At 45.6% G+C, this 57,671-nt stretch carries 50 protein-coding genes and 3 pseudogenes (1 of these 53 running past the window's edge); 25 read left to right on the forward strand and 28 right to left on the reverse strand.

All coding sequences use genetic code 11. The annotated features are described in order from the left end of the window. Nucleotides 1-166: 166 nt before the first annotated feature. Nucleotides 167-1,024: a glutathione-dependent disulfide-bond oxidoreductase gene (gene yghU / locus R7E78_RS07585; RefSeq protein ID WP_005373705.1), complete on the reverse strand. Its 858-nt coding sequence runs from the start codon at nt 1,022-1,024 to the stop codon at nt 167-169. 253 nt (nt 1,025-1,277) lie between these two features. Here yghU and R7E78_RS07590 point away from each other — a divergent pair. After that, nucleotides 1,278-1,397, forward strand: a pseudogene (locus R7E78_RS07590) (dihydrofolate reductase); the annotation flags it as partial. A gap of 64 nt (nt 1,398-1,461) precedes the next feature. Here R7E78_RS07590 and R7E78_RS07595 read toward each other — a convergent pair. The 3 genes from R7E78_RS07595 to R7E78_RS07605 form a co-directional block, all read right to left on the reverse strand. Beyond that, nucleotides 1,462-2,916, reverse strand: a complete 1,455-nt coding sequence (locus R7E78_RS07595) for a sucrose-6-phosphate hydrolase (RefSeq protein ID WP_318057789.1) — start codon at nt 2,914-2,916, stop codon at nt 1,462-1,464. 31 nt (nt 2,917-2,947) lie between these two features. Beyond that, complete coding sequence (locus R7E78_RS07600; RefSeq protein WP_170890198.1) at nt 2,948-3,871, reverse strand: aminoimidazole riboside kinase; 924 nt, start codon at nt 3,869-3,871, stop codon at nt 2,948-2,950. A gap of 165 nt (nt 3,872-4,036) precedes the next feature. Beyond that, nucleotides 4,037-5,476: a sucrose-specific PTS transporter subunit IIBC gene (locus R7E78_RS07605; protein ID WP_025767958.1), complete on the reverse strand. Its 1,440-nt coding sequence runs from the start codon at nt 5,474-5,476 to the stop codon at nt 4,037-4,039. Between the two features lie 235 nt (nt 5,477-5,711). On the opposite strand from R7E78_RS07605, the gene R7E78_RS07610 reads away from it, so the two are divergent. After that, complete coding sequence (locus R7E78_RS07610) at nt 5,712-6,698, forward strand: LacI family DNA-binding transcriptional regulator (protein WP_206970359.1); 987 nt, start codon at nt 5,712-5,714, stop codon at nt 6,696-6,698. Between the two features lie 63 nt (nt 6,699-6,761). Here the strand turns inward: R7E78_RS07610 and R7E78_RS07615 are convergent, their stop codons facing one another. From R7E78_RS07615 to R7E78_RS07640, 6 genes are all read right to left on the reverse strand, one after another. Beyond that, entirely contained in the window at nt 6,762-8,135 is a 1,374-nt protein-coding gene (locus R7E78_RS07615; protein WP_213896688.1) for a carbohydrate porin, read from the reverse strand. Between the two features lie 520 nt (nt 8,136-8,655). Next, on the reverse strand, nt 8,656-9,384 hold the full coding sequence (locus tag R7E78_RS07620; protein ID WP_318057790.1) for a hypothetical protein: 729 nt from the start codon (nt 9,382-9,384) through the stop codon (nt 8,656-8,658). Between the two features lie 312 nt (nt 9,385-9,696). After that, nucleotides 9,697-10,416, reverse strand: a complete 720-nt coding sequence (gene fabG / locus R7E78_RS07625) for a 3-oxoacyl-ACP reductase FabG (protein WP_318057791.1) — start codon at nt 10,414-10,416, stop codon at nt 9,697-9,699. Nucleotides 10,417-10,715: 299 nt separating this feature from the next. Continuing rightward, nucleotides 10,716-11,510, reverse strand: coding sequence for a metal ABC transporter permease (locus R7E78_RS07630; protein ID WP_005373725.1), 795 nt, complete (start codon nt 11,508-11,510; stop codon nt 10,716-10,718). Nucleotides 11,511-11,513: 3 nt separating this feature from the next. Beyond that, a complete protein-coding gene (locus R7E78_RS07635) occupies nt 11,514-12,440 on the reverse strand; it encodes a metal ABC transporter solute-binding protein, Zn/Mn family (RefSeq protein ID WP_318057792.1) in 927 nt (308 codons plus the stop codon). After that, the gene (locus R7E78_RS07640; RefSeq protein WP_318057793.1) at nt 12,430-13,572 is read right to left on the reverse strand and encodes a hypothetical protein; all 1,143 of its coding nucleotides are present in this window, start codon (nt 13,570-13,572) and stop codon (nt 12,430-12,432) included. The genes R7E78_RS07635 and R7E78_RS07640 overlap by 11 nt, the downstream gene beginning before the upstream one ends. A gap of 208 nt (nt 13,573-13,780) precedes the next feature. On the opposite strand from R7E78_RS07640, the pseudogene R7E78_RS07645 reads away from it, so the two are divergent. Next, a pseudogene (locus R7E78_RS07645) lies at nt 13,781-14,460 on the forward strand (cupin domain-containing protein). A gap of 73 nt (nt 14,461-14,533) precedes the next feature. On the opposite strand, the gene R7E78_RS07650 reads toward R7E78_RS07645, so the two are convergent. Continuing rightward, a complete protein-coding gene (locus R7E78_RS07650; RefSeq protein WP_005373737.1) occupies nt 14,534-14,773 on the reverse strand; it encodes a YdcH family protein in 240 nt (79 codons plus the stop codon). A gap of 228 nt (nt 14,774-15,001) precedes the next feature. Between R7E78_RS07650 and R7E78_RS07655 the strand changes: the two genes are divergently transcribed. Next, on the forward strand, nt 15,002-15,805 hold the full coding sequence (locus R7E78_RS07655; protein WP_170896902.1) for an SDR family NAD(P)-dependent oxidoreductase: 804 nt from the start codon (nt 15,002-15,004) through the stop codon (nt 15,803-15,805). 77 nt (nt 15,806-15,882) lie between these two features. Here R7E78_RS07655 and R7E78_RS07660 read toward each other — a convergent pair whose 3' ends face one another. Then, nucleotides 15,883-16,785: a LysR family transcriptional regulator gene (locus tag R7E78_RS07660; RefSeq protein ID WP_017819836.1), complete on the reverse strand. Its 903-nt coding sequence runs from the start codon at nt 16,783-16,785 to the stop codon at nt 15,883-15,885. Nucleotides 16,786-16,865: 80 nt separating this feature from the next. After that, nucleotides 16,866-17,735: a GyrI-like domain-containing protein gene (locus R7E78_RS07665; RefSeq protein WP_262602396.1), complete on the reverse strand. Its 870-nt coding sequence runs from the start codon at nt 17,733-17,735 to the stop codon at nt 16,866-16,868. Between the two features lie 125 nt (nt 17,736-17,860). On the opposite strand from R7E78_RS07665, the gene R7E78_RS07670 reads away from it, so the two are divergent. Then, a complete protein-coding gene (locus R7E78_RS07670) occupies nt 17,861-19,009 on the forward strand; it encodes a PLP-dependent aminotransferase family protein (RefSeq protein WP_017819834.1) in 1,149 nt (382 codons plus the stop codon). A gap of 411 nt (nt 19,010-19,420) precedes the next feature. Next, nucleotides 19,421-20,449 carry a hypothetical protein gene (locus R7E78_RS07675; RefSeq protein ID WP_054574562.1) on the forward strand — a complete coding sequence of 343 codons (1,029 nt, stop codon included), beginning with the start codon at nt 19,421-19,423 and terminating at the stop codon, nt 20,447-20,449. A gap of 79 nt (nt 20,450-20,528) precedes the next feature. On the opposite strand, the gene R7E78_RS07680 is transcribed toward R7E78_RS07675, so the two are convergent. Then, nucleotides 20,529-20,855 (reverse strand): DUF4156 domain-containing protein, encoded by a 327-nt coding sequence (locus R7E78_RS07680; protein WP_031778841.1) that lies wholly within the window; start codon nt 20,853-20,855, stop codon nt 20,529-20,531. Between the two features lie 225 nt (nt 20,856-21,080). Between R7E78_RS07680 and R7E78_RS07685 the strand changes: the two genes are divergently transcribed. After that, nucleotides 21,081-21,791, forward strand: a complete 711-nt coding sequence (locus tag R7E78_RS07685) for a lipoyl protein ligase domain-containing protein (protein WP_318057794.1) — start codon at nt 21,081-21,083, stop codon at nt 21,789-21,791. Between the two features lie 59 nt (nt 21,792-21,850). Here the strand turns inward: R7E78_RS07685 and R7E78_RS31185 are convergent. Next, nucleotides 21,851-21,928 (reverse strand): annotated as a pseudogene (locus R7E78_RS31185) (VOC family protein); the annotation flags it as partial. 148 nt (nt 21,929-22,076) lie between these two features. Between R7E78_RS31185 and R7E78_RS07690 the strand changes: the two are divergent. Beyond that, nucleotides 22,077-23,543: a DEAD/DEAH box helicase gene (locus R7E78_RS07690; protein WP_318057795.1), complete on the forward strand. Its 1,467-nt coding sequence runs from the start codon at nt 22,077-22,079 to the stop codon at nt 23,541-23,543. 106 nt (nt 23,544-23,649) lie between these two features. On the opposite strand, the gene R7E78_RS07695 is transcribed toward R7E78_RS07690, so the two are convergent. Beyond that, entirely contained in the window at nt 23,650-26,529 is a 2,880-nt protein-coding gene (locus R7E78_RS07695) for an MGH1-like glycoside hydrolase domain-containing protein (protein WP_318057796.1), read from the reverse strand. A gap of 220 nt (nt 26,530-26,749) precedes the next feature. Between R7E78_RS07695 and R7E78_RS07700 the strand changes: the two genes are divergently transcribed. Then, nucleotides 26,750-27,661 (forward strand): LysR family transcriptional regulator, encoded by a 912-nt coding sequence (locus R7E78_RS07700; protein ID WP_025506531.1) that lies wholly within the window; start codon nt 26,750-26,752, stop codon nt 27,659-27,661. Here R7E78_RS07700 and R7E78_RS07705 read toward each other — a convergent pair. Next, nucleotides 27,614-28,549: a LysR family transcriptional regulator gene (locus tag R7E78_RS07705; RefSeq protein WP_042523243.1), complete on the reverse strand. Its 936-nt coding sequence runs from the start codon at nt 28,547-28,549 to the stop codon at nt 27,614-27,616. The genes R7E78_RS07700 and R7E78_RS07705 overlap by 48 nt on opposite strands. Nucleotides 28,550-28,747: 198 nt before the next feature. On the opposite strand from R7E78_RS07705, the gene grxB reads away from it, so the two are divergent. Continuing rightward, the gene (grxB, locus tag R7E78_RS07710; RefSeq protein ID WP_042523245.1) at nt 28,748-29,377 is read left to right on the forward strand and encodes a glutaredoxin 2; all 630 of its coding nucleotides are present in this window, start codon (nt 28,748-28,750) and stop codon (nt 29,375-29,377) included. 10 nt (nt 29,378-29,387) lie between these two features. Continuing rightward, on the forward strand, nt 29,388-30,512 hold the full coding sequence (locus R7E78_RS07715) for an alkene reductase (RefSeq protein WP_042523247.1): 1,125 nt from the start codon (nt 29,388-29,390) through the stop codon (nt 30,510-30,512). Nucleotides 30,513-30,595: 83 nt separating this feature from the next. Here the strand turns inward: R7E78_RS07715 and R7E78_RS07720 are convergent, their stop codons facing one another. From R7E78_RS07720 to R7E78_RS07730, 3 genes are read right to left on the reverse strand one after another with little or no spacing between them, the layout of a single operon-like run. Beyond that, nucleotides 30,596-31,654: a zinc-binding dehydrogenase gene (locus R7E78_RS07720; RefSeq protein WP_318057797.1), complete on the reverse strand. Its 1,059-nt coding sequence runs from the start codon at nt 31,652-31,654 to the stop codon at nt 30,596-30,598. A gap of 4 nt (nt 31,655-31,658) precedes the next feature. Then, on the reverse strand, nt 31,659-32,171 hold the full coding sequence (locus tag R7E78_RS07725; protein WP_226083407.1) for a 2,4'-dihydroxyacetophenone dioxygenase family protein: 513 nt from the start codon (nt 32,169-32,171) through the stop codon (nt 31,659-31,661). Nucleotides 32,172-32,211: 40 nt separating this feature from the next. Continuing rightward, nucleotides 32,212-32,973: an SDR family NAD(P)-dependent oxidoreductase gene (locus tag R7E78_RS07730; RefSeq protein ID WP_054574554.1), complete on the reverse strand. Its 762-nt coding sequence runs from the start codon at nt 32,971-32,973 to the stop codon at nt 32,212-32,214. 131 nt (nt 32,974-33,104) lie between these two features. Between R7E78_RS07730 and R7E78_RS07735 the strand changes: the two genes are divergently transcribed. Continuing rightward, nucleotides 33,105-34,127: a helix-turn-helix domain-containing protein gene (locus R7E78_RS07735; RefSeq protein ID WP_318057798.1), complete on the forward strand. Its 1,023-nt coding sequence runs from the start codon at nt 33,105-33,107 to the stop codon at nt 34,125-34,127. Nucleotides 34,128-34,147: 20 nt separating this feature from the next. On the opposite strand, the gene R7E78_RS07740 is transcribed toward R7E78_RS07735, so the two are convergent. Then, nucleotides 34,148-35,581: a PLP-dependent aminotransferase family protein gene (locus R7E78_RS07740; protein WP_080996739.1), complete on the reverse strand. Its 1,434-nt coding sequence runs from the start codon at nt 35,579-35,581 to the stop codon at nt 34,148-34,150. 271 nt (nt 35,582-35,852) lie between these two features. On the opposite strand from R7E78_RS07740, the gene doeA reads away from it, so the two are divergent. From doeA to R7E78_RS07770, 6 genes are all read left to right on the forward strand, one after another. Beyond that, a complete protein-coding gene (gene doeA / locus R7E78_RS07745) occupies nt 35,853-37,040 on the forward strand; it encodes an ectoine hydrolase DoeA (protein ID WP_005373780.1) in 1,188 nt (395 codons plus the stop codon). Nucleotides 37,041-37,094: 54 nt separating this feature from the next. Beyond that, nucleotides 37,095-38,102, forward strand: coding sequence for a N(2)-acetyl-L-2,4-diaminobutanoate deacetylase DoeB (gene doeB / locus R7E78_RS07750; protein WP_054729346.1), 1,008 nt, complete (start codon nt 37,095-37,097; stop codon nt 38,100-38,102). A 123-nt stretch (nt 38,103-38,225) separates the two neighbouring features. Continuing rightward, complete coding sequence (locus R7E78_RS07755; protein ID WP_005373784.1) at nt 38,226-38,705, forward strand: Lrp/AsnC family transcriptional regulator; 480 nt, start codon at nt 38,226-38,228, stop codon at nt 38,703-38,705. A 155-nt stretch (nt 38,706-38,860) separates the two neighbouring features. Then, nucleotides 38,861-40,381, forward strand: coding sequence for an NAD-dependent succinate-semialdehyde dehydrogenase (locus R7E78_RS07760; RefSeq protein ID WP_318057799.1), 1,521 nt, complete (start codon nt 38,861-38,863; stop codon nt 40,379-40,381). A 41-nt stretch (nt 40,382-40,422) separates the two neighbouring features. After that, the gene (locus tag R7E78_RS07765; RefSeq protein ID WP_318057800.1) at nt 40,423-41,826 is read left to right on the forward strand and encodes an aspartate aminotransferase family protein; all 1,404 of its coding nucleotides are present in this window, start codon (nt 40,423-40,425) and stop codon (nt 41,824-41,826) included. Between the two features lie 171 nt (nt 41,827-41,997). Next, complete coding sequence (locus R7E78_RS07770) at nt 41,998-42,519, forward strand: DUF2058 domain-containing protein (protein ID WP_258480013.1); 522 nt, start codon at nt 41,998-42,000, stop codon at nt 42,517-42,519. 93 nt (nt 42,520-42,612) lie between these two features. On the opposite strand, the gene R7E78_RS07775 is transcribed toward R7E78_RS07770, so the two are convergent. From R7E78_RS07775 to R7E78_RS07785, 3 genes are all read right to left on the reverse strand, one after another. Beyond that, on the reverse strand, nt 42,613-43,227 hold the full coding sequence (locus tag R7E78_RS07775; protein WP_017633575.1) for a LysE family translocator: 615 nt from the start codon (nt 43,225-43,227) through the stop codon (nt 42,613-42,615). Nucleotides 43,228-43,304: 77 nt separating this feature from the next. After that, nucleotides 43,305-43,697 (reverse strand): ribosome recycling factor family protein, encoded by a 393-nt coding sequence (locus tag R7E78_RS07780; RefSeq protein WP_262590793.1) that lies wholly within the window; start codon nt 43,695-43,697, stop codon nt 43,305-43,307. A gap of 19 nt (nt 43,698-43,716) precedes the next feature. Further along, complete coding sequence (locus R7E78_RS07785; protein ID WP_005373812.1) at nt 43,717-44,586, reverse strand: LysR family transcriptional regulator; 870 nt, start codon at nt 44,584-44,586, stop codon at nt 43,717-43,719. Nucleotides 44,587-44,691: 105 nt separating this feature from the next. Between R7E78_RS07785 and R7E78_RS07790 the strand changes: the two genes are divergently transcribed. Together R7E78_RS07790 and ansB are read left to right on the forward strand one after the other, a co-directional pair. After that, the gene (locus R7E78_RS07790; RefSeq protein ID WP_237305851.1) at nt 44,692-45,948 is read left to right on the forward strand and encodes an adenylosuccinate synthase; all 1,257 of its coding nucleotides are present in this window, start codon (nt 44,692-44,694) and stop codon (nt 45,946-45,948) included. A 370-nt stretch (nt 45,949-46,318) separates the two neighbouring features. Then, complete coding sequence (gene ansB / locus R7E78_RS07795; protein ID WP_318057801.1) at nt 46,319-47,383, forward strand: L-asparaginase 2; 1,065 nt, start codon at nt 46,319-46,321, stop codon at nt 47,381-47,383. A 76-nt stretch (nt 47,384-47,459) separates the two neighbouring features. Here ansB and R7E78_RS07800 read toward each other — a convergent pair whose 3' ends face one another. Further along, entirely contained in the window at nt 47,460-48,296 is an 837-nt protein-coding gene (locus R7E78_RS07800) for a pyruvate, water dikinase regulatory protein (RefSeq protein WP_005373820.1), read from the reverse strand. Nucleotides 48,297-48,547: 251 nt separating this feature from the next. On the opposite strand from R7E78_RS07800, the gene ppsA reads away from it, so the two are divergent. From ppsA to tyrS, 4 genes are all read left to right on the forward strand, one after another. After that, nucleotides 48,548-50,920, forward strand: a complete 2,373-nt coding sequence (gene ppsA, locus R7E78_RS07805; RefSeq protein WP_318057802.1) for a phosphoenolpyruvate synthase — start codon at nt 48,548-48,550, stop codon at nt 50,918-50,920. A 170-nt stretch (nt 50,921-51,090) separates the two neighbouring features. Then, nucleotides 51,091-51,870, forward strand: a complete 780-nt coding sequence (locus R7E78_RS07810) for a hypothetical protein (protein ID WP_005373824.1) — start codon at nt 51,091-51,093, stop codon at nt 51,868-51,870. 193 nt (nt 51,871-52,063) lie between these two features. Continuing rightward, nucleotides 52,064-52,870: a response regulator transcription factor gene (locus R7E78_RS07815; RefSeq protein WP_021707696.1), complete on the forward strand. Its 807-nt coding sequence runs from the start codon at nt 52,064-52,066 to the stop codon at nt 52,868-52,870. An 82-nt stretch (nt 52,871-52,952) separates the two neighbouring features. Beyond that, complete coding sequence (tyrS, locus tag R7E78_RS07820; RefSeq protein WP_042523265.1) at nt 52,953-54,212, forward strand: tyrosine--tRNA ligase; 1,260 nt, start codon at nt 52,953-52,955, stop codon at nt 54,210-54,212. A 106-nt stretch (nt 54,213-54,318) separates the two neighbouring features. Here tyrS and R7E78_RS07825 read toward each other — a convergent pair whose 3' ends face one another. Both R7E78_RS07825 and R7E78_RS07830 read right to left on the reverse strand, forming a co-directional pair. Further along, a complete protein-coding gene (locus R7E78_RS07825; protein WP_318057803.1) occupies nt 54,319-55,353 on the reverse strand; it encodes a spermidine/putrescine ABC transporter substrate-binding protein in 1,035 nt (344 codons plus the stop codon). A gap of 137 nt (nt 55,354-55,490) precedes the next feature. Then, nucleotides 55,491-55,850: a DUF6559 family protein gene (locus tag R7E78_RS07830; protein ID WP_042523269.1), complete on the reverse strand. Its 360-nt coding sequence runs from the start codon at nt 55,848-55,850 to the stop codon at nt 55,491-55,493. 166 nt (nt 55,851-56,016) lie between these two features. On the opposite strand from R7E78_RS07830, the gene R7E78_RS07835 reads away from it, so the two are divergent. Next, nucleotides 56,017-56,271, forward strand: a complete 255-nt coding sequence (locus tag R7E78_RS07835; protein WP_005387084.1) for a hypothetical protein — start codon at nt 56,017-56,019, stop codon at nt 56,269-56,271. A gap of 101 nt (nt 56,272-56,372) precedes the next feature. Here R7E78_RS07835 and R7E78_RS07840 read toward each other — a convergent pair whose 3' ends face one another. Next, nucleotides 56,373-57,671, reverse strand: partial view of a beta-mannosidase gene (locus R7E78_RS07840; RefSeq protein ID WP_318057804.1) — the 3' portion only. The gene runs 1,110 nt beyond the window's last position; only the last 1,299 of its 2,409 coding nucleotides appear in the window; its start codon lies off the right edge, out of view; it ends in the stop codon at nt 56,373-56,375.

Raw genomic sequence — 57,671 nt, forward strand, 5'->3', positions numbered from 1 at the left:
GAAACTCAGTATATTGTATAAAAGTCGGTCAACTTTAGGAGGTTTGGTTTCTCGTCTGAATTACGCAACAAAGCCCACCGTATATGGTGCGCTATAGATTTGATTAAGGTCACTGTATAAGCATAGATAAAACTAAACTCATTTGACGTAGCTAGGCCAAGATTGCTTATGGTTTAAGTTTCAATACTTTATCAATATCTTCTGCGCTGTGGCGCTCAGGTAACTGCTCCCATTCTTCACCCCATGAACGGTTCACAATTCGACCACGTTTTACCGCTTCACGCTCATCAATTACTTTTGCCCAACGCACAACGTTTTTGTAGCTTTCTACGTCTAAGAATTCAGCCGCATCGTAAGCACGACCCAACACAAGGTTGCCGTACCATGGCCATGTTGCGATATCAGCGATGCTGTACTCATCGCCACCTAGGAATTCATTGTTCGCAAGACGCTTGTCTAATACATCTAACTGACGTTTTGCTTCCATTGTAAAGCGGTTGATTGGGTACTCGAACTTCTCTGGTGCGTACGCGTAGAAGTGACCAAAACCACCTCCTAGGTATGGCGCAGAACCTTGCAGCCAGAATAACCAGTTCATTACCTCAGCACGCTTAGCGCCTTCTTTTGGTAAGAAATGATCAAATTTCTCTGCTAGATAAAACAAGATGTTGCCAGATTCAAACACGTTCACTGGCTCAGAACCCGAACGGTCAACCAATGCCGGAATTTTTGAGTTTGGGTTAACAGCTACAAAGCCAGAGCCAAACTGGTCACCATCTCCAATCTTAATCAGGTACGCATCGTATTCTGCTGCCGTTACGCCTGCCGCTAAAAGCTCTTCAAACATGATCGTCACTTTCTGACCATTTGGGGTACCCATTGAGTAAAGTTGGAATGGGTGCTCACCAACTGGAAGCTCTTGCTCATGACGTGCGCCAGAATCCGGACGGTTGATGCTCGCCCACTGACCGCCGTTTTCATTATCGTTTGTCCAAACTTTTGGTGGAATGTATTCGTTAGCCATTGTTTTCCCTTATTGTGTTTGAATGCATCTTCAAACTGACGGGTCTTACGCGCCAGCAAGCATTATTAACATCACCTCTTCGCCAACTGCGATTAGGCATACTCAAGATATTAGGTCGAATTCGCTAAATAAAAGTCCTGCAATCTCTTTTAGTTAGAACCTTTGGTTATGGGATTTTCTTTCACGCTATAAGTAAAAACGTCACGGTAATGTGAACTAGGTTCGAGATGCCAACGATGAGTAAGCGACACTCGGCTGCACACCTCTGTTTGGGGATTTGGAGCAACCGTTGAACTTCAAAGTCACCAAGAGTGACGTTGTTTTGGATACCTTAGTTCAAACAACTTACGTGCGTGATAGGCAGTTAAGTTAGATAGTCAGAAAGAAAAACGCCCTTCACTAAACCAATGAAGGGCGTTTTAATGTATTCGAAACCGTTACTTAGCTGATTCAAACAAACCCGTTATACCTTTCAAAGGGAAAAGCCTTGCTTCTTCCAAACCTATCAACGTTACTTTACTAAGGTCATCAATAAAGAAACGACTGGTCATCGTGTGTTTGCCACCATTAATGAAAATCTCGATGACAGAATTGTCGATATATATATCAATCGTCTGCTTAGCGTCCAATCTTGGTGCTTTTCGAATGCTACCAAATTCTTCTGCATACAAATGAGACATGTGACGACGGTCCAGCATAAACTCGTGCTCTGTCGCACTGAAGACGATGTTGTCACCTTTGAGGTTACTCAGCTCAAGTTCAAAGCCATCGCCCTCAAGGTCTAATTGGATCAAACAACTTGTGCTTTCCAGTGTATGGGATTGTGCAAAGACCACCTCTTCTTTTCTTAAACTCTCCAATTCAGGGAGTGGAGTTTGAACAAGAAAACCATTTTTCAATGTTAGTTCTCTAGGAAGAGACAACATTCCTGCCCACTGGTGTGTGACCGATGGTGTGTCGATTTCTGGCAACCCTATCCATGCAATAAGAATGCGACGCCCATTCTCATCTAAATAGGTTTGTGGGGCGTAGAAATCAAACCCATAATCTGGCTGCAAAATATCTTGGTGGTTTTCTAAAATCATCGACTCTAGGTTCAACTGATCACCCACGATATACGCAACAGAATAGATGTTTTTGAAATCATAAGGATTATTACTGCTCACGCCCTGTGGAGAAAACAGCATCACCGATTGACCATTAATCTCAAAGAAATCAGGACACTCCCACATGTACCCAAGGTCAGAAAACTTGGTCTTGATAGGACCTTTATGCTGCCACGTTTTCAAATCTTTGCTTTGATAGAGCGCCATTGAACCATGCTCGGTTTTGGTTTGAGCACCCACCACCATCAAATAGTCGTCGCCTTTCTTCCAAACTTTTGGATCACGAAAGTGCTCCGTGTAATGTTCGTTCTCAATGACCACACCATGCTTTTCAATGTTGCCGTTTGAATCCATGGTGGCAAAACACTGTGTTGGGATTCGATTCCAGTTTTGGTCACGCTTGTTGCCAGTAAAAAACAGCAAAGCCTTGTTGTTTTCCACCAAAGCACCACCAGAATAAACACCATGTGAATCGTAGTCTTGGTCTGGATGAAGACCAACACCATGATCAGTAAAATGGATGAAGTCTTTAGTAGAAAGGTGGTACCAATACTTCATTCCATGGACTGGCCCCACAGGCGTCCACTGGTAAAAGATGTGGTGCTCACCATTGAAATAGCACAACCCATTTGGGTCATTTAACAGCCCAAATCTAGGGGCGATATGAAAACTAGGAAAGCCTTTATCTTGCTGACGTGAAAGTGTCATTTCTTCGATATCACACTGAGGGATTTGCTCAAGTCGGCGATATCTTTGCTCTACAGTCCAACGGTTGTTTAAGCTCATAATTTTTCTCAACTGAAATTGGATCTGGAGATCATTGCCCAATAAATTGCAGCAATTCTGTCTGGGTCGGAAGTGCGGTCATTGCGCCTTTTTGCGTCGTCGCTAATGCACCACAGCCATTTGCCCATTGAATCGCAGAGCTAACAACAGGATGATTTTTCCAATCGTCATACCGAGACAGGCATGCCAGTAGCCCTCCGACAAAAGCATCACCCGCACCTGTGGTATCAATCGGACTAACGACTTGACCTGTGATCAGTTCACTCTGACTTTCAAAGACGCGCCAAACACCTTTCGCACCTTGTGTCACCAAGACCAAAGCAATATTCAAAGAGGCTATTTGTTTTAAACCTTGCGCCATCGACGTTGAGTCAGTTAAGAACAAAAGCTCTTCTTCAGAGAACTTAACCACATCGGCCATCGCTACAGCCTTCATCACGACAGCTTGGATTTCTGATTGATCTTGCCACACTTCATCACGCAAGTTAGGGTCAAAGCTAATGAAACCACCAGCGGCTTTTGCTCTTTTGATCGCCTCAAATGTGCTGCTTCTACTTGGCTCATTTGCCAGTGAAATTGAGCAAACGTGTAGCCAGTCACCTTGCTTAAAGTTTGGGATGTCTTCAACAGACATAAACTGATCAGCGCTCGGTTTTACCATAAACGTAAAGCTGCGCTCACCTTGCTCGTCTAAATCCACCACCACTGTTGATGTTCTTTGCTCAGGATCTTTAACGAGAAACTCCGTGCTCACGCCCTCTTGATCGAGCGTTGATTGCATGAAGCGACCAAATGGGTCATCACCTACACGTCCAAAAAACGCACTCTTACCAGATAGACGAGCAATTGCTACGGCGACATTCGCTGGTGCACCTCCGGGACATTTGAGTAAAGAAGTCTCAGATTCCGGTATTAGATCGACAACAGCATCACCAGTTACCCACACTTGATTCATCTTGCTTACCTTGAAATTAAAGCCCTGATAGTCCAACGTGTTGAACACCTTCACTACCAAGTAAAAATTGAAAAAGGCTAGCCAAGCCATTAGTGCTTGGCTAGCACCCCAAACATTTAGGAAAAGAAGTGGATTTTGGGGGACTCCACCCTTAAGGAGTTCAGATTAAGCCGCTGCTTTTCTACCGACTTTAGCGCGGTCACGCATACCAAGAACAATGGTGAGAACAAATGCGGTCAAGAACGCGATCACCATACCCGCGATGTAGTATCCAATCTTCTCTGGCGTAATAGAAATGATGCCTGGAAGTCCTGCTGCACCCAATGCCTGAGCTTTTACATTAAACATTGTAATGAACGCGCTCGATAACGCCGCGGCGCAAACTGCCGCAATAAATGGGTAACGTAGCTTTAAGTTAACACCAAACATGGCTGGCTCTGTAATACCCAGCAAACCCGTAACACCAGATGGAATCGCGATACCTTTCATCTTCTTATCTTTGCTCATCACGCCCACCGCCAACGCTGCTGCACCTTGAGAAACGTTAGACATCGCCGCAATAGGAAAGATAAAGGTGCCGCCCGTCGTCGCAATATCCGCAAGAAGTTGCGTTTCAATCGCAATGAAGCTGTGGTGCATACCAGTAATAACAAATGGAGCATAGATAAGACCAAATACCGCACCACCAACAAAGCCAGCTGTGTTGTATAGCCAGTTCAGACCATCACCTAATAGGAAACCGATATCACGCGTGAACGGACCGACGACAGTAAACGTTAGCAAACCCGCTATGAAAATCGCCAGTAATGGCGTTAAAAGGTTGTCTAAAACAGAAGGTATGACTTTACGTAAGCCTAGCTCAACCTTCGCAAGAATGAATGCCGATACCAAAACTGGTAACACTGAACCTTGGTAACCCACTTTTTGGATTTCAAAGCCAAGAATATTCCAAACCGGAATGTTGCCAGACACAGATGCGCCGCCGAATCCCCAACCATTCAGCAAGTCAGGGTGAACCATCAACATACCTAGCGCCGCCCCTAAATATGGGTTACCGCCAAACTTCTTACTGGCTGAAAATGCCAGCAGAATAGGCAGGTAAACAAACGGCGCGTTCGCAAACGTGTTGATCATGTTCGCCAAGTCTGTCAGTCCTGGGTTGGCATCAATCAAAGATTTGCCATCAATGAACAAGCCTTGAGCAGTCAATAGGTTATAGATACCCATCAACAAACCACCAGCGACGATTGCGGGAATGATTGGGACGAAAATATCAGACAGCCCTTTCACCGCGCGCTGAACAATGTTTTGTTTCTCTGCGCCAGCAGACGCAACGTCGTTGGTGGACATTTCACTCATCCCCGTCAACTTCGCCATTTCTGCATAAACTTGGTTTACGATGCCTGATCCAAAAATGATTTGGTACTGACCCGCAACTTTGAACTGCCCTTTTACTCCTTCAAGGCTATCAATCGCTTGTTCATCTATTTTTTGCTCATCTGCAACGGCAAGGCGTAAGCGTGTCGCACAATGCGCAAGTGCGGTGATGTTGCTTTTACCACCTAATAGAGTTAACAACTCTTTTGCTACTGCCGGATAATTCATTTCATACCCCATTGGATTATTATCTGAGCTTGCGAAATTTTCGGGAACGTTTGCAAAACAGATTTTTGCTCAATAAAACCAAATGATCAAAGATAAAGCAGAGAGAATGTGAGAATGATCGTCAAATTCTCTCCCTAAGAGCAGTATAGGAGGTTAGAATCGCTACTTATCAAAGAGCTTTTCATCTTCTCTTTGCAAACAATCCCAAAAACGAAAAACAGAATGGATAGGAACAATGGCGAGTCTGCATGATGTCGCCCGTCTGGCTGGCGTATCAAAATCAACAGTGTCACGGGTTATAAACGATGAATATGGCGTAAAAGAAGCGACAAAACTGAAGGTCCGCCAAGCAGTAGCGGAGTGTGGCTATGTGCCGAACCAAGTCGCTAAAGATCTAAAATCTCAAAAGACCAATCTGGTTGGTGTCATTGTTCCTCGGGTTTCCTCTCATGCCACATCCCAAGGTGTCGATGGATTAACCGATGTCCTTGAAAAAGCCGGGAAACATGTCTTACTTGCTAGCACTCACCAAGCCCACGAAAAAGAACTGGAATACATTCAGATCTTTAACCAAAAACGGGTTGAAGGGATCATTCTTTACGCCACCCACCTCGATTCCAAGCTGGTAAAAGCAATTCAAAACTCAGCCGTTCCAGTTGTGCTCGTCGGTCAAGATGGTTCCATGTTTAACATTCCAAGCATCATTCATGATGACGCACGAGTAGGGTTTGAAGCGGGAAATAGACTGGTTGCAAAAGGTTGCCAAACTATGGGTTTTATTGGTGTGCAAGGTGACGATATCGCGGTAGATAAGCAACGCTCTGAAGGATTTGTTCAATCGCTACAGCATCATGGTTTTGAGCTCGCCTTCCATGCTCGTGGTGACTTTACCATCGATTCTGGCTATTCATTGGCAAAACAACACTTAACAAAGAACCCTAAGCTAGATGGCTTGTTCTGTGCGACAGACCGTATTGCTATCGGTGCGATGAGAGCGATTCAAAAGCTCGGGTTAACACCGGGTAAAGACGTTTTAGTGCTAGGCGTTGGTGATGATGAGCTCGCATCAGTGTGCACCCCAACCTTATCAACATTTAACTATGCATTTGATAAAGCAGGGGAAAATGGTGCGAAACTGTTACTAGATAGAATTGCCAACAGAAGTTTTGAAATGAGTAAGATGGTACTAACCTTCAAAACTATTGAGCGTCAGTCCTGTTAATGAAAAAGCGCCAACTGAAGTCAGTTGGCGCTTTTCTTATTACTCTTTGTAGGTTAGGTCCCTTTAGAACCAAGTTTCCATTTGCAGTGCAAACAGAACTTCACCACCATCACCCATCGTTGCAGCACCCGCATCCTGGCTAATCGAGTAGCCATTCAAGTCTTCGCTCCAATCAACGTAGCTAACTGCAAAACGTAGCTCCGGACGGTCAAAGAAACCTGCAGCGGTAGACATCTTAAGCGTTGGTGCAATTGTCGCTTTGTAAAAACTGCCACTTGCTTTATCAATCGCATTGTCTAGGTCCATGTATTGGTATGAGCCTTCATAAACCATCTCAAAGTTCTGCGTAAACTCTTGCGCTAAGCGGATGTTGAACGATGCCCACGTAAATTCATCATTTTTAGCAAAGCGATCTTGGCTGTGTTCTGCTAGCAACGCAGGTGCTACACGCCAGTTGTCGCCGATGCGTGTTACACCATAGCTAAACAAGCGTACGGCTTTTGCGTCTTCTAACAAATCTCCGTTTGAACCGATGCCTTTAAGTTCCGCACCCAATCCATCACCCATCAAAATACCGGTTTTAGAGAAGCCTTCACTCATGCCAAAGAAGTTATCGCCATGGTAGGCAAACATCGCATGTAAACCTTTGTCCGCTGCTCCTTCTACGCGATCATTGTTATCAGCTGACGTCATGCCGCTCAGCATCAATTGCCAATTACCGAAGCGGTTGTTCATTGTCGCGATATAGTTTTCAACATCCGTTGACGAGCTATCAATCTCACCAAAATCACGACCATAGATCGAGAAGTTTGCTTTCCATGATTCGCTCATTTGGACGTCATACACACCAGCACCAGTGCCAGATAAGAAAACAATATCCGAGTCAAAGAAGTGAATGTCAAAGTTATCACGGTCAAATCGTTTACCAGCCCAAAACGTCGCGTCAGCAAACGCACTTGATTCAGAGAACATGCTCAACTTGTTTAGCTCAGCATATACCTGACGAACGTTTAATTGACTCTCACTCGCTGTCCATTCGTTATTGGTTTCCGTACTATCTGCCAACATGATTCGGAACAATGAGCTGGAACCATCATCTGCAAAGCGTTTGTGAATAAGGTTTGCTTCCACATAATGATCATCCTCAACCCCTAATCGTCCAATTGGCGCGCCAATAGCACCAGCTGCCGTCATGTAAGGACCAGTACCCACTGCACCATTCAGATCATCATTAATGAGCAGCCCGGAACGAGCGTAGCCATGAAACTCAAAGCTTGAGGCTTTCTCATTTGCTTCTGTGGATGCTTTTTCTGTCTGCTCAAGTCTCTGTTCTAATTCATTAATTCGCTTTTCAAGAGCGTCAACATCTGTTGCTGCGAATACAGGTGCAGTAACCAGTCCAAGCGCTACTGCCATCGTCAAAGTGTATAGTTTCATTTCCATAGTCTCACGTAAATTTATACTTAGGCATATCGCAAACGTTCCCAAGAAAAATCGCAAACTTATGGTGACTTTAAATGTCTATCTAAAGCCTGAATTTCAGAGCGCTCGTACTCAGAGCGTCTCTACTACTTATATCAATGAGGGCGATAATATATAAACTTTTCGGGAACGTTACCACAAAGAGGTGATTTTGTTACTTCTATCACGTTCAATTGTGTTACTTACAGAAAAATCATTAACCAGCGCACATTTGAATAGTAATGAGAAAGAGGCATTGAAAGCCTTATTAACAGGTGGCATTGTGGCAAAGACGTTGGCTCAACGTCTTTTATAGATTGTCTTGTGGTTAGAGCGCACAAAAAACTTCATAGAATCAGTGAGAGCATTTGGCTCCATGCATTTTAATATCTACAAAACTCATTTTTTGAACATAAATGAGTTTTGTAAAATCTAATAATCTTGCTCATGGTCACTTCGGCTTCGAAAAGCCACTCATTACCAAAAAGTAATCAAGCTAATGCATCTCAACGTTATTCTCTTCGACTAGTAAGTATTTAATTTGATGTTGAAAATCTGCCTCAATTATATCTTCTCGACCTTTGGACATAACGGTGTCGTAAACCATGTTTACATATTCATACGACAGATATTTATCAAAAACTTGAACTATATCGTCGTTAATTAAAATTTCACCGTAACAAGCTAAGTCTTCATCAAACGTATTTTGGTAACAAGATATTTTAGAACTATCCCATCCAGAGTAAAATTCGACACTCTTGACATCGTTATACATCGCAATTACTAACTTTTCGATTCCAAGCTGTCCTTCAGCCTCAAACCTCGACTCAAAGTTAACATAACCGATAGCAATACCTTCATTAGAAGCTGAGTAATCTTTATTAACTCCGTAGTGGACTTGATTTTCTCTAAGTTTAGAATTGCCAATAGCTTTCCAAGTTAGGCGATTCCCGTCAATATTTTCACCAAATGTAAGCTCTTCTTTGACCTCAATAATTTGGTTCGCCAGTTGGTAAGTTAAAGGCAGGTCAAGATCCGGAACGTTAGTGGCAAGACTTAGACCTTTCCTGCTATGTTTTTCGTAAATTACCTGATGCTTTCTTGGCTCGGAGTGAGAGCTTACAACTATCCATCCGCTTTCTTCAGTAGATGGGTTAGTTGATTCGGAGTTACAACCCAAAATAAGAAGAGTTGACGCGCTAAACAGTACAGTTTTTAAGTACATAGTGAGTATTCAAAGTTAATTATTTCTTGGCATTATCATTTAAATTAATACCATGGGCAACAAAATCATACTTTAATACCTCAACAGCTATTCTATTTCGAAGTTAAAATTTTTGATTAGCTACATATCTAGGTTAATAACAGAGAACGATGTAAAAGTGAATTATGTGTACTCACTCTATACTTAATCATACAAGTCCGGCAGTGCGAAACGAATAAAGTGAAAGTGTCAAAAGCCCGAATAACATTCCTCAAACAAAAAAGCCCTTTACATAAGTAAAAGGCATTTTTATTTTAGATTTTGATTAGCGAGCTATAATACCAACCCACCGTCAATCTTGAGCACTTGGCCTGTGATGTAGGCGCTCTTGTCTGAGGTTAGGAAAGAAACGCCATTGGCGATATCTTGAACTGAGCCCATGCGCCCTAATGGGGTTTTGCCTTCCATCATTTGAATAACTTTCTCTGGCAGGTTCTTGGTCATGTCGGTGGCGATAAAGCCTGGCGCGACACAGTTGACGCGTATCTGTGCACCCTTTCTTGAAAGTTCTTTCGCCCAGCCTTTGCTCATTGAGATGACGCCGCCTTTACTTGCGCCGTAGTTGCTCTGGCCGATATTACCATCCGTTCCCACTATAGAAGAAATGCTGACAATACTACCTACACCCTGCTCTAGCATGACAGGAGCAACACGTTGGGTGAGTAAGAACACCGCTTTTAGGTTCACGTCGATCACGCTGTCCCATTCTTGCTCTAACATATCTGGCAACAATGCATCTCGAGTGATGCCCGCGTTGTTAACCAGAGCATCGATTCTTCCGTGCTGCTCTACAACACTTTCTACTACTTCACTGACGGCTTCGGCATCACACAAGTTGACTTGATAACTGCTTAGCTGCGCCGACTGACTCCATTCCACGGGCGATATGTCTAGCCCGATTACGTGGAATCCATCCTCCAGTAATTGCTCACAAATCGCTTGGCCAATACCACGAGCCGCACCAGTGACTACTGCTACTTTTTCCGGTTTCATCTTGGTCTTCCTTAAATGTTGAGATTACAAATTAGCTTGTATCCCTAGCGTTTTTGTTTTTATGCCTAGTCGCGTTATAGCTGCGCTTCTCATACGCAGGGTCTTTTATATCTTATAAAAACTATAGAAACAGTCTGGGAGTCGGATGTGAACTAATCAAGGCAACTTGATGACTATGGCAAGATCAACGTAAGAAAGTGTGTTGGAAGGCGCAAAGTTACACGATTGGAGGACTTGGATAGAAAAGTATTGGTCTGATTAATCAAATACTACTTCATCAGACCAATATTACTTGTCTCTTAATCTCTTACAAAAGCTGGTTTTGTTATTTTCACCAGAAAAGGCTGAAGCAAGAGATTAAACAACATGCCAGCAATAAACAGGGTGATCACAATACTCGCACCACTCGGTAAGTCATAGCGAGCCGATGCGGCAATACCCGATAAGATCCCAACAATACCAATGCTGATACTGGCGACAAAGAATCGAGTTCCCTTCAATGCTGCCGCACATAAAGCTGGAATCACCAACAAAGCAAATTCTAAATAAATGCCAGTTAACTTGACCGTAATGGGCATCAGAATAGCAAAGATCAGATAAAAACCACTACCGCGCATAAACGCAGGTTTTAACCAAACCAATAGCAACATCGCAGCGGTAATGAGTGCCAAAGGCCAAACGTCTGCCCAAGTCGCCCATAACAGTTGCCCATTAAGAATGCCTTGAATAAAGTCTCCGCCGTGTGGGTCTTTGCTCACCAGCAGGATTGCCAGCGATGCAGACACGACAAACAAGCTGCCAATCATGGGCTCTAAATGCTGCTGGTATCGTTTCTCCATTAAGGCGATCAAACCGCAAAGCATCAAAGACATCACCCAAGGGCCAATCATTTCGCCAAAGAATGAGCCTGAGAACAGCGCGTATTGGCTCAACCAGTAGTGGCTTAGTGCTGCCCCCAATGCAGCGACTTGCGCCACCGCCAAATCTATAAAGATGATCTGACGATTAAGAACTTGCTGCCCCAGTACGATGTTGCCAACCAACGCAATTAAACCACACAAAACCGCAGGTAAAAGCCATGCATAATCCGCCATGACTTAGAGCTTCACAGGAACGGGTGGCACTAACACATCCAGTAAATCATCAATGACCTGATCGTACATCTCATCTAAGCTTTCACCCTCAGAAACGGTCAATGGCAGTTGAATCACAGGTTTGTCAGTATGATCTTGCAACCAGTTCGCTGGACGCTGATCCTGATGAGAAGAGTAAACAATCGCATCAAAACTGTCAGCATCTAACTTGGTAAGTGATTGCAGGTGAGATGTGGTCGGTGAAATGCCCGGTTTAGGTTCGAGATCGGCAATCTGCTTCATTCCGAGCCAATCGTACAAATAACGATACGTCGCGTGATAACCGACAACTTGCTTACCCTTTAAAGCAGCCCCTTTCTCATTCCATTCTTTAAGCTTTTTACGCCAATGAGCACGAAACTTCATACCATTCACTTGGTAACTTTGTGCGTTGTCGGGATCAATCGCTTTTAGGCGCTCCGTGACTTTACGAGATAATGGAATCATGTCATTTGCCGCAAATTGAACATGTGGGTTACCGTGAGCGTGTATATCTCCCAAGCTACGGTCAACGTGAGCATGAGTATCTAACATGCGCACGAAGTCCGTCGCGTAGATCATGCTCGGCGCACCATTTTGCACCGCCGCATTGCTGCTACGAACTTGCAGCATAGGTAACCACCCCACCTCTAGCTCTGCGCCCGAACACATTGCCATGTCCGCTTGGCGTATCTTCGCAATCAAAGAAGGGCGAGCTTGTACGTAATGTGGGTCTTGCTTGACCGTTGTCGCTGAATAAATACTGGCATCTGGCGCGTGGCTTTCAAGAAAGGCTTTCCATTCTGGCTCACAAACGAAAATGTTGAGAGCCAAAGCTGGCGAAGAGATGATGGCAGCTCCTGCCGCCATCATCACCAAGCTGCATTTATTCAATGTTAGCTTAGAACGCATGAGCACCGTGCGCTCCAAATGTCATCACGTATTGCAGAGTGAATACGTTGTCTGTCTCACTGTCTTGGTTATCAATGCGAGTGTATTGCGCACGGATAGTACCGAAATGAGAAGAATCCCATGCGATCATCGCATCCATTTCTTTATCATTCAGCTCAGTGAAATGCATGTGGTCGCCGTGTGCATGACCATCGTAGCTTTCTGCTTCGCCGTAACGTAGACCTGCTGACCAGCTTGGGTTGAAGCGATAAACGCCCGAAACATAGTATGCGCTTAAATTGTCTGGTGACTCTGCATCGTTTTTATATTTACTGTCTACCACACCGTCTAGCAGCATGTATTCAGCCGATAGCGTGAAGTTGCTGTATTTGTAATTACCGTCTGGTGCCCATTTCCAAACAAAATCAGCCCCGTAAAGGTTCGCACCTGTCACTGCTGCGCCATGATGGTGATCGTGATCATGCTCTTCTTCATGACCGTGGTCGTGATCTTCGAACTCTTTAACCTTGCCGTTTTCGTTGCGCAGGTAACTTAAACCAAACTGCCAACTTGAAGATTCGGAGAAGTCATTCCCAAGCTTCAGCGTCGTGGTGTACACGCCAACTTCAGAACCATCTTCGACAGAAGACATTTTGCTACCACTAAGCGCTTCTACACCAAATTTTACGTAAAGGTCGGTTGGCAACACGATGTTTGCACGTACACCATCATCGTAGTAGTGCGAGCCAAGGAAAGTACGATAAGCAATTGGACGCTCGACAAAGCTATCGGTGTGCATGTGTTGGTTATTCAGATAACCAAAGTCAGATAGGAATCGGCCAGCGCGCACATTTACACCATATGGCAATGCCAAAGTTTCGATGAATGCCTCTTCAAGCTCTAATTCTGTCTCATCACCGTGACTTTCAAGAACCGCGGTCAATGCGCCGTAAAACTTGTCGTCGATATTTGATGAGAAGTTTAATTCCGTATGGCCTAGACCAAAGCCTTCTTCGCGCTCAGAATTATGACGTTGGCCATCTTGGTAGTAGCCATCAACAACAACACCAACCTGTGGGTTCGATAGTGTGTCGGCAAAAACAGGGGATGCAAAAATGCTACCGATCACGAGAGACACCAATTTCTTATTCATTACTTTTTCCTTTTTGTTATGTTATAACATTTAATTTTGCGATGTTATAATATAACAATTCTCATTACACAAGCAGAAATTTAAATTAGGCTCCGATTTCATGTTCGAACTCAATCCATGAATTGGGCTATCAACAAATGAATCAATTGATGTTTTTTATACGTATACTAATGAGAATTAGTAATTAAATAAGTAATGGAATTTCAATATGTTGAATATGGATTTTTCAAAAAGAATCGTGATAGATACTGCTCAACAGGAATGGATCGCCAGCCCTTCCATAGGTGTGTGGCGCAAACCTTTGGAACGAGAAGCCAAAGAATCAGGGCATACCACCAGCCCACCAGCGTCGTTAAGTACGAGCCAAATTCGCAGTTTTCGACTCATCCTCACCCTCAAGGAGAAGAAATATTGGTGCTCGAGGGGGTATTCTCTGACGAATACGGTGACTACCCTGCCGGCACTTACCTTCGTAACCCTCCAGGAAGTCAACACGCACCATTTAGCAAAGAAGGCTGTGTGATTTTAGTTAAACTAAATCAGTTCGAATCTGAGGATCTTGAAACAGTTCGCATTAATACAAACCAAGCGAGCTGGCAGAGTGGTGTCGGTGGGTTGCAAGTCATGCCTCTGCATCATTTTGAGCACGAACATGTCGCGTTGGTTAAATGGCCAAAAGGTGAGAAGTTTCAACCACCCCGTCACTTTGGTGGTGAAGAAATTTTCGTATTGTCAGGAGAGTTTAGAGACGAGCTAGGTACCTATCCCGCTCTCTCTTGGATCCGAAGCCCACATATGAGCGAGCATTTTCCTTTTGTAGAGCAAGAAACGATCATTTGGGTAAAAACTGGTCACCTGCCGCTCCAAGCTCCTGCTCAGCACTCCTAATGTTTGCACACTTGGCATCGTCCATTGGAACTAAAATCGGCCCGCAATTTACGAGCCGATGATCATTTCGTCACTAAGAACCCATTATTCGCGAGTGGAGCCAGTCTTTGAGCTCAGCCCGGTTATGTTTTAACACGTTCATTTCGTGATCATCAATCGGGCTTCCTTGAAGTTCTAGTACGCGGATTTCCTTATCTAAAGCATTGTAGTTTTTAACGGTTTCAGCAAATGATGCATCGTTTTCGGTAAGCTGAGTAATGGTATCCAAATGTTCTGGGAATTCATGAGTTAATGAGTGATTTTCACCTAACATAGAGACCTCTTGGCTATTATTTGAGTACAAAACAGTGCCTAATTTTTGAGCACCACATGTATAACCGTAGCATCTAATGAGACGTTAATTCGTCGCACCGTCCACAAAAAGAACAACAAAGTTATTTTCAATTTTTCCTAGAAAGTGTTTTCTTTTTAGTCTCAATAGTCGAATGCAAAAGATGCCACTATGATCGTTCTATAATAACCCTCAACAATGAGAGCGATCATGCGAAAGACAATTCTAGTTACTGGATCTACTGACGGTATTGGTTTAGAAACCGCGAAAATGTTAATTAACCGTGAACAACACGTAATAATCCATGGCCGGAATATAGAGAAAATTCAACAAGTTGAGCAAAGTTTGAGGGAGATGAAAAGTGGTAAAGTTGAAAGCCTTGTTGCTGATTTATCCTCTCCCAATGCGGTAAAACAGATAGTGATGGAGATAACAGAACGGTTCAATCGTTTAGACGTCATCATTAACAATGCTGGTGTGTACGCAACACCAAATCCAAGAACTAAAGAGGGTCTTGATGTACGCTTCGCAGTCAACACCATTGCTCCCTACTTACTCACTAGAGAGCTATTGCCGTTGCTCGGTGATACGGGTCGTGTGGTTAATTTGTCTTCAGCTGCACAAACAACAGTAAACACTAGCGCTTTAGTCGGTAATAAACCATTGTCAGATGGCGAAGCATATGCCCAAAGCAAATTGGCATTAACGATGTGGTCACGAGCAATCGGACTAAAGCTTAAGAACACTGGCCCTATGTTGGTATCAGTAAACCCAAAATCATTCCTAGGTAGTAAGATGGTTAAAGATGCTTATGGGGTTGCTGGTGGTGATATCCGCTTAGGAGCAGATATTCTAACTCGCGCTGCGCTATCAGAAGAGTTTGCTCAAGCGCATGGTATGTACTTCGATAATGACATTGAAGCATTCGCGCCCCCACACCCTGATGCATTAGATCAAAGCAAAACACAGCAGATAATTGATAGTATTGAATTAATCCTAAGCAAACTCTATTAATAACAATTAAGAATTATCTTGAGGTTCGTTTTTATTCGGACCTTAAAAACAATGTATTCGATAATTGAAACTTATTATCACTTTTCCGCAAACTCCCAATAAGGTGGCGTGCCATAGTATTCAGCAAAGTAATCAATAAAGGCACGCACCTTAGGCGCAATTAAACGAGAGCTTGGGTACACAGCCCAAATCCCAGCATCCATCGCTAAAGGGTGATCTTCGAGTACTTCCACTAGCTGACCACTTTGTAATTCTTGATAAACACTCCAAACCGAGTTGATAGAAATACCTAACCCGTTTACCGTCGCGTCTCTCATCGCATCACCATTATCGGTTTTAAAACGACCAGAAGTTCTTACATTGAACATTCCATCTTTTGTATTGAATGACCAATTATTCATTCCAACTAAGTTAATACATTCATGATTCGCCAAGTCTTGGGGCTTGTTAGGTCTCCCAAATTGTTCAATATAATCTGGTGATGCAACGATAATACGACGATCTGGCGCAAGCTTTCTTGCAACCAATGAAGAATCTTTCAACTCAGCGACACGAATGGCGACATCAAAACCTCCCTCAACCAGATCAATAATGGAATCAGAAAATCGGCAGTCCACGGTTAACCCTGGGTAACGCGCCATAAAACCTTTTAATGCGGGCACAATATGCAAGCGACCAAAAGTTGCAGAGGCGGTTATACGTAATACTCCCGTTGGCGCACTCTGCCCTGAGCCAACAGCTCCCCTTGCTGCCTCCACTGTTGCAAGGACCTCCTCCGCGTGAGGTAAAAAAGCCTGCCCCTCTTCAGTTAAGGAAACTTTGCGTGTGGTGCGATGAACTAAACGAACTCCTAAGCTGTCCTCAAGTTTATTGATGTGTGCGCTAGCGACAGCAGGAGAAAGTCCAAGCTCCTGACCAGCCATGCTGATGTTGTGTGTCGAAGCCAAACGGACAAATAGCTTTACATGATCGATGTTCATTTAATTTTCAATTATTTGTAAAAAATCACCATATAGAGCTTAGCATTTTCTTCCTTACGGATAGTAAATAAATACTCCAGTTAGAAAAAACTGATGGGCAGATAGAAGTCCAGCTCAAACACCTCATCATGGCTAAGGAAATGGTTTTTATGATAGTGAACATAAGCGGGAGTAGAACGCTGCTTAAAGCCTGAATTCGGCAACCACTTCTCTAACACCATACTCAATTGAGGAAGAAGCTCTCCATATACCCCTGTTAAGCGAAAAACAGCATGCAAACCACCCGGAATCGTCATTTGATTTACGACACCGCGTACTTTAAGCGGCTTATCAATCGCCATACAAGCCACATAGCGACACTTATCGAGCTCGACCCAAGCGGGGTTGGAGTGATGCAAACCGTATTGAACCGAAAAGTCCCGATTCTCAGAGCTTGCCCACGCCTTCAAAATCAGCCACGCATTGCGAATGGAACGGCTATAACCCTCATGCCGCACATAAGCCGCGAAGCGTTGTGGAACCTCCATAATTTTAGGTTCTGGCAACTCGCGTTGAGCAACCCGATGATAACCCGCAGCCACTTCCGGATCTTTTAGATACGGCTTTTCTGCGACTTGTAAATCATGCTTTCGCCACGCGCCAGGAGACATAGCGAACGTTGCTTTAAACGCTCGGCTAAAAGAAGATACCGAGCTAAAGCCGCACTTGTTAGCAATGTCTAACACCGACGAGCTGGTATCAAACATCAGTTGATTGGCGGCGTATTCCATTCTTGTGCGACGGATATATTGATGGACAGACTCCCCTACCACATCTTTAAAAATACGATGGAAGTGCTGTTCAGAATAGGCTGCTACATCTGCTAGCTCTTTAGCCGATAAATCTCTGCTAATGTCCTGGTGAATGTAAAACAGCACGTCATTGATTCTGGAAACTTGTTGATGGCTCACGGAGTAAACTTTCGCTTAAATAGCATAAATGGACATATTTAACAGCATAAATGGACACACCAAGCTTGGCAATTTACCTATACTATTTCTGACATAAAAAAAGACAATTACGAGAAGCACAGCACATGGAAATCGCACAGTCATTACAACAAACTAAATCATCCTACATCCGAGAGATCCTCGCAGCAGCAAGCGATAAGAACGTCATTTCTCTTGCAGGTGGCTTACCGGACGAAAAAACCTTCCCGATCGACTTAATGAAACCGACGCTAGAAAACCTCGCGAATATGCCAGAGGTGTTTCAATATGGCGCAACAGCAGGCTACGCACCGCTACTTAATTTTTTGACCGATTATTACCAGCTGCCAGAATCTCATTTGGCTATGATCACAACGGGCTCTCAGCAAGGGCTAGATTTGATTGCGCGTGCGTACGTAAATCCGGGCGATAAAGTGGTGATGGAAGCACCGAGCTACCTTGGTGCTATGCAAGTATTCGGTCTAGTGCAAGCCAACATCGTGACCGTTTCACAAACCGAGTGTGGCCCAAACCTTGAAGAACTCGAACAATGCTTTGCTACGCAGCAACCAAAAATGTTCTACGCCGTACCCGATTTTCACAACCCAACGGGCGTATGCTGGGCGCTAGAGACTCGCCAAAAAGTTGCCGAGCTTTGTATCCAATACGACGTTGCATTCATTGAAGACGCACCATACCGTGAGCTGCGTTTTTCTGGTGAAGCACTACCGCTAGTTTCAGATTTCTGCCCGCAACACTCCATCGTATTGCGCTCTTTCTCCAAAATAGCTTCACCAGGCTTGCGTATTGGTGTAGTTACGGGCAAAAGCAGCTACCTTGAGCCACTTATCAAAATTAAACAAGGTGCCGATCTGCACTCTAGTATTCCTATGCAAGCTTTGCTGCATGGTCTACTGCAACATGACAACTTCGAAACGCACATTTCAACCATCTGTGCTCTTTACAAATCACGTTACGATGTCATGTTTGCTGAACTGCAAAAACAGCTGCCAGAAAGTTGCGTACTCAAACCCGTCGATGGTGGTATGTTCGTTTGGGTCGAGATTCCAGAATGCGACACCTTCGAACTGGCGAAAAACCTTCTCGCAAACTGGGTTGCTGTAGTGCCGAGCCCGGTCTTTTATCCAGAAGGTTCAAAGGTAAAAGCCGCTCTGCGTCTTAACTTTACCAATGCTACACCAGAAGAACTGACGACAGCTGTCTCTCGACTCGCGGATGTCCTCAACACATTGTAATTGAACGCGAGTGTAAGAACCTGCCTTTGAAATTCAAAAAAAGTCTCAAAGGCAGCATCAAAAAAGTTCCCCAAAAAAATTTATATTTTTCCTTCAAATCAACTCTCTACAGTAAGTGCCTGTTTTCTCTTGAACCTCTCACTCATATAAAAATGAGAACTCAATCACGTATTTGATGGTTGGAAAAGTTACGTCTATCTTTCAGTCAAAGACATCAACTTCGCAGCGTTAATGCTCTCAATTTCAGACACTTTATCAATCGTGGCTTAGCGGTTGATAAACGACTAAAAAAGCATCTGTGGGCATACCCACTACGAAGGGTTGACCAGAACCATTCTGAATGTCGCGAGCCAATCTTTTGATTGGCAATTACGTCAGTGAATCGCACCAAATGACAGAGGGGTTATCAGGATGAATACTCGAACCACGACAGGACTCGTCACCATCGGCTGGTCCGTTACACTTTCACTTTTTACCGCATTCGCCGTGTATGCCAATACGTCGCCAAACTGTAGTGACGTATTAGCGGGCAACACAACCGCCGCATCGCAAAAAATGATGGTTTTATTGGGCGAAGACATCACCAAATCCAACCGTATCACTACGGTGATTCCTGCCGAAAACAATCCATTTGTGACCGAAGAACTGGTTTCGGTTTCTAACGACGTATCGCCAAACGGTCGTCTTTCACAAAAGAGTTTGGAAGAGATTCGGAAAGTCCGCTCAAATCTAGAGAAAGCAGCACAGGAAGTAAGCCGATTACAAGGCACTTTTGAAGTGGCTTTCATCAGTTTGATTGATGGTTACTGCCAATTTTCTAATCATAAACGTACTCAACATGCCAAAATCGACTTTGACCATTTGGAAGGCCTCACTTTGTATTCAATCCCCGCTTTAATAGCAATGGTCGATCAGTCGTACTACATGGCAAAGAATCGAATCGCTAATGAGCAGAAACAGTTAAGCGACATTGAAAAAGAGAAACAGAGGCAGAAACAGCAAGCAACTGCGGCAGCAGCCGCTCGTTACCAAGACAGTAACGTACTTGTAAGAGTCGAGAACTTTGATGGCGCTAATGTGACATTTTCCGTTACTAACATTGGTTCACAAGGATCATTGCAACCAAATTTCAACTCGTTTAATGCATATCGCACAGAAAGTGGAGAATTAATCTACAAGTCAGAATCTTTACTACACCTGGCGGATACTGCCGGTAACACACTTGAAACAATGGGTATCGCTGAGCTCTCATCACAAGGTGGAAGTGACATATCGATCTCTCCTGGAGAAACCCGAAAATTCGTTACTAGCATTGCTTCAGAAGTCGCGCCACATACGCAGTTGAGCTTAGAGTTTCCAGCCAAAGTGCTTAATACCGAGCGAGACTTTACATTGTCGTTTTCTGATACATCAGCGGTGGCGACAGCAAACGTCAATTAACGCAAAGTCTCCAGTATTTGTAGAGCGCATCAAAGACAGGCGAGCAGCGCCTGTCTTTCAATTATGATCAAGCCAATAGCTACTGTTTGCACTTGTAAGCATTTGCAAACATCGTCACTGACGTAGAAAAGCTCAACGGTTGATATAAGTACAAGGTATCTGCGCCTAAATCCGCCGCCTTGAGGCGCATTTGGTTTAACGTACCCCAAACCATGTCTTTATCGGCGTGAAGCCAATAGTCGTAAAAGTGTCCTTCTGAGCCGATCACGGTACCCATTAGTTCACAGTTTTCAATCGCATTCACATTGTCCCAAAGCACCTGTACTTGCTCAGATTCTTGAGTTGGGAACGTCACACATCCCGTTAATGATGCCGCTAACGCGAGAGTCATCACTCGCTTTTTCATACTTATATCGCCAAAATTTTTCATAGATGGCAGATTTTATGAATGGCTGATGTGATGACTAGCAAAAACTTTTTATCGCGTGTTCAAGTAGAATTAATGGACAACGGAAAAGACTCAAAAGGTGATCATGCAGATAGCGAGCAAAAACCTAATAATCACAGACCTAGCAATAAAGCTGTATCTGAGATACAACAGTAATGATTAAATAGCCGCGAGGGATAGAGTTTGGTTGCTAAAAATAAGCTAATTCGCTACACAGCTACGGAAGTCGCTGATGCATTTGACAAAGAAGATGAGCTCATTAAACAAGTTCAGTCCAACCAACTCTCGCAAGTGCTATTGCTTTGGCAAGTAAAAAGTCCAACGCTCGTGCTTCCCGCGGGTAAGAAATGGCCAGTGTCTAATGAATTGGAACATGCGTTAAATACGTCTGGCTGGAAGCTCTTTTCTCGTAAAACCGGTGGTGCCCCAGTCCCTCAGGTGCCAGGTATTATCAATCTATCCCACATTTACCACTGGCCAGAAGGCGAGCCTTACAACATCAAAAAAGCGTATCTCGATTTATGTGCGATATTAACGGTTTTCTTTAAACAGCTCGGCGTGAAAGTGGATGTTCATGCTACGCCTTATTCCTACTGCGATGGCGAGTACAACCTCAACATTGGCGGGCAAAAAGTCGTGGGAACCGCGCAGCGCGTTTTACTGAAAAAAGGCGGTGGGCAAGTGGTGTTATCACAAGCATGCATTCTGATTGATGCCGACGTCGAGAAGATTGTCGAACCAGTACGAATGTGTAATCAGTTTTGTGGTCATGACGATGATATTCGTGGTGATGTCCACACACCGCTCTTCCATCATATATCCGACCGCCCGTCGGTAGATTCGCTCTTTCAGCAATTGACGAGTGCGTTTTTAACGCATGCAAAAGCGGAGTAATGAAAGGAGCAAGCCTCCCCCACACTCCGAACAGCATTTGATAAACTAAAACTGCATACCGTGATAGCGATGTAAGAATGGGCATCGCCAACGTAAAACCATTCAATCGATCGACCAAACCAGTTATCAGTTTTGCCTGCCAAAAAGAAATGAGATCCAGTTCAAATATTTATCCATGACGGAATTAGTTGAAGCCTGCGCGTAAAAGCCTCAGAATGTCGCACTTTTCGCACCGATTTATTTTCGGCGCGTTGTTATCTAACTCTACAATTGAGAATCATACATATGGGTTTTACCTCGTTAGGTCTATCTGCTCCAATCCTTAAAGCTATTCAAGAGAAAGGCTACGACACCCCTTCGCCAATTCAGGCAAAAGCAATTCCTGCTATTTTGGAAGGGAAAGACGTAATGGCAGCAGCGCAGACTGGTACAGGTAAAACCGCAGGCTTTACGCTACCGATTCTTGAGCGTTTATCGAACGGCCCTCGCGTTCGTGCTAACCAAGTTCGTGCACTTATCCTGACGCCAACGCGTGAACTTGCGGCTCAGGTGCAAGAAAACGTGTTTATGTACGGCCGTCACCTTCCACTAAGCAGTACGGTGGTTTTTGGTGGTGTGAAGATCAACCCGCAAATGCAGCGTCTTCGCAAAGGTGCGGATGTGCTGGTAGCGACACCAGGCCGCCTGATGGATTTGTACAACCAAAATGCGGTCAAATTCGACCAACTGGAAGTGCTAGTACTGGATGAAGCAGACCGCATGCTGGATATGGGCTTTATCCGTGATATTCGCAAAATCCTAGCCCTGCTACCAAAACAGCGTCAGAATCTACTTTTCTCGGCGACTTTCTCGGATGAAATCCGCGACCTTGCGAAAGGCTTGGTGAACAACCCGGTTGAGATTTCAGTGAACCCGGCGAACTCGACGGCGAGAACGGTTGAGCAAAGCATCTACCCAGCAGACGTGAAGAAGAAAGCTCCGATGTTGGTTAAATTGATCAAAGACGGCGATTGGAAGCAAGTGCTGGTGTTTACGAAAACAAAACACGGAGCAAACCGTCTAGCGAAGTTCCTGATCGAACAAAATCTACCTGCTGCTGCCATCCACGGTAACAAGAGCCAAGGCGCGCGTACCAAAGCACTGGCGGATTTTAAATCGGGTGAAATTCGTGTGTTAGTCGCGACGGACATTGCTGCACGCGGTATCGATATTCCTCAATTGCCGCAAGTGGTGAACTTTGAGCTACCTAAAGTGGCGGAAGACTACGTTCACCGTATTGGTCGTACTGGCCGTGCGGGCGAAGTAGGTAAAGCGATTTCACTAGTGTGCGCGCTAGAAGCATCTGAGTTGTTTGCGATTGAACGTTTGATTCAAGAAGTACTACCACGTAAAGAGTTGGAAGGTTTTGCGCCAACCAATGTGGTGCCAGAATCTAAACTGGATACTCGCCCAATCAAACCGAAAAAACCTAAGAAGCCGAAAAAACCAAAAGCGCCAAATGCTTCGGGTGAAAACGCTCCAGCAACCGAAAAGAAAGCAGGCAATGGTGCAAACAAACCTAAACGTCGCTTCAACGGTGGTAACAACGGCAACAAGCCAAATGGCAATAAACCGAATGGAAATAAACCAAACGGTAATAAGAGTGGCAACGCTGGTAAACCGTCTGGTAACCGCAAGCCAAACAATGCTAAGCCAGCAGGAAACAAACCATCAGGTCAGCGCCGTAAGCCTCGTCCGCAAGCTGCAAACTAACCTGTAAACGGCCCCCGATAGCAAATACAACAAAGCCGCTGATAATCTCAGCGGCTTTGTCTTTCTTAGAACACAGTTTTCTAGAACACTGCTTTGTTAAAACAGCCTACATTAAAGGTGTGATTCGAATATCTGCGATTTGCGCTTCGTTCTTTTCACCCTCAATACCACCAGCGTAGATGTAGGTTTCATTCGATTTGAGGTAACTCATATTGAAGTGGTCCTTCAGCGCGATCTGATAGTTTTTCCCTTGCTCCAACGCTACTTCAATTGGCGTTGAGTAACGCATACCTTGGTTTTCACCAATATGGCCCATCTGCAAGTAACCTTGGCCAACCACTTTACCTGCATCATCCAATACCTCTAACAGTTTCACGGTGTTCGTGATGCCAGTATTAAGTTGCCCCAGGTTATTGTTGTACCAAGCATCGAACTGGTAAGTGCCCGTTACAGGAGCTGTAAACGACTCTGCACCTTTTACGATGGCACTCTCTTTGCTCACCGTAACCACTGAGACATTGTCTTTGAGTGGCTGATATTCGCCATCAAGTTTGATGCGGATCTCTTCACCGACACAAACTGGTTGGCTCGGATTAGAGCGGAAACCTTTATCGTTAATGCTTTCAGCCAAATAACACGCAAAACCTGTTGGCGTATCGGAATAAGATTGAGCAATCACGTTCTTTTGAATCAGCTCGCCATTGCGATACAAGTTCACGTTGTACTTGCTCATCACGTCAATCGAAACCGAATTATCAACGCTTTTTACCACCAATGTTGGCTCTTGCGGAGAATAAACGCGGCTATCTTCACTCACATACGGTTTCACCCCAGAAACTAAAGTAATGCTGCTATCTACATTCACAAGCGCGCCCAGTGTCACGTGGAAATGCCCCTCTTCGTCCATCGTGACATTTTCAACTGGGTAGTAACCTGTTTCATCTTTGCTTACTTCAGGCAAGTCAATCGTTACCGAGTAGTTCTTTCCTTTGAAGGCAAAGTTTTCCAACGTGATTTGTTCAGACTGAGCCAACAAGTTATTGCGCACCCAACTTGTGATAAATGGCTTCACTTCCAACTTACCTGTTTCGGTATGGATGCCAAATAGGGTCTCTACCACCATGTTCAAGTAGCCACCCACAGACCAAAGCTGACGCTGAGAGTTAATCACTGGGCCATCCAAGCTCGGATCTTCGCCATGATCACTATGGATGATGAATGACTTACCAGAAAGCCACTCTAAGTTTTCCATGTTGGATAAATTGGTCGCTGTACCACGAACCAACGATTGAATGGCATTGTTCGCTGCTGCCACGTTTTGTGTTTGATGCGCGGCGCGCAAGCTGTACGCGGTAACATATGGCCAAATTGCGCGGTTATGGTACACAGGCACGTCTGGTTGTTGAGGGAAATAAACCGGCACGCCAAACTCACTGTGTGGGTAATTGGCCATGATTTGTTTCGCCTGCGCATCACTTGCCACACCACTGATGATCGCCAGTGCTTCGCCCAACATGTCATATTTGTCGACCGCGATGTCTTTGCCATTATCAAACAAATAACTTACGTACATACCGCGTTCGGCATTCCAAAACTGCTCGTTGATAGCGGTTTTTAGCTGTGCAGCCCACTCGGTGTATTTGACCGCGTTGGTTGAATCGTACTTCTCTGCCAACTTAGCCGCGAGCTGAATCGCGCGGTAGTGAACCACGTTTGTCGATAACGCTTTGCTGCTACCAATCGCATTGACATCGTTTGGCGTCCACGTTGAATACGTTTGCTCACGCCAATCAAGGAATGATTGCTCACCAGTGTATAAACCAGATTTCGCATCAAAAGCCGCCAGGCGATCGGCTTCAAGTGTATTACTGATCGCTTTGTAAGCGCGCTCGGCAAATTGGTTGTACTCTTCTCCATCCAATGCCGAAAGTAAGCGTTCTGCACCAAGCGCCCAAGTCGTGCGGTCGGTACTAATTGGCCAGCTGCCGCCAGTGCCCGTATCTTGCACAATCTGCTCGCCATCGTATTGCTGAACGGTCGTGTCGCGGAAAGCAGACAATTTGAAATTCAAACCATTCTGCACGCGAGTTGGATTCATCAATGCAAGCGAAAGGTCTGCTGCGTACGCCAAATCACGCGTCCACACGTAATGCCACTTCGCGCCCGTCTCAAAAACTTCCGCTTTGATTGGGTTGTTGTAGTTGTAATTGCCGTCTTTGATTTCAGAAACAGCAAGCTGGTCTAGCTCTTTCATCGTCAACGCAAACAACGCATCAAACGCGACATCATCCGACACCACTCGCGGCCCTGTTTGTTCATTAATCACTAAGCCTTGGTCGAGCGCATCACGCAATTCTGTCGTCGTTGAAATACCAAATTCACGCAGTTCAGCTTTAGGATCTTTCACCGAGAAAATCACGGTATCACTCGAGTCATCGTAATTGGCGAACAGTTTCACTTCTCTGCTCTGATGCCCTTCATGCACCATTGCAGGGTCGAGAATCGCATCAGAGTAGTATTTTTCCGCTTCTTCTTGCGTTGCTTTCGTCACAGTCATTGTCGCGCGACTTTCATCGGCAAAGCTCACAGAAAACTTGTAATACCCTTTGTCTTCAAACGTGATCTCAGAGTTGCAATCATCGTTCATACACGCTTCATTCGTGTCTGGTTTTGGCAGGTACTCTTGAGCTTTATCGAACGCCGCGGGCTCCTCAAAATAGGTGTATTGGATCTGCCAACCCGGATCAGCAATCTTGAACTGATTGCTACCTCGGGCGACGCGCAGTACGGTTTCGTACTCGTTATTACCCAAATAGTTTAGCTTGGCATGCTCTGCCGTGCCCCAATCCCCATTTAAACCACGTAAATATAAGTCGGCTGAAATAATTGGTTTGTCGACCGGCACAGGCGCATCAGAGGAATCTGACCCACATCCAGCAAGACCAATACAAGACGCGACAGCAAGCGCAATAAAACTCGGTTTCATGTTCATCCCTTAGATTGTTGTTTTGGCGACAGTCTAAAGAACACCTTTTTGAGGGGAAAATAGGAAGTCAGGAGCGAGCTATAGATAACATCTATACGTCAGACCCCAACAGTGATGTAGATCTATGAAATGCGCATAATTTCAATCAAATGAGATTACAGATTTGTGATTTATAAATGAAATTGTGCAAAATACCCCTCGTTCTTAGAGGGGAAAGAAAATGGACAAATCTCTGCAGCAATTTTTACTGGTTGCACGCTGCCAAAGCATCAGCGCTGCGGCAAGAATGGCAGGGTTAAGCCAGCCAACGGTAACAAGCAATTTAAAGAAGCTGGAAGAGAATCTCGGCGTAACGCTGTTTGAACGCCATCCTAATGGCATGGTGTTGACCGAATACGGACGCATCCTCTATCGCCATAGCAACGCGATGCAGCATGAATACAACCAAATGATGCAAAGCATTGATGAACGGAAACAGTACCAAGTCGGAAAAATTAAAATGGGTACTGGCGATGCGTGGTGGCCGCTATTCGTCAAACAAGCACTCAATGAACATCTGACCAAGCAGCCTTCGGCATCTACGCACGTCGAATTTGGCAATCACTTAGGCTTGATGGATTCATTAATAAACGAACAGATTGAATTCTTCATCGGCCACGAGATTGTCGGCTTGTCGTCTAAATGCGATGTTACGTTTATTCCACTATTTCAAACGGTTGATGCCTATTTTGTTTCCCCAAACCACCCACTGCTAGGGAAAACCGTCACCGAAGAGATGCTGCACGAATACCCTGCTCTTTCGGTCACTTATGACGCTAAGAAATTCGCTCACGTCATCGATAACCCAATCCCGAAACAAAATGAACGCGAAAGGCAGCAACTGGATGACAGACCGACTTACGAAGTGGATTCTCTGCTCGCCAGTATTGATGTACTGAAAGAAAGCGTCGCGGTGATGTCTTATACCCGCCATCTGCAATCGTATTTGGAATCCTTTGGCTTGCGATGCTTAACCATGGAAAACGAACCAAACCCTGGCACCGTCGGGATTTATCGCCACCGCCGAGAAACCTCGGAATCGCATCTAGATCTGATTGCGGGCATCACTCAGCGCGCTAAATTGCTCAACTAGAAAGTCCAAAAACAGGCGAACTCTTTTCGGTTGATATTGACGGCTTTGATAAATGACATGCAGATCCGCTTCAGCGCCTTGCGAGAAGGCGCTGAAGTTTTTCATATACCCATCCAAAACCGTTACTAAACGTTGTTGTTTGAGGTCTTGCTGAATATCTAAAATCGATTTCAACGCAATCCCCGCCCCCTCCAACGCCCATTGTCGAATCACTTCACCGTCATCAGAACAGCGCTTTGGCGTGACCGTGATCGTTTGGTGAGACTCTTCATCTTTAAAGTGCCACGTTTTTAATTCTTCATTGCTGCGCACCATGGCTAAGCAGCGATGATCCGCGAGATCTTGTGGGCAGTTTGGGACACCTTGCTTCGACAAATAATCAGGTGACGCGCACAGCACACGTTGACTCGACGCCAGCTTGCGCGAAATGAGATTGCTGTCCGCTAACTCACCGTAACGAATCACTAAATCGAGCCCCGATTCAGCCAAGTTCGATAAATTGTCATTAAGATAAAGATAGGGCGTCACATCCGGATATTGCTCAGAAAAAGCCGACACCATCGGCGAAATAATTTGTTTGCCAATATCTCGTGGAGCTGAAATTTTCAACGTTCCGCGCACTTCCGAAATACCCGTTTGCAGCAAGTTTTCCGTCTCTTTCACGCTATCAATGATGTTCAGACAAGCTTGATGGTACATTGCCCCTGCGTCCGTGAGTGATACGTGGCGTGTGCTTCGGTTGAGCAGCTTTACACCATAGCGTTCTTCTATCGCTTGCAGCCTTGCCGTTACCGTCGCTGGAGATAAACCTAGCTCCCTTCCCGCCGCTGCCAGACCTTGATGTTTAACGATGCTGACAAACAACGTCATATCCGAAAACTTATCCATCTTCGCGCACTTATTATTTTGAAAAACTGAATAATCAATTCAGATATTACCCAATTATCAAATTAAGTCGAATCCATATACTGACCCTATCGACATTGTTTAGACCCAGAACGTTATGTGACAGGGCAAAGTTAAACGCCGTAACGCTGTACAACGCACAACAACACGCCCTGCCCAGCCAAGAGATAGGAAACAAAAATGAAACTGTACATTTATGAACATTGCCCTTTCAGCGCCCGCGTCCGTTTTGTTGCAGGCATGCTGAATATTCAGCTCGACGTCATCAACATTGCTTATGACGACGAGATCACCACCACAAACATCATCGGCGCAAAACAAGTTCCTCTTTTGATCAAAGACGATGGTGAAGCGATGGCGGAAAGCTTAGACATCATCAACTACTTCCTTGAATTGGCATCTTCCAATGAAAGCAGCCAACCCTCAGCACCGGTTTTAGACTGGCAAAAACAAGCGTTTTTACCGCTACAAAAAGTCGGGTATCCGCGTTGGTCAAACATGACGTTACCGGAATTTGCAACAGAAACCGCTAAACAAGCATGGCGTGCAAAAAAAGAAACCGAAGCGTTAAATTTTGAAGCTTTGATTAACGATACACCTGCGATTGCGAAAGAAGTCGCCGCTTTGATAGAACAAACTAAACCCTTGCTCAACCTAAGTTCAGAAAAGCAAACGTCACTGGTTGATCAAGCCATTATGTTTTCCATTCTACGCGGCTTTTTCAGTGCGCCCGAAGTGCAATGGGATCCAGCCGTACTTCACTGGATGGCAACCGCTCGTAAAGCGACCAACGTGCCAGTACTTATCTAAGGAGCGCAACATGCAACAAAGACCAAATAAGCTGTTTGAACCAGCTCAACTGAAAGCGTTGTCACTACAAAACCGCATTGTCATGGCACCAATGACTCGCGCACGCACCACTCAGCCGGGCAACATCCCGAATGAGATGATGGCAACGTATTATCAACAACGCGCTTCTGCCGGGCTGATCATTTCCGAAGCCACACAAATTTCGGACGATTCTCAAGGCTATTCGTTCACCCCTGGCGTTTACACCGATGCTCAAGTGGCGGGCTGGCAGGGTGTGACCCAAGCGGTCAAATCACAAGGCGCAGCGATGTTTTGTCAGCTATGGCATGTGGGCAGAGTGTCTCACCCAACATTCCAAAATGGTGAACAGCCTATCGCGCCATCTGCGCTCGCTCCGGTAGAGACGCAAGTTTGGATTGCAGATGAACAAGGCAACGGCAATATGGTCGATTGTGTTGAGCCTCGCGCCATGACACAAGCGGATATCAACCGAGTTGTCGGTGATTTCGCGAACGCAGCCAAACGCGCTATTGAATCGGGTTTTGATGGTGTAGAAATCCATGGCGGGAATGGGTATCTGATCGATCAGTTCTTAAGAACCAACTCAAACCATCGAACAGACAACTACGGTGGTTCACGAGAAAATCGTATCCGTTTTCTTATCGAAGTAGTGGATGCAGTTATCGCCGCTGTTGGTGCGCATCGAGTTGGGGTGAGATTGGCACCATTCATTACGTTTAAAGATATGGACTGCCCAGATATCGTGCCAACGATCCTAGAGGCATCAAAACAGCTACAGGAGCGCGACATTGCCTACTTGCACTTGTCCGAGGCCGATTGGGCCGATGCACCAACGATTCCCGAGACGTTTCGAATCGAACTTAGAAAGCGCTTTCGCAACGCTATCATTGTCGCAGGTCGCTACGATCCTCAACGAGCAAACGAAGTGTTAGAGAAAGGCTACGCGGATCTTGTCGCATTCGGACGACCATTCGTAGCAAACCCAGACTTGGTCTCTCGATTGCAACATCACCATCCGTTGGCAGAACTCGATGGCTCAACGTTGTTTGGCGGAAACGAACGAGGCTACACCGATTACCCTGCTCTGCAGCAGGAATGCGCAGAACAGGCCTAACAAAAAAAGCCCCAACCTAGCTGCTACGGTTGGAGCTGTCACCAAACTAAAATTGGTTTTAGCTAGCTTAATCTGGCTAAGAGTTAAATCACTTCTAACGCGCCGCAGCGCCAAGGTTCAATAACGACTTTGATGTGGTCATTTGGCGTCATTAACTGTCTAAACGCATCTTCCACACCATCGATTCCCACTTTGGCGGTGAGCATTTTCTGCCAAGGCAACGTGTGTTCGGCAATCGCTTGTAGGCATTGCTCAAACTCGTGCGGTTGGTAGTAGTAAGAGAATCTCAAATCGAGCTCTTTTACCGTCGCGTACGCGTAGTTAATGATTGCGGGTGTAGTATGGATACCCGAGATGACGATTCGCGCTCGGGCAGGGGCGCGGCGCAGAAAATCGTCAATCAAAGTATGCTTGCCAACACACTCGTAAATGACCAGACGTGAGTTCATCGCGTACTGCTCACCAACGGCGATCTCGTCTTCCCTGGTCGGGTTGATCAATCGATTTGCGCCAAACTCACTAGCAAGTTGCAGTTTCTCTTCCTGAAAATCGACCGCAAGAATATTGCTCACGCCACGTTGTTTCAGTGCAGCAATCACCGCCAGCCCTATAGGGCCGCAACCGACAACCAGCGCGGTTTCTTCCGTTTCGATTTCACTGCGATTGACCGCGTGCAAACCGACTGCCAGTGGTTCGGTCAATGCCGCCGCCTCAGACGGCATTCCGTCTGGGACAGGTAGCAATAACGCTTCATCAAGCAGGAAGTACTCAGAGTAAGCACCATAAGTACCTGGAGTGACACCAACGCCCGCGCCATTTTGACTGAGCAACATCGGCACTGAGGTGACTCGGCGACCAACAGCCAACGTCTGCTGAGTGTCAGCACCGTATTCGACAATTTCCGCACAGAACTCGTGCCCTAACATCACTTGAGCGTGCTCACCGGCTTCATCAGGCATCAACCCGAGCTGGTGGAATACATCAAATACCTCATCCGCGTGTCGAGTAATGTGAAGGTCGGAGCCACAAATACCGCAAGCTAGACTACGAACCAACACTTGTCCCGCTGCGGGTTTGGGGATTCCGACTTGCTTCAGGCGGACACTACCATTCTGCATTACGATACTGTTCATCTGTTGCATGGGGTTACTCCGCTAGCTCATCGCTGAGGCCAGCAATGGCACCCGGTTTGATGTAGCGCGCGGTGAAGCCTTGTGCTTTCGCTGTTGCAATAACAACCTGCTCAATCCAACCCGCATCCATGATATTGATGAAGTTACCTTCTTCGTCAAAGTTAATGTTTGCACCTTGGATCACCATAAATCCGTCGGCACCGCCTGAGCTTTCAGGGCAGTGGAAGGTATGAATCGAACCGCCTGGCTCATATAAGTAGCTGCCTGCGGTTTGGAGTTGGTCTGGGTACTCGATGTAGTGCCAAGCGCCACTTAGGGTGTAGAAGTGCACCACACCAGTGTGGTAGTGCTTAGGCAGAGTGATACCCGGTTTGAATTTGGCGCGAACCACCCAAGTACCGTTTTCTGGGTCTAGAAACAACGGGTAAACATCAACACCCGGTAGCGCGTCTTTGATGATCGACTCTTCATTAGTATTAAGAGTTAATAGGAAATCTTGATGCTGAATAACTTCTGGTAATGACATAACTTACATCCTCGCTATTGCTGTAATGTGGCGTACTCGCCTATCCCATAAGTGGGTACTTAAAATTCTCGAAACCGTCAGATGCGCTGATGGTACAACCGTTGATACAGTTGGCTTTCTCGCTTACCAGAAACGCCACCACATCAGCAATCTCTTCTGGTTGTGTGAAGTTTTGACGCATCTGTTCTTTGCGAATGTGGTCCCACAGGCCAATCTCTTCGTATTGCCTTAACATCGGAGTATCAACGCGTCCCGGAGCAACGGCGCAAACACGAATACCCAATGGTGCGAGTTCTAATGCGGCGCATTTGGTCATCATATCGACTGCGGCTTTACTGACGTTGTAGGTAAAGGTCATCTCAGACGCCATTCGTGCGTAAACAGAAGAAGTATTGAGGATCACGCCCGGCGTGCCTTGCGCTTGGAATTGTCTTCCAGAGGCAAGAATGCCGTAGTAAACGCCATTTTGGTTGACCTTTGAGATCGGCTCAAAATCGGCAATTGGGTCGTGGTCAAGCAGAGGTTTCGGTGCACCGATGCCCGCGTTGTTGACCATGATGTCAAGCGAGCCAAACTGTTCGACCGCGCACTTCACCATAGCTTCAACTTGTTGGTAATCGGTGACGTCCGCGACAAAGGTTCCCAACTGCTTTGAGTCAAAACTTGTGTACATTTGCAGTGATTGTTCTGAAATATCGACAGCAAGCACTTTGGCTCCTTGCTCTCTCAGCTTTGCAATGATGGCTTGGCCAATTCCACCAGCTGCCCCAGTCACAATGGCCGTCTTATTGATAAGTTCCATACACCTTCTCATCCATGCGTTGTTGTTATCAAAATGTAACCTAGATCAACTCACTGACACTCACTTGACCTTTTGCGAAGTAAATTTGATACATTGCGATTTACAACCTGTTAACATTTAAAAATCGAGACATGTATATCGTACGAAGTGGCGCTGCCGATAAATTTGATAGCTTGGTTTCCGAACTGGGGCAGAATCCGGTTGAGATTATGGCTGCCGCCGGGCTGTCTGCGGCGCAGTTTCGCAATCCCGATACGTATCTCGCCTACCCTAGGCTGGCTGAATTGCTGGAGGAAGCGGCTGCTCGTTGTCAGCAACCGCTGTTTGGCGTGTTGCTCGCCGAGCGTCAAAACCTACAGAGCTTGGGAGACTTGCCAATGCTGGTTTCCCGGGCGCAAACGGTCGGTGAAGCCTTTGCGCGGGTGAATGATTTTCTCTATCTGCATTCGTCAGGGGTCACTCTCAACATGACGCCACAAGATGATTGGGTACGGTTGTCGCTCAATATTGATGTGCACAGCGAACGAGGTATCGCACAGCTGATGCAGCTCAGTGTGTCGCATCTGGCGATGTTTATTGCCTGTCTGCTTGATATTGAAGCAAGTCACTTCTGTTTACACCTCACCCAACACGCGAGCTTCGAGACAGAACAGAGTGAATTTGCCCAGCAGAGCAAACTGCGTTTCGGTGATAAGTTTGACGGTATCCTACTTAAAGCGACTCTGCTTAACGCTAAGAACCACCAAGATGAAGACGCCCTAGAGCGCCATTTTCAACAGCACCTCAAAGAGCTGCAAACCCGTTACCCCAACAATCTCAGTGACCAAGCAGCAAACATGATTGGCCGTCTGCTCTCAACCGGAGAATGCAGCGTTGAGCGCGTTGCAAGAGCATTGGACCTGCATCCGAGAATGCTGCAAAACAAGCTGAAACAACAGGGCACAAATTATCGGCAGCTTTTACAACAAGTGCGTCAGGATTTCGCCGAACAGCGATTGCATGAGAATATTCAGAGTATTACCGATATCGCGTTGCAACTGGGCTATGCAGAAACTGCGGTCTTCAGCCGCCACTTTCGCCGTTGGACGGGGAAATCGCCGAGACAATGGCGACAAGAAAAAACTCAGTTACAAACGTTTAAGCCCATCAGATAAAAGCATAAATAACCTATCGCTCAGACCAAAAAGTGTGAGGTGGGAGGGTTGGTATCGAGAATTTCAGCAATCACAGATAACCCGTGTTTGATGTAGCCTCGGTTTGTTTCTGCTCCCAAACTGATTCGCACGTAAGGCATTGGCTGATTTGTATCGAGAACAAACGGTTTATATCCCGTGATCTGCACCCCTGAACGCTTTGCCGAAGCAACCAGGTCATCGCTATTCCACTGCTCGGGTAGTCTCAACCAAATGTGCTGTCCATTCGGGTGCGAGCTATAAACATGCCCTTCTAAAGCGGCTTTTGCTATTCGCTGTCGCTTAGCAAACTCATTGACTTGAAAGCGAATAAGTCGATTTAACGTACCGTTTTCGATCCACAAATGAGCAACTTCAAATGGTAATGGAGTCGCAGACCAACTCGTTGCCGCTAAACGACCAATCGCGTGCTGCAAAAAATGACGTGGGACCGTCAGATAGCCAGTGCGCATGCCTGGCGCTACAACTTTGGTTAAACTGGTGACATAGAAAGCTTGTTCGGGTAACAATGTGGCAAGGGGTGGGACACGGTTAGGTTCTAGTGCTCCATACACGTCATCTTCAATTACATAGATGTCGTATTGCTGCGCAATATTCGCTATCGCCTCTCGGCGTTCAACATCCATATGCGCACTAGTCGGGTTAGCCATGCTCGGTGTGCAACACAATACCTTGATTGGTTTGTGTTTACATGCCCATTCAAATGCATCCGGCGTTATACCAAACTCATCCATTTCAAGTGGTTGCAACTTAAATCCAAGCATTCTCGAGCGAGAGATCAAGCCATGATCAACCAAGTGACCACAAGCAACTAAATCGCCGTGTTCAACAACTGTGCTTAAAGCCAACGTTAAACCATGGCATGCGCCATTTGTGAGTAATATTTGATCGGCACCCACATCCAACCCTTGGCTACTTAGAAATCGTGCTCCTGACTCAATATGATGAGGCTGACCTGTTACCGGCTTTGCTTTACTGATCAAACCACGATTGTTTGTTTGCCCAGCAATCTCCATTAACGCCTGATTAAAAAGCGTAATGTGGCGATCGGTCACCACTGGATGTGCAATCGACATATCAATTTCATCCGGCGTTTCTTTCATCTCTTGTGTCAGCATGAACTCCGTGTCCGTACTTTCATCCACAAAACCTGATTTGACAAAAGTACCATTCCCAACCCAAGACTCGATCGCTCCTTTTTTCTCTGCATAACCATATGCATGGCTCACCGTTTGTACGCTGACGCCAATTTGCTCTGCAAACTCACGATGTGTGGGTAATCGAGTTCCCGGTTTTAGATAACCACTGCGGACACATTCGACAAGATAGTTACCAATGGAGATGTATTTAGCGGTGCCTGGCCGAATGATCGGGTTCAAAGAAATTGTCATGACACAATATTTTAATTGATTCATTTTTAACGCTCATTGTAACTTCCATTTAACAAATGGCGAACTTTAACTCACAAAACGAGGTGAAATGCACAAAAATAAACCACAATTGTAATGATTGACATGAAATGTATGGGTTAAACAAACATGTTAAACAGCATCGTTTAATCCAAATACAACCCCAGAGGTAAATTGCAATCATTTTTAACGCAGATCTGGCTAGCTGGTAGAAGGTAGAAATACCTCAGCGTCTCCGAAGGCCCATAAGGCGTCGGATTTCTAACAAGGAGAAAATATGAGAGGCGTTGCTTTGCATTTTACACTGGATGAGTTCCAGGATCGGTTAACGAAAGTTCGGCAATCGATGGAAGAAAGAGAATTGGATGTCCTTATCATTCATGACCCTTCTAACATGGCGTGGCTGACAGGCTATGATGGGTGGTCTTTTTACGTGCCACAATGTGTCGTTGTTGGTCCATCTGATGAACCTGTTTGGTTTGGACGCTGCCAAGATGCCAACGGAGCATACAGGACTGCGTATATGTCGGCAGAAAACATTACCTACTATCCAGACCATTATGTAATGAACCCGCCGTTACACCCGATGGATTTCCTAGTCGAAGCCGTACTGGCTCCGCGCCTTTGGGATCGTGGTCGCATCGGCGTAGAAAAAGATAACTATTACTTTAGCGCCACCGCTTACGAATCACTCACTACGCACCTACCGAATGCTCAACTTCTCGATGCAACTGGACTAGTCAACTGGTGCCGCGCCGTTAAATCCGATCAAGAACTGGCGTACATGTACCGTGCCGCTCGCATTGTTGAAAATATGCACCGTGTTGCGTTCGACATGATTGAACCAGGATTACCGAAACACCACCTTGTTGCCGAGATTAACCGCCAAGCCGTGCTCGGGCATGAAGACCACTTTGGCGATTACACCGCGATTGTGCCGCTTTTGCCATCAGGTTCTGATGCTTCCGCACCTCACCTGACTTGGGATGACAGACCCTTCAAGAAAGGCGAAGGGACGTTTTTTGAAATCGCAGGGGCGCACCGCCGTTACCATTGCCCACTCTCACGCACTATTTTTCTTGGCGAGCCTGACGACAAGTTTAAACGAGCCGACGAAGCCCTAACTCTAGGACTTGAAGCGGGCTTGAAAGTGGCAAAGCCCGGAAATACCTGCGCCGACATCGCCAATGCACTAAACCAGGTTCTCGATAAAGCGGGATTCTCACGAGAAGGCGCCCGTTGTGGCTATCCAATAGGTTTGAGCTACCCGCCAGATTGGGGGGAACGAACAATGAGTTTGCGAGACACCGATAAAACCATCTTGAGAGAAGGCATGACATTCCATTTTATGCCGGGGCTGTGGTTCAAAGATTGGGGGTTAGAAACAACGGAAAGTATCGTCATTACCCATGATGGAGCAAAAACGCTGTGTGACTTTCCACGCCACTTATTTGTTAAACACTAATTTTTCAAACCTCAAGCTCTGTTGAGCTAGGTCTGAGAACGAAAAGGACTTGATATGCAAAAAAGCTCGATCACAGCCACTATAGACTTTGACCGAGAAGGTGTACAGCACGGCTTTTTAACGCTGCCCTATTCACATGACGACTCCGCTTGGGGAAGTATTATGATACCTATCACCGTGATCAAAAATGGTCACGGACCAACCGCACTGCTTACTGGCGGTAATCACGGAGACGAATACGAAGGCATCACCAGCCTGCTAAAATTGACGAACTCGCTTCAGGCAGATCAAATCCAAGGTCGTGTCATTATTGTACCCATGATGAACTTACCTGCGGTACAAAATGCCTCACGTACGTCGTTTATCGATAAGGGGAATTTAAATCGCAGCTTTCCCGGCAACCCCATAGGCACAGTGACCGAGAAAATTGCGGATTATTTTACTCGTTACCTAGTTCCTAAGTGCGATTTTGCGTTAGACATTCACTCAGGTGGTAAAACGTTAGATATCGTGCCGTTCGCCGCTGCCCATCGTCTCGACAATCTCGATCAAGAAGAAGCCTGCATATTAGGTGCAAAACTGTTTGGCGCACCTTACACCATGATCTTGCTCGAAATGGACGCCACTAGCCTGTATGACACTGCCGTGGAGTCTCAGGGAAAAATCTTTGTTACCACCGAACTCAGAGGAGGCGGAACCAGCACTCCAGAAACCATCGCTTATTCCGACCGTGGCATTCGCAACTTCTTGCGCTTCTCAGGCAACTTGCCCGGTGACTACGAACAACCAACCCAACCAACTAAGTTATTAGATATGCCTGATGCAAGTTGTTATGTGCAAAGCCAGCACCAGGGCATCACAGAATACTTATTTGATCTTGGCGATACCGTCAAAAAGGGAGATGTATTAGTGAGAATCTTCTCGACCGAGCGCACAGGTACCGCCCCCGTTGAGTACAAGTCACAGCGCAATGGTATTTTCGCGGCACGTCGTTTTCCTGCTATGGTGAATATCGGTGACACTATCGCAGTTATAGCCGAAGACTGCGGCGAGATAGGCTGATTAAAAAGCCAACCAAAGAAATCAAAACAAATGGCATACCAGAAGCAAACTGGAAAGCACCTTATAACAGCGACCAGTCATCAGCCTTTATGAAATGATTAGTATTCAACAGGGAGACTCATAATGCGCCTCGATCGCTACGACGTAAAAATTCTACAAATACTTCATGATAATGGTCGTATCACCAAATCTCACCTTGCCGAGGCCATCAACCTATCCGTGAGCCCTTGCTGGGAGCGCGTCAAAAAACTGGAAGAAGCAGGCATCATTGAAGGTTACGGAGCAAAAGTAAATACCGATATTTTGTTCAAACGAACGTCAGTTATGGTTGAAGTTACGCTCAAAGAACACAACGCCCAAGCGTTCAAACGCTTCGAGCAACTGGTTCAACATTCACCAGAAGTCACTGATTGCTATGCCACGGGCGGTGGTGTCGATTACATCCTTAAAATTCAGTCAGAAGATATCGACCAATATCAGCGGCTTATCGACAACTGGTTAGACTCAGATGTGGGCATTGAGCGCTACTTTACTTACATTGTGACAAAAACAATCAAACGTGATGCGGGCACATTCGAAGTAAACCAAAACGCTTTGTTATAAAAGGGAAAATGTGCATCAGGCGTGAACAGAAAAAACACCATATTTAACGGCACTAAAAAGAAAGTTCTGACGTTTTAAACCTCGGTATCAGAAATTATTTCGGTCACTTCTCCATTACAGTTTCATTATGGACAACGATGCTGGGAGAAGGACTCATGGCAGCACTGCACAGCTTACACACTGAAGAATTAAAAGCCTCACACGACATGATGGCGATAATGAAAGACGTACGTTTGGTGAGAGGTTTAGCGTACGTGAATGGCAAATGGGTAAGTGGTGATCAATTTCATCCGGTGGATAATCCAGCAGATGGCACGGTCATCGGTTACATCACTAAGCTATCTCAGCAACAACTCTATCAAGCGATTGATGAAGCCGACCAAGCCTTTCGTCAATGGCGAAAAATGCAAGCAGAAGAGCGCGCTGAAATTCTCATGCGTTGGCACGACCTGATTCTAGAATCAAAGCAAGATCTTGCTCATTTGATGGTGATGGAGCAAGGAAAAACACTAGGTGATGCTGTAGGTGAGATTGACTACGGCGCATCCTTTGTTCGTTGGTTTGCCGAAGAAGCACGCCGCTGTTATGGCGAAACCATCCCAAGTCATATTCCGAATGCGCACCTATCAACGGTGCGCGAGCCAATTGGTGTCGCAGCACTGATTACGCCTTGGAACTTTCCTAATGCCATGATCACACGCAAAGCCGCTGCCGCACTAGCAATAGGCTGTCCGGTGATCATTAAGCCCGCCAGTGAAACGCCTTTTTCTGCGTTAGCGTTGGCAGAGTTAGCAGACCGAGCTGGCTTTCCACCTGGTGTATTTAACGTGATCACTGGCGATGCGGTGATGGTGTCACAAACCTTGTGCCACTCCGATAAAGTCAAAGCACTCTCGTTCACAGGCTCAACTCGAGTGGGCAAACTATTGCTACGCGACGCGGCACAAACCGTGAAGAAGTGCAGTATGGAGCTCGGTGGTAACGCCCCTTTCATCGTGCTGCCAGATATGGATATCGAGCAAGCAGCCAAAGCCGCCGTGGATGCGAAGTTTCAAACCGCAGGACAAGACTGCTTGGCCGCAAACCGTATTTTCGTCCCTGACGATAAGTACGAAGCGTTTTTGGAAGCGTTTGCCAAAGAAATGAGCCACATCGTTTTGGGCAATGGCTTAGACGAAAAAACCACCATGGGACCACTTATTAATCGCACTGCGGTGGATAAAGCGCATGATTTGGTGCGTGACGCGCTCGACAAAGGCGCGCGATTGGTAGCGGGATACCACCAGCCCGTTCCAGGCGAAAACTTCTTCGCGCCGACATTGCTAGCCGATGTAACCTCTGAAATGGCGGTGTATCGCGAAGAGAATTTTTGTCCTGTGGCAGGCGTATTGCCTTACCAAGACTTAGATACCGTGATTGAAATGAGCAACGACACTGAGTACGGCTTAGCTGCCTATGTTTATGGTCACGATATTCACCAAATTTGGCACTGCATGCGCGGTTTGGAGTTTGGCATGGTGAGCGTGAACTCCGTCAAAATGACAGGGCACCCTATCCCATTCGGCGGCGTGAAACAGTCTGGTCTTGGACGAGAAGGAAGCCGTCACGGATTTGAAGAATACAGCGAAATCAAATACTGCTGCTTAGGCGCTTTACCAACCGTCAGTGGCAGTTGAGGCACGAAATATGGATATCCAATTATTCGAGGAGAAGGATCATGAGTAACAAAACCCAACAACTTTTAGCGATCGATCGTCAGAGAGTATTTCATGCCTCAACCCACCTGAAGCAGTATGCGGCCGGGGAGCTTTCGGGAAGAATTATCTCGAGCGGAAGCGGAATACGCATCACCGATTCAGAAGGCATCGATCTGATAGACGGCTTTGCCGGGTTGTATTGTGTAAACATTGGCTATGGCAGGACCGAAATGGCCGATGCGATTTATGAGCAAGCCAAAGAACTGGCGTACTACCACACTTACGTCGGTCATACGAACGAAGCGCTCGTGACACTGTCAGATCGCATCATTAAAATGGCGCCTGAAGGCATGAGCAAAGTTTACTACGGCATGTCAGGCAGCGACGCGAACGAAACTCAACTTAAGTTGGTGTGGTATTACAACAATGCTCGTGGTCTACCAGAGAAGAAAAAAATCATTTCGCGTGACCGCGGCTACCATGGTTCAAGTATCGCGTCCGGTTCAATGACAGGTTTACCGTTGTTCCACGCCCATTTTGATTTACCACTTGAGCGTATCAAACACACCATCGCGCCATATTATTATCGCCGTGAAGACGAGAGTATGTCTGAGCTCGAATTCTCTCAATATTGCGCAGATCAACTCGAAACGATGATCTTGGAAGAAGGCCCAGAAACGGTGGCAGCAATGATTGCGGAACCAGTGCTCGGTACTGGCGGTATTGTGCCACCACCAGCAGGGTACTGGCAGGCGATTCGCAAAGTACTCGACAAATACGATGTACTCTTGATTGCGGATGAAGTGGTGTGTGGCTTTGGTCGCCTCGGCTCCGATTTTGGCTCACTCCACTACGACATGAAACCAGATCTCATCACGGTAGCGAAAGGGTTAACCTCAGCGTATCAACCGCTGTCTGGCGTGATCGTCGGTGAACGAGTTTGGAGTGTGCTAGAAAACGGCACCGACCAATGGGGCGCTATCGGACACGGCTATACCTACTCTGGTCACCCAATGGGAGCGGCAGCCGCGAACTGCAACCTCGATATCATTGAACGTGAAGGCTTAGTGCAAAACGCGGCCGAAGTCGGCGCTTACTTGCAGCAACGTATGGCAGAGACGTTTAACGATCATCCATTAGTCGGTGATACTCGTGGCGTTGGCTTGTTGCATGCGTTGGAGTTTTCTTCAGACAAGCTTCGCCGAGCACACTTTGATCCAAACTTGAAAGTAGGCCCGCAAATCGCGGCGGCCTGTTTAGAGCAAGGCTTAATCGCTCGCGCTATGCCACATGGTGACATCCTCGGTTTTGCTCCACCGCTTATCGCAAATCGTAATGACATCGACACTATTGTCGACAAAGCGCATCAAGCGGTAAACAAAGTGATGGATAACCTCGTCACATCTAAACAGTGGCAGCCATAACCCACCTAGATTTCAGTAATGCTCGCGGGCTTTGGAGAAGGCCCGCTTTGCACTTTCGTTAAAGAGATAACAAGCCAACCAAACATTTTAGACCCATAGAAAGCACTATTATTTACTACAAGTGGCAATAGTGGGTAAAATGCCCAAAATTGCGCACTAACTGGATAAAACATGGCAAAACTTACCCTTCAAGAACAAATGCTGAAAGCTGGCTTAGTTAATGAAAAGAAACTAAAGAAAGCGAAGAAAGGCTCTAAAAAATCACGCGTTCAAGCACGCGAAGTAAAAGCGGCGGTTGAAGAGAATAAACGCCAACAGTTAGAGCGTGATAAACAATTGAGCGAGCAGCAAAATGCTGAGCGATTAAATAAAGAGATCAAAGCGCAGATCAATCAATTGATTGAGATGAACAAGATCGACTTAAAAGATGGCGACATCAAATACAACTTCACTCACGGCACGCTAGTGAAATCACTTTATGTAGATTCACTTATCCGCGAGCAGTTGATCAAAGGTATTTTGGCAATCGCAATTGTTGGTGAAAGCTATGTTGTCATTCCACGTGGAGTAGCGAATAAAATTGCTCAACGTGATGAGTCCGTCATCATCGAACAAAAAGAACCTGAATCGGACACTCCAGCAGAAGACGATCCATACGCAGATTTCGTCGTGCCTGACGATTTGATGTGGTAACAATAAATTAATCGATGCATCAACTAAAAGAGCCGCTGATGTAACATCAGCGGCTCTTTTTATAGAAAAATAATCTACAGAGATGATGTGTTGTTATTGCTTACTTAGTAGCAAATTCGCACCTGATGCGGCTAAAAACAACGAACATCCGCGATTGAAACGTTTCGCCATTTTGGGGTTTGAAAACCAGTGTCTCAAGTACAAACCAAAGATGGCATAGATTGAAATGGCGACCATTTCTAATATCAAAAACGTGGAGCCAAGGGCAAAAAACTGCTCTTGAACGTTGGCATTGGCATCAACAAATTGCGGCAAGAATGCAGTAAAAATAAGAATCGCTTTCGGGTTGCCAGCAGCGAGCGTAAATTCTTGTTTCGCCAGTCCTGCGTAGTTGCGCGAATTGTCCAAGTCAGAGATCGGGCTGGACTCTGAACGCCAAAGGTTGAACGCAATCCATAGTAGATACAGCGCCCCTACCAACTTTATTGCCAAAAATAGCATTTCTGACGTATACAAAATCACAGCCAGACCTGATGCAGACAACGCAATCATCGCTGAAAAAGCAGCAATTCTGCCTAAACTGGCCGTAAACGCGGCCCTAAAGCCGTAACAACGCGCATTATTCATTGCCAATAAATTGTTTGGGCCTGGAGCCATATTTAGAGCGAAGCAAGCTGGAATAAAAAGGAGAAGCTGCCAAATATCCATAATAAAATGGTCTTAGTGAGTGATTTTGATCGGTACCCTAACATCTGTTAATAAAGTGAGTAAACCACAAACCGATCTTAAAGCAACTCAGCATCAAATCGTGTCGTGCGAGCTTGAACTAACGTGCAGTTCGTTTCAGCCATCAGCTCCGCTAAGGTGATGTTTGGGTTTTGTCTCACCAAACGTATCAACTTCACGTCCAAAGGTTCCAATTTGTCTTGGTGAGCAAGTAGAGCTTGTTCGATTTTGTTGATCGCAAATCGCATCGTCTCTGCTTCTTCGTTTTTGAGATGCTCTAAAAACGCTTTTACATCCAAAGCCTCGCCCGAGATTTGCCAGTGACGAGATCGTCTAATTCGCTTAAGATCGCACTGTTTTTCTGCTGCGAGTGTTTTCGCTCGCTTGGCATGATCGCCCCCAATACGGTGAATCAAGGATGGGAGCGAAATCGTAATCTTCGTCTCTTTCATGGCCTTTTCTTTCATCGTCTTAGCCCTCAACCACCGACACATTCTCGCCAACCCAAGCCAACAACTGTTTTGCCGCTTTGGATAACACCTGATTTTGACGCACGATGTAGCCGAAATCAGTGTTTGGAAAACTTGGCAAAGGCGTAACTTCACGAGAAAGCTTTAATCTCGGATCGAGCGAGAAATCCGGCACAATAGCAGTCCCAAACCCCGCTTCCGCCCAGTCGATTTGTGCTTCCACACTGCCCACTTCCATCACGCGATGCTTAGGCAGATTTAGTTCAGGTAAAGACGCATCAATCAGCTCTCGGGTTCGAGTATCGTGCCCTAGCAGGATCAGCGTCTGGCTCTCTTTTCGATTGTCTTGCCACTCAAAAATGTTATCGCCAAACGCACACCAGTGAATCTGCGTGAGAGGCGTAAAATGCAGCGGTTGACTCTCTTTTTGTGCGATAACAAAGCCGATATCGGCACGCGCACTTTTCACCAAATCCACCGCTTGAGAAGATGTGGTATTGAACAATGCCAAGTCGATCCCCGGATATTCACTTTTGAATTGCTGAAATGGTTTGATAAGCAGTAAACGTGAAACAATATCGCTCGCCGCAATAGAAAGCGTCCCCTGCGTAAGATCGTTGATGGCATTGAGATCCGACTGACAAATTTGCAGCTCATTGAGCATCCGCTGCGCCGTAGCTAACAAACGCTTCCCCGCTTGCGTCAACTGCACGGGATTTCGCTCAATCAATTTCGTGCGCGTAGCTTGCTCCAACTGCTTGATATGCAAACTTACGTTCGGCTGCGTCATGTGCAGTTCCGTCGCTGTTTTACCAAAGTGTTTTACCTCTGCAAGAGTTACGAAGGTTCGCAGCCAGTTCAAATCTAACATTGCCAATTCCGATATGAAATTCTTATCAATTTAATGAGTATAATTAATTTCTCTTATTATGGCGAACACCTTAAGATTTTTGCATCTGTTTTTGGAGATTAAATTATGTCGTCTATCGTTGTTGTGGGTGCAAACTGGGGTGATGAAGGCAAAGGCCGCATCGTTGACTTTTTGGCAGAGCAAGCTTCTGCGAGCATTCGTTTCCAAGGTGGTAACAACGCGGGTCACACCGTGGTTAACGATCTAGGTACGTTTAAGCTGCACCAGCTACCAAGTGGCGTATTCAACCCAGGCTGTTTGGCAGTGTTAGGTCCGGGTATGGTTATCAGCCCTGCGTTGCTGTCTCAGGAGATTGCGGAAGTTGAAGAAGCGGGCGTAAAAGTGAATATGTGCATCTCTGATCGCGCAACACTGTGTCTACCTCTACACGCACTAGAAGATACGCTAGAAGAACAACGTTTAGGCGACAAAGCATACGGTTCAACTCGCCAAGGTATTGCACCTGCGTACGGTGATCGCGTAATGAAGAAAGGCATCCTAGTTGGTTGGTTGAAGCAACCAGAAGTATTGGTTGAACGCCTTCAATTCATGATGGATTGGAAACTGCCGCAACTGCGTGCACTTTACCCGACGTTCGAGTTTGAACAAACCGCTGAAGAACTGGCGAACTGGCTGCTAGAAGTCTCTGCACCTTGGCGCGATTCAATTTGCAACGTAACGCTTCCTCTAAAAGAACTACAAGCGAAAGACAAAACTCTATTGTTCGAAGCGCAGCTTGGCGCGGGTCGTGACCTTGTTTACGGTGAGTACCCTTGGACAACATCTTCTAACGTTGTATCAATGTACGCGGGTATCGGTAGTGGCCTTCCGGCACTTCGTCCTGAACGCGTTATTGCGGTTGCAAAAGCCTTCAGCTCATCAGTGGGTACTGGTACGTTGATCACTGCAATGGAAGAGCAAGACGCTTTCCGCGAACTTGCTGGCGAGTTCGGTGCAACTACGGGTCGTCCACGCGACATGGGCTACTTCGACGCAGTCGCTACGAAAAATGGCGTTGAACTGCAAGCCGCAACTGAAATTGCACTAACGAAAGTAGACTGTTTGACTGGCCTTAACGATCTGAAAATCTGTGTTGGCTACGAAGGCGACCACAGCGAAAACCCAATCTGGCCTCAAACTGCCTCTCTTGCGCCAATCTACGAGAAGATGGAAAGCTGGAGCGAGGACATCACAGGTTGTCGTAAGTTTGAAGAGCTTCCAGTAGCAGCACAGAAATACGTTCTACGCATTGAGGAACTCATGGGCGTACCAGTAAAAATGGTGTCTGTGGGTCCTGGTCGTGAACAAATGATTATGCGATAAGATGTGAGTTAACACATCATTGGCAAGCGGCTTTTATCTGTTCCGGGGTAAAGCCGCTTTTTTTTACACTGTAAACTTTGAAAAATTGCACGGCTAAATTCATGTTTAGTAACCTCATCACGAGACTCCTACCTCCTTTATTTATAAATCAATAAATTATAGGGCTTAACACGTTGTGCACGTTACTAGCACATCTCACTTGTTAAAGAAGCACGTCAATTAGGTTAACTGGTTGATTTGATATTCTTTAAGTGATTAGTTGATCACGATCTTCATCTGCAATTTGTTGAACTAGTACTCAAAAAATCTAACCCGCTGTTTTTAGGATAGATGAGTTCCCCAACATCCAACCTAACAGCAGGTGATTCCCATGACGAAAAATCTTTTCCGCCTCAGTACGATAACCCTTGGTTTGTGCCTTAGTTCTTTGTCTTTCGCGCAATCCGATCTTCCGAACATTAAAATTCTTGCCACTGGCGGCACCATAGCAGGCGCAGGTCAATCTGCAACAGAGTCAAACTACACAGCAGGTAAAGTCGGCGTTGAATCATTGATTTCTGCGGTGCCGAGTATGACCAAGATTGCCGATATTTCTGGAGAGCAAGTGGTCAGTATCGGTTCACAAGATATGAATGATGAAGTGTGGCTAAAATTATCGAAAAGAGTTAATGAGCTACTCGCTCAAGATGATGTTGACGGCATCGTCATTACTCATGGTACGGATACGTTAGAGGAAACCGCTTACTTCCTTGATCTGACCGTCAAGAGCAAAAAGCCTGTCGTGATCGTCGGTGCAATGCGTCCTTCCACCGCAATGAGTGCTGATGGACCAGTCAACTTATACAATGCAGTCGTAACAGCCACCGATGAAGATTCAGAAGGACGTGGCGTGCTAGTCGCAATGAATGACACGATTTTCGATGCGCGAGATGTGACAAAAACCAATACAACCTCCGTCAGCACTTTCCAGTCACCCAACTTTGGTGCTATCGGCTACATTCATAATAGCGATGCCAAATATCAACGAAGCCCAGAGCGTAAACATACGACAGAAACCCCATTCGATGTATCAAAGCTTACTAAGTTGCCTAAGGTCGGTATTGTTTATAACTATGCAAATGCCTCCAATTTGCCAGTGAAAGCCTTTGTGGATGCGAAGTTTGACGGCATCGTAAGTGCTGGTGTCGGTAATGGTAACTTGTACCACACTGTGTTTGATGAGCTAGAGAAAGCGAGTAAAGATGGCGTTGTTGTTGTAAGAAGCTCCCGAACGCCTAGCGGCTCAACCACTTTGGATGCTGAAATTGATGACGAAAAATACGGCTTTGTTGCCGCTGGTACATTGTACCCACAAAAAGCACGTATCTTACTGATGCTGTCACTGACTCAGACCAAAAACTATCAAGACATCCAAAAGATGTTCCAATACTATTAATTCTGTCTAAGGTTCATTCGATAGAGGAGGTATACATCTTACCTCCTCTTACACATAGCGACATGGGCGTCTCTTGTTAGCCAAACAAGCGACGCTTCATTCCTGCTTTTTCCAGAATACGCGTAGTAATTTCCTCAACAGACAGAGAGGACGTATTGATATATGGGATCGCCTCTCTTCTAAACAACGCCTCAACAGTGTCTAGCTCCAACTTGCACTGCTCTGTGCTAGCGTAATCACTTCCAGACAAACGATTTTCACGGATTTCAGTCAAGCGCTCGGGATCGATAGTCAGCCCAAACAACTTATGACGATGGATCTCAAATTCAGGCAACAAACGCATCATCTTCACATCTTCCGCAATGAACGGATAGTTCACAACACGTAAACCAAATTGCATCGCCATGTACAAGCTAGTCGGCGTTTTTCCGCTGCGCGATACTCCCAGCAGGATAATATCGGCTTGTTCCAACCCTTTTAGCGTGATGCCATCATCATGCGCCAATGTGTATTCAATAGCCGCAATACGGTCAAAATAGGTGTCGGAATCTTTCCCCACGCTGCGAGAACGCTGCAACTTAGGCTTTGGTGCCATCTGAATGTCGTCTTGCACTTTCTGCACAATACTCTCCAAAACATCGTAACTGTATGCCGGCGCTTCAAGCAGCATTTCACGTACTTCTGGAACGACAATTGAGAAAAAGACCAGAGGTTTGACGCCATTGCGCTGGTAGGAAGTTTCAATTTCTTTGACTACGTCAGTAGCTTTGTCCTGGCTTTCTACAAACGGAAAGGTTTTTTCGTTAGGAATGAACGGAAATTGACCGAGAACAACATGCCCTAATGTCTCACATGTTATAGCCGTACCGTCAGAAACATAGAATACATCACGACTTTGGTTATTTATTTGCATTTCTGTTTAATTTTTCAAAATCTTTTGAGTAGGATGGTACACATAATATTAATAAATCAGTTTGGCTTTCAGTTAGGTTCACCACAGCTTTAAAAATTCTTTTGAATTTTTTTTAGCCAGAACGTAATCGTTTGCCTTTGATATCAATCTAAATGAAGCAATGTATGGTCAACGTGTAATAACAGCCAACATGCGATTGTTTAGATCGATTTAAGTCCCCCTACTAAGCTGCAATGTTTCTGGAGAAAGACATGCAAAAGAACACCCTCTGGTTCAATGGCCTATCCATGGATGATGTCGACAAAGTCGGCGGTAAGAATGCTTCACTTGGCGAAATGGTTTCTAACCTAGCAAACGCAGGCGTTTCTGTACCAAATGGTTTTGCGACAACCTCATACGCGTTTAACCAATTCCTTGACCACGAAGGTTTGGATGAGCGTATTCACCAATTACTCGATGAACTAGACGTTGAAGATGTAGAAGCTCTGCGTAAGACAGGTGCAAACATTCGTCAATGGGTATTAGAGGCCCCTTTCCCTGCGGACCTTGAACAAGAAATTCGTGAAAATTACCAAGAACTGATCGAAGGCAATCCTGAGCTTTCAGTCGCAGTTCGTTCATCTGCTACGGCAGAAGACCTACCTGATGCTTCTTTTGCTGGTCAGCAAGAAACGTTTTTGAACGTGAAAGGCATCGACGCAGTACTAGAAGCAACTAAGCACGTTTACGCTTCTCTATTTAACGACCGTGCGATTTCTTACCGCGTTCACCAAGGGTTCGACCACCGTGGCATCTCGCTATCTGCGGGGATCCAACGTATGGTGCGTTCAGATAAAGCCTCGTCGGGTGTTATGTTTACACTAGACACTGAATCGGGTTTCGACCAAGTTGTCTTCATCACCTCTTCATGGGGTCTAGGCGAGATGGTCGTTCAAGGTGCAGTAAACCCTGACGAGTTCTACGTTCACAAGCCAATGCTTGAAGCAGGCGAACACCCAATCGTTAAGAAAACATTTGGTTCTAAGTTGATCAAAATGATCTACTCAGATAACCAAGAAATCGGCAAACAAGTTGATATCGTTGATACTTCTGATGAAGAGCGCAACACGTTCTCATTGAACGACGACGAGATCAAAGAGCTCGCAAAACAAGCAATGATCATCGAAAAGCACTATCAGCGTCCAATGGACATTGAATGGGCAAAAGATGGTATTGATGGCAAGCTGTACATTGTTCAAGCGCGTCCTGAAACCGTATGTTCACAAACGGAACAAAACGTGATTGAGCGCTACGAGCTACAAAACAAAGCAGATGTTTTGGTTGAAGGTCGTGCAATCGGTCAGCGCATCGGTAAAGGCGTGGTTCGCTTGGTTGACTCTCTGGACCAAATGTCTTTAGTCCAAGAAGGTGACGTGCTAGTTACAGACATGACTGACCCAGATTGGGAACCAGTGATGAAAAAAGCATCTGCAATCGTAACCAACCGTGGTGGCCGTACTTGCCACGCTGCCATCATCGCTCGTGAGCTTGGTATTCCTGCAATCGTTGGCTGTGGCGATGCGACAAGCAAGTTAACCGATGGTGCAACCGTGACCGTATCTTGTTCAGAAGGTGAAACGGGCTACGTTTACCAAGGTGAACTTGAGTTTGATGTAAAACGCTCTTCTGTTGATGAACTGCCACTGCTACCAACAAAAGTGATGATGAACGTGGGTAACCCTGATCGCGCGTTTGACTTCGCACAAATTCCAAATGAAGGTGTTGGTCTTGCTCGTCTTGAATTCATCATCAATAAGATGATTGGTATCCACCCGAAAGCATTACTTAACTTTGATGCACAAAGCGATGAGCTAAAAGCAGAAATCACTCAGCGTATTCGTGGTTACAAAGATCCTATCGATTTCTACGTAAGCAAGCTGACAGAAGGTATCGCAACCATTGCTGCGGCATTTTGGCCGAAACGCGTTATTGTTCGTATGTCTGACTTTAAGTCTAACGAATACAGCAACTTGGTTGGCGGTAAAGCATACGAACCGCATGAAGAAAACCCAATGCTTGGCTTCCGTGGCGCGTCTCGTTACATTTCTCCAGTGTTTGAAGACTGCTTCGAGTTAGAAACTCTAGCAATCAAACGCGTTCGTAACGAAATGGGTCTGAAAAACGTTGAAATCATGATCCCATTTGTACGTACTCCAAGCGAAGCAGCATCAGTGATTGATTTGCTAGCGAAGTTTGATCTGCGCCGTGGCGATCAGGGTCTTAAAGTCATCATGATGTGCGAACTGCCATCCAACGCGGTCCTTGCCGATGAGTTCTTAAAGTACTTTGATGGCTTCTCGATTGGCTCAAACGACATGACTCAGCTAACGCTTGGTCTTGACCGTGACTCTGGCGATGTCGCACATCTATTTGATGAGCGTAACCCAGCGGTTAAGGTGATGCTTCAGATGGCGATTGATGCGGCAACAAAAGCAGGCAAATACGTTGGTATTTGTGGTCAAGGCCCATCAGACCACGACGACTTAGCGGAATGGCTAATGGATCAAGGTATTAGCTCTGTATCACTAAACCCAGATACGGTTATCGATACTTGGTTAAAACTCGGTAAAGTTAGCAGCAAGTAACACACGATAAACTCTAGCCCTCACACTCCCCTTGTGAGGGCTTTGTTATTCACACGTCATTTCACAATCAGTTCGTGATTCCTCTCTCAAGTTCGTCATTTAGTCAATTTCATTATCAAAGTCTGATGACCTAAAATGAATGGTATATCGATAACTCCAGAGAGAATTTGATGAAAAAGCCTATCGCACTCCTTACTACATTGATGCTCCTGGCATCCCCTGCTTATGCCGATTGGGATGAAATTTCCAATAAAATGTCTGAGCTTGGCGACGCAGTTTCTGATACTGCACAAGATGCTTGGGACGACACCAAAGCGTTTTCAAAACAAGCGTGGCAAGATTTCACGAACTGGTCCGAGGAAGCGATCAATACCGCAGGCGAATGGACAGAAGCCAGCATCGAGAAAAGCAAAGAATGGATAGATGCTGCCGACAAAAAAATTGATGAGCTGATGGAAGGCGATACGCCAGAAGAAGCTCGCCAAGCCGTGGACTTAATGGCAGATAGCGCTTTGCTCAAGTTATTTAATGAAAAGCCGGAGGCAAAAGCTATTTACGACAACGCGTACGGCTACGCGGTCTTTGATTCTCGTAAATTATCTTTGCTGTTTCACACCAACTCAGGGTCAGGAGTCGCAGTGAATAAGGAAACAGAAGAACGCACTTATATGAATATGTTTGGTTTGGGCGTTGCACTTGGGGCTGGCGGCAAATTTTACCAACAAGTGGTTCTGTTTGAGAGCAAAGAAGACTTTGATACGTTCGTCAACGAAGGATGGGAGGCCACAAGTGAAGCCTCTGCTGTTGCGGGCGAAGATTCAGAGCAACTTTCAAAACAATTTAACAGCGGCGTCGCCGTCTATCAGTTGAACGCTAAAGGTTTGCTCATCGATGCTAACGTGTCTGGTTCTAAATATTGGGTTAACGAAGAGCTCACTAACTCGCAGTAATGCATAGCAACTAATCGCTTAAATAAAACCGTTGTTATGCACCCTTATCAATAAGTTAACGGGGATATGATTCCTCAAAACTGAGCACTTACGCAACTTTCTCTATGGAAGTCACCAGAAGATGGCGACTTCCCTTTCTCGTTGGATTGCTTTTGGTTATGCTTGCGCAAAACCACCTGCAATTCGGTATCCCATGCCTGACAATAACTTTAATAATCTGCTAGCAGAAGCAATTTCTGCTCTTAACACGCCTAACTTTACTCCTAAACTTATGCGTGTCATTCGCACTCTTTTTCATTTTGATTGCGCAGTTATTTTAGGTTACCGAGAAGGTAAACATCCTATTTATCTCTACGACTCAATTGAGAACGAGCGAGAGTTACTTTTTCAACGCTACCTTACTGACTCATTTCAAAATGACCCTTTTTTTCTCAAACTAAACGAGACAAAGCAACAAGGCGTATTTACGCTCAAAGACGTGGCGCGTAAAGGCGTTGACTTCACCTCATACTGCGAGCAGTTCTATCATCAAACAGGGTGGAAAGACGAACTGAGCATGCTAGTCGAAGTTGAATCTGGCCGTTGGGTCATGCTGTACTTCGGATATATGACTGATGGAAAATACTTTTCTCAGCAACAAATCAATAAGCTAAAGCCCTATTTCCCGATAATTCAGTCGCTTTGTCAGCAGCATTGGAAACAAACGGAATTTACCTTTTCTGAGCCTGTTTTTGCACAGAGTGCTTATTCTGGCAGTATGCGATTAGCCATTGAGCAAGCTTTAGCAACGTTTGGCGTAGAATCACTCACCCGTCGCGAACAAGAGGTGGCTTCGCTTCTCGCTCAAGGGTTTGACACCAAAGAAATTGCCGCGCGGTTACACTTAGTTCAAGGCACGGTCAAAAATCATCGAAAGCGAATTTACTCGCAATTAAATGTGTCTTCATTGAGTGAGTTATTCCAGCTTTTCCTCAATCACCTCATTCTCCATTCAAGATAAAAAACTGTCCCTTAAGGGATATATCGAGAAAAGGTGTCGCGTTTTAGTCTGAATGTAACAACCACTAAAACAGACAAAAAGAATGACGACACCATTACTGCAAGATTTACAAGATCGCGGCTTGATTGCACAAGCCAGCGATTTGGAAGAAATTCAGACACTTCTCTCACAGCCACAAACCGTTTACTGCGGCTTCGATCCTACAGCTGGCAGCTTACATATCGGCCACCTCGTGCCTTTGATTATGCTTAAGCGCTTTCAAGATGCCGGACACCAAGCTGTTGCCTTGATTGGCGGTGCAACGGGCATGATTGGCGACCCAAGCTTTAAAGCGACTGAGCGCAGTCTGAACTCAGAGGAAATCGTCTCAGGCTGGGTTAACGATCTTTCTAATCAAATTCAGCAGTTGATGAATCACCAACTGACCAAGCCGATGATCATGGTAAACAACGCTGACTGGATGAAAGCGATCAATGTGATCGACTTCTTCCGCGATGTGGGTAAGCACTTCTCGATCAATACTATGGTCAACCGAGAATCGGTAAAACAACGCCTGCAACGACCTGACCAAGGTATCTCCTTCACCGAATTTAGCTACGCCCTACTGCAATCGTACGATTTTGCCGAGCTAAACCGTCGATACGGTTGCCGTTTGCAAATCGGTGGCAATGACCAATGGGGAAACATCGTCAGCGGGATCGATTTAACTCGCCGTCAAAATGGTGAGCAAGTATTTGGCTTAACTCTGCCGCTGATCACCAAATCCGATGGCACCAAATTTGGCAAAACCGAAGGCGGTGCAGTATGGCTAGATCCTAGCAAAACCTCTCCTTACGCGTTCTACCAGTTCTGGCTTGGCGCAGAAGACGCCGACGTTTACCACTTCCTGCGTTACTACACGTTCTTGAGCTGCGAAGAAATTGCCAGCATTGAAGCGCAAGACCAAGCAAGCCAAGGTAAGCCACAAGCACAACGTATCCTCGCTGAGGAAATGACGCGATTTGTTCATGGCGAAGAAGGCCTAGCTAGCGCCGAGCGCATCACTCAAGCTTTATTCAGCGGTAATGTGCAACAACTGAGTTTGGGTGAATTAAAACAATTGGAGTTGGATGGTTTACCAAGCATTGAGAGCGCACAGCAAGATTTGGTTGAGCTGTTGATTGAGTCGGGTTTAGCAAGTTCGAAGCGTGTTGCACGCGAACACATCAGCAACAACGCCATCAGTGTAAACGGTGAAAAAGTGGCGGCTGATAACCCAAGTTTGAGCTTCCCACTGTTTGATCAATATTGGTTACTGCAACGCGGTAAAAAGCACTTCTGCCTCGTAAAGCGTGCCGCGTAGCAACACTCGAAGTACAAAGCCCATAAAAAATTCCCCTCACCGCTTTCGTGATGAGGGGAATTCAAATTTGAACGATTTTAAGCCTAACAATAGGCAAAGGCGTTGCTTATTGCGTTCTTAAACGTTGCCAGTACTTTTCGTAAATCGCTAACGTTTCTGCGCCAACATCATTAATAAACTCGCCTTTTTTCATGTCTTCTGATGAAGGGAAAATAGTACGGTTGTTTTTCAATTCTTCTGGCAATTTTTCACGCCCAGCGTTCGTTGCCGACGCATAACCCAAACTGGTCACGATTTCCGCTTGGTTCTCTGATTGGTACATGAAGTTAATAAATTTATGCGCCAATGCTTTGTTTTTACTGCCAGACGGAATAGTGAAGTTGTCCATCCACAATACCGCGCCCTCTTCCGGCATCACGAACTTCAGTTCAGGCATTTCAACCTGCCCTTGGAATGCGTTGCCGTTCCATTGCATGCCGACCGATGTTTCACCGGACACGTAAGGGACTTGCGGTGCATCTGAGTTATACAGTAATACGTTGTTTTTCAGCGCAACTAGAGAATCAAAAGCCTGTTCGATTTCAGCTTCGTCTTTTGTATTCACGCTATGGCCATTTTTCTTAAGCGCCATACCAAACACATCGCGGACGTCATCAATCAACATGACTTGTTGTTCGTATTGAGACTCCCATAAGTCTGCCCATTTTGTCACTGGTTGCTCAACCATGGATTCGTTGTAGCTAATCCCGGTAATGCCCCAAATATAAGGCAGCGAGTAATCATTTTTAGGATCGTGCGCTTGGCCAAGTAAACCGTCCATTGTGTCTTGCATGTTTGGCACTTGAGCGTGATCTATTTTCGAAAGCAGCCCTTCTCGCCCCATTTTTTCAATGAAGTACGCAGAAGCAAAAACCACATCGTAGCCAGAACCTTTTAGCAATTTTAGCTTGGTGTACATTGATTCATTATTCTCAAAAGTCGAATAATTAATCGTAATGCCTTCTTGTTTTTCAAACGCTTTTAACGATGCTTCCGGCAAATAGCCACCCCATGCATAAACGTTCAACGTTTTGCTATCTGCATGAGCAAACATGCTGAGCACAAGAGCACTCAGCCCCAATCCTTTGATGATTAATTTCATGGTATGCAATCCAACCAGTCCAGCGACGCGCTGGGATTCGGGTGCATAATTAGGTAATTGTTACCCAATTGAAAGAAAATTTAATTAATCTTTAACAGCAAAAATATTTATCGAATTTATAAAAGTAACGCATGTTTTTAATAGCGACTGTGCATACCAAAATGATGAGACATTCCATCTTCCATTCGGCCACCTTTCCAGCCACCAGAGCCGAGTAAATTAAGTACATCTTGAGCGGTATAATCGGCACCAGAAAAGAAATCATGCGCCACGTCTGAGCGTATTGCTTGCAACTCTGGTTGATTTTCCAAATCAAGATCTTGCGGATCCGCATATAATGCCAACGCAATTTTTTGTTGGCACGCGCTTAACTCGCTGGTGCTCGTCTTTACCTGACCAACCGAAAAGTAGTCACGACTGCCGTATCCCACCACCAATCTGGTACTCATTAGTTTAATCACTTTCTTAATGCGGCGACGTTGTATAAATCTCAACATGTTTTGTTATTCCTGTATTAAGTTGGCTATGTCGTATTCTTTTGTTCGAATTAAAACACTCTGTTTTATCCGCGAAATTTCTCTAGCGCTTTTCGCGATGATCGGTTGTATAATACGATTCTGAAATATTTTGTTACGTTACCTCGGTAACCCCTGAGACTGCAACATGAACAACAGCAGATGGGTCGGCTTTATAGGCGGCACGATTGTCTTACTTAGTACCTTTATCCTCTTCGGATCTTCCGTCCACGCTGCTTGGTACCGAATCCCTGCGGAAGCCATTCATGGTATCGCCTTCACTTTGGCTTTTGGTTTAGGGTTAAACAGCCTGCTGGCGTACGCGACGGCAGTGATTACTCTTGCTGCACTATTCTACATTGGCTTTGTCGTTAGCTATCGGGTCCATCAGAAACTTAAATAGTCTTCTGTCTCAACCTGAGCTTAATAACGGATACTTGGTAACTAAAAAGGGAGCAAACGCTCCCTTTTTAGTTATCAGCATATAGATGTTCTATGCCCACTTTAATCATTAAGGTGGCATACCCTCAACGACTGCTGCATACCTGAAACATCATCACCTAAATACTCAACCGTCATTGGAACGTTGACCAACAGAGTAAAACTGGAGTCACTGAATCTTCCATCAGCATCACTCTCCAAATGAACAAAAAACGCAGGCTTATCCGCAATCAATGTAATTCGCCTCCCTTCAATAGAGACATCTATATTGGCTTTCGCTATCGGCAAGGTTTTTAGCTCGTGAGTACTAAACCATGTGTTGCTTATTCTGTCTTCACCGATTTGCGCTTCAACATAGAAGAAGCCTGACGTAAGTTCATCCTTCTCGATCAATTCATCCAACTGCCACAAAATCGTATTGCTGTCTGCTATGACTGTTTGTTCTAAGCTCCAACATTGCTTTTCTTCCCCTTGCCAATCTACCCACTTAAGCAGTGCGTTGACGCTTGCGGACTCTTTGGCATCATTGAGCAAATGTAGGCTCAACTCGCCTGTATGCTCGGAAAATACCAAATACTGCGGCGCAAAAAAGCGTTTTGCATGGTAGTGCAACTGCTTCCATCGACCACTGTATTCCAAACTAGACCAAGAACTGACAGGCCAATTGTCGTTGAGTTGCCAGTACAGCATGCCGCGACAAACTGGAGAAATGGCACGCCAATGATCGCATGCAGTTTTGATCGCGATTGCCTGCTGAACTTGACTTAAATACAGCATGCTCTCAAATCCAGAGGGAAAACGAAAATAGCGCGTGAACATCTCTGTGATAATACTATGACCTCGAGGGTTCTTCTGATGTTGTTCGAAAGTTGGGGATGTAATATTCCAGTCTTGCTCAGGGACAAACCGCTTAACTTCAGCAAAAGATGGCCAAGATTGAAAACCAAACTCAGAGCAAAAACGAGGATTCACGTCAAGGTAGGCACTGAATGATTTTCCTGAATGCCAAACGTCCCAAAAGTGCATATCGCCTTTACTATCATCATGCCACGCATCACCGAAATCCAGTTCACCATTACATGGGGAACTTGGCCAGAAACGGCGAGTGCTATCTTGCTCGGTAATCTCCTTCTCAATCATGCGGTTGAGGCGATCGTAGTTAACCGTGTATTTGACTTTGCTGCGCTTAGATTCGTCATACCAACCAATAGCTCCAATCACTTCATTGTCACCACACCAAAGTGCGATTGATGGGTGCTTCTTAAGCCTCGGGATTTGGAATCTAAGTTCTTCTTCTACGTCTTTTAAAAACTCGTCGTTTGATGGGTACAACGAGCAGGCGAACATCATGTCTTGCCACAC

It is taken from the genome of Vibrio sp. YT-19(2023), from assembly GCF_033337395.1.

What these genes read in the sequence shown, in the direction of transcription:
- yghU (WP_005373705.1), bottom strand. Translation starts at nt 1,024, where the DNA reads ATGGCTAACGAATACATTCCACCAAAAGTTTGGACAAACGATAATGAA.
- R7E78_RS07595 (WP_318057789.1), bottom strand. Translation starts at nt 2,916, where the DNA reads ATGAGCTTAAACAACCGTTGGACTGTAGAGCAAAGATATCGCCGACTT.
- R7E78_RS07600 (WP_170890198.1), bottom strand. Translation starts at nt 3,871, where the DNA reads ATGAATCAAGTGTGGGTAACTGGTGATGCTGTTGTCGATCTAATACCG.
- R7E78_RS07605 (WP_025767958.1), bottom strand. Translation starts at nt 5,476, where the DNA reads ATGAATTATCCGGCAGTAGCAAAAGAGTTGTTAACTCTATTAGGTGGT.
- R7E78_RS07610 (WP_206970359.1), top strand. Translation starts at nt 5,712, where the DNA reads ATGGCGAGTCTGCATGATGTCGCCCGTCTGGCTGGCGTATCAAAATCA.
- R7E78_RS07615 (WP_213896688.1), bottom strand. Translation starts at nt 8,135, where the DNA reads ATGAAACTATACACTTTGACGATGGCAGTAGCGCTTGGACTGGTTACT.
- R7E78_RS07620 (WP_318057790.1), bottom strand. Translation starts at nt 9,384, where the DNA reads ATGTACTTAAAAACTGTACTGTTTAGCGCGTCAACTCTTCTTATTTTG.
- fabG (WP_318057791.1), bottom strand. Translation starts at nt 10,416, where the DNA reads ATGAAACCGGAAAAAGTAGCAGTAGTCACTGGTGCGGCTCGTGGTATT.
- R7E78_RS07630 (WP_005373725.1), bottom strand. Translation starts at nt 11,510, where the DNA reads ATGGCGGATTATGCATGGCTTTTACCTGCGGTTTTGTGTGGTTTAATT.
- R7E78_RS07635 (WP_318057792.1), bottom strand. Translation starts at nt 12,440, where the DNA reads ATGCGTTCTAAGCTAACATTGAATAAATGCAGCTTGGTGATGATGGCG.
- R7E78_RS07640 (WP_318057793.1), bottom strand. Translation starts at nt 13,572, where the DNA reads ATGAATAAGAAATTGGTGTCTCTCGTGATCGGTAGCATTTTTGCATCC.
- R7E78_RS07650 (WP_005373737.1), bottom strand. Translation starts at nt 14,773, where the DNA reads ATGTTAGGTGAAAATCACTCATTAACTCATGAATTCCCAGAACATTTG.
- R7E78_RS07655 (WP_170896902.1), top strand. Translation starts at nt 15,002, where the DNA reads ATGCGAAAGACAATTCTAGTTACTGGATCTACTGACGGTATTGGTTTA.
- R7E78_RS07660 (WP_017819836.1), bottom strand. Translation starts at nt 16,785, where the DNA reads ATGAACATCGATCATGTAAAGCTATTTGTCCGTTTGGCTTCGACACAC.
- R7E78_RS07670 (WP_017819834.1), top strand. Translation starts at nt 17,861, where the DNA reads ATGGAAATCGCACAGTCATTACAACAAACTAAATCATCCTACATCCGA.
- R7E78_RS07675 (WP_054574562.1), top strand. Translation starts at nt 19,421, where the DNA reads ATGAATACTCGAACCACGACAGGACTCGTCACCATCGGCTGGTCCGTT.
- R7E78_RS07680 (WP_031778841.1), bottom strand. Translation starts at nt 20,855, where the DNA reads ATGAAAAAGCGAGTGATGACTCTCGCGTTAGCGGCATCATTAACGGGA.
- R7E78_RS07690 (WP_318057795.1), top strand. Translation starts at nt 22,077, where the DNA reads ATGGGTTTTACCTCGTTAGGTCTATCTGCTCCAATCCTTAAAGCTATT.
- R7E78_RS07695 (WP_318057796.1), bottom strand. Translation starts at nt 26,529, where the DNA reads ATGAAACCGAGTTTTATTGCGCTTGCTGTCGCGTCTTGTATTGGTCTT.
- R7E78_RS07700 (WP_025506531.1), top strand. Translation starts at nt 26,750, where the DNA reads ATGGACAAATCTCTGCAGCAATTTTTACTGGTTGCACGCTGCCAAAGC.
- R7E78_RS07705 (WP_042523243.1), bottom strand. Translation starts at nt 28,549, where the DNA reads ATGGATAAGTTTTCGGATATGACGTTGTTTGTCAGCATCGTTAAACAT.
- grxB (WP_042523245.1), top strand. Translation starts at nt 28,748, where the DNA reads ATGAAACTGTACATTTATGAACATTGCCCTTTCAGCGCCCGCGTCCGT.
- R7E78_RS07715 (WP_042523247.1), top strand. Translation starts at nt 29,388, where the DNA reads ATGCAACAAAGACCAAATAAGCTGTTTGAACCAGCTCAACTGAAAGCG.
- R7E78_RS07720 (WP_318057797.1), bottom strand. Translation starts at nt 31,654, where the DNA reads ATGCAACAGATGAACAGTATCGTAATGCAGAATGGTAGTGTCCGCCTG.
- R7E78_RS07725 (WP_226083407.1), bottom strand. Translation starts at nt 32,171, where the DNA reads ATGTCATTACCAGAAGTTATTCAGCATCAAGATTTCCTATTAACTCTT.
- R7E78_RS07730 (WP_054574554.1), bottom strand. Translation starts at nt 32,973, where the DNA reads ATGGAACTTATCAATAAGACGGCCATTGTGACTGGGGCAGCTGGTGGA.
- R7E78_RS07735 (WP_318057798.1), top strand. Translation starts at nt 33,105, where the DNA reads ATGTATATCGTACGAAGTGGCGCTGCCGATAAATTTGATAGCTTGGTT.
- R7E78_RS07740 (WP_080996739.1), bottom strand. Translation starts at nt 35,581, where the DNA reads ATGAATCAATTAAAATATTGTGTCATGACAATTTCTTTGAACCCGATC.
- doeA (WP_005373780.1), top strand. Translation starts at nt 35,853, where the DNA reads ATGAGAGGCGTTGCTTTGCATTTTACACTGGATGAGTTCCAGGATCGG.
- doeB (WP_054729346.1), top strand. Translation starts at nt 37,095, where the DNA reads ATGCAAAAAAGCTCGATCACAGCCACTATAGACTTTGACCGAGAAGGT.
- R7E78_RS07755 (WP_005373784.1), top strand. Translation starts at nt 38,226, where the DNA reads ATGCGCCTCGATCGCTACGACGTAAAAATTCTACAAATACTTCATGAT.
- R7E78_RS07760 (WP_318057799.1), top strand. Translation starts at nt 38,861, where the DNA reads ATGGCAGCACTGCACAGCTTACACACTGAAGAATTAAAAGCCTCACAC.
- R7E78_RS07765 (WP_318057800.1), top strand. Translation starts at nt 40,423, where the DNA reads ATGAGTAACAAAACCCAACAACTTTTAGCGATCGATCGTCAGAGAGTA.
- R7E78_RS07770 (WP_258480013.1), top strand. Translation starts at nt 41,998, where the DNA reads ATGGCAAAACTTACCCTTCAAGAACAAATGCTGAAAGCTGGCTTAGTT.
- R7E78_RS07775 (WP_017633575.1), bottom strand. Translation starts at nt 43,227, where the DNA reads ATGGATATTTGGCAGCTTCTCCTTTTTATTCCAGCTTGCTTCGCTCTA.
- R7E78_RS07780 (WP_262590793.1), bottom strand. Translation starts at nt 43,697, where the DNA reads ATGAAAGAGACGAAGATTACGATTTCGCTCCCATCCTTGATTCACCGT.
- R7E78_RS07785 (WP_005373812.1), bottom strand. Translation starts at nt 44,586, where the DNA reads ATGTTAGATTTGAACTGGCTGCGAACCTTCGTAACTCTTGCAGAGGTA.
- R7E78_RS07790 (WP_237305851.1), top strand. Translation starts at nt 44,692, where the DNA reads ATGTCGTCTATCGTTGTTGTGGGTGCAAACTGGGGTGATGAAGGCAAA.
- ansB (WP_318057801.1), top strand. Translation starts at nt 46,319, where the DNA reads ATGACGAAAAATCTTTTCCGCCTCAGTACGATAACCCTTGGTTTGTGC.
- R7E78_RS07800 (WP_005373820.1), bottom strand. Translation starts at nt 48,296, where the DNA reads ATGCAAATAAATAACCAAAGTCGTGATGTATTCTATGTTTCTGACGGT.
- ppsA (WP_318057802.1), top strand. Translation starts at nt 48,548, where the DNA reads ATGCAAAAGAACACCCTCTGGTTCAATGGCCTATCCATGGATGATGTC.
- R7E78_RS07810 (WP_005373824.1), top strand. Translation starts at nt 51,091, where the DNA reads ATGAAAAAGCCTATCGCACTCCTTACTACATTGATGCTCCTGGCATCC.
- R7E78_RS07815 (WP_021707696.1), top strand. Translation starts at nt 52,064, where the DNA reads ATGCCTGACAATAACTTTAATAATCTGCTAGCAGAAGCAATTTCTGCT.
- tyrS (WP_042523265.1), top strand. Translation starts at nt 52,953, where the DNA reads ATGACGACACCATTACTGCAAGATTTACAAGATCGCGGCTTGATTGCA.
- R7E78_RS07825 (WP_318057803.1), bottom strand. Translation starts at nt 55,353, where the DNA reads ATGAAATTAATCATCAAAGGATTGGGGCTGAGTGCTCTTGTGCTCAGC.
- R7E78_RS07830 (WP_042523269.1), bottom strand. Translation starts at nt 55,850, where the DNA reads ATGTTGAGATTTATACAACGTCGCCGCATTAAGAAAGTGATTAAACTA.
- R7E78_RS07835 (WP_005387084.1), top strand. Translation starts at nt 56,017, where the DNA reads ATGAACAACAGCAGATGGGTCGGCTTTATAGGCGGCACGATTGTCTTA.